The organism is Streptococcus oralis subsp. tigurinus (genome assembly GCF_002093545.1).
In the GTDB taxonomy this organism is placed as follows: domain Bacteria; phylum Bacillota; class Bacilli; order Lactobacillales; family Streptococcaceae; genus Streptococcus; species Streptococcus oralis_C.
Genome location: NZ_LNVF01000003.1, coordinates 1 through 57,671 on the forward strand (window position 1 = coordinate 1; position 57,671 = coordinate 57,671).

Genomic DNA, 57,671 nt, shown 5'->3' on the forward strand with positions numbered 1-57,671 from the left:
CCGTCCTGTCGCGGGTAACCTGCATCTTCACAGGTACTAAAATTTCACCGAGTCTCTCGTTGAGACAGTGCCCAAATCATTACGCCTTTCGTGCGGGTCGGAACTTACCCGACAAGGAATTTCGCTACCTTAGGACCGTTATAGTTACGGCCGCCGTTTACTGGGGCTTCAATTCATACCTTCGAGTTACCTCTAAGCACTCCTCTTAACCTTCCAGCACCGGGCAGGCGTCACCCCCTATACATCATCTTACGATTTAGCAGAGAGCTGTGTTTTTGATAAACAGTTGCTTGGGCCTATTCACTGCGGCTGACCTAAAGTCAGCACCCCTTCTCCCGAAGTTACGGGGTCATTTTGCCGAGTTCCTTAACGAGAGTTCTCTCGCTCACCTGAGGCTACTCGCCTCGACTACCTGTGTCGGTTTGCGGTACGGGTAGAGTATGTTTAACGCTAGAAGCTTTTCTTGGCAGTGTGACGTCACTAACTTCGCTACTAAACTTCGCTCCCCATCACAGCTCAATGTTATAGAATTAAGCATTTGACTCAATTCACACCTCACTGCTTAGACAGACACTTCCATTCGTCTGCTTTAGTTAGCCTACTGCGTCCCTCCATCACTACATACTCTAGTACAGGAATATCAACCTGTTGTCCATCGGATACACCTTTCGGTCTCTCCTTAGGTCCCGACTAACCCAGGGCGGACGAGCCTTCCCCTGGAAACCTTAGTCTTACGGTGGACAGGATTCTCACCTGTCTTTCGCTACTCATACCGGCATTCTCACTTCTATGCGTTCCAGCGCTCCTCACGGTACACCTTCTCCACACATAGAACGCTCTCCTACCATACCTATAAAGGTATCCACAGCTTCGGTAAATTGTTTTAGCCCCGGTACATTTTCGGCGCAGGGTCACTCGACTAGTGAGCTATTACGCACTCTTTGAATGAATAGCTGCTTCTAAGCTAACATCCTAGTTGTCTGTGCAACCCCACATCCTTTTCCACTTAACAATTATTTTGGGACCTTAGCTGGTGGTCTGGGCTGTTTCCCTTTCGACTACGGATCTTAGCACTCGCAGTCTGACTGCCGACCATAATTCTTTGGCATTCGGAGTTTATCTGAGATTGGTAATCCGGGATGGACCCCTCACCCAAACAGTGCTCTACCTCCAAGAATCTCTAATGTCGACGCTAGCCCTAAAGCTATTTCGGAGAGAACCAGCTATCTCCAAGTTCGTTTGGAATTTCTCCGCTACCCACAAGTCATCCAAGCACTTTTCAACGTGCCCTGGTTCGGTCCTCCAGTGCGTCTTACCGCACCTTCAACCTGCTCATGGGTAGGTCACATGGTTTCGGGTCTACGACATGATACTAATGCGCCCTATTCAGACTCGGTTTCCCTGCGGCTCCGTCTCTTCAACTTAACCTCGCATCATATCGTAACTCGCCGGTTCATTCTACAAAAGGCACGCTCTCACCCATTAACGGGCTCGAACTTGTTGTAGGCACACGGTTTCAGGTTCTATTTCACTCCCCTCCCGGGGTGCTTTTCACCTTTCCCTCACGGTACTGGTTCACTATCGGTCACTAGGGAGTATTTAGGGTTGGGAGATGGTCCTCCCAGATTCCGACGGGATTTCTCGTGTCCCGCCGTACTCAGGATACTGCTAGGTACAAAGACTATTTTAAATACGAGGCTATTACTCTCTTTGGCTGATCTTCCCAAATCATTCTTCTATAATCTTTGAGTCCACTTTGCAGTCCTACAACCCCGAAGAGTAAACTCTTCGGTTTGCCCTCCTGCCGTTTCGCTCGCCGCTACTAAGGCAATCGCTTTTGCTTTCTCTTCCTGCAGCTACTTAGATGTTTCAGTTCACTGCGTCTTCCTCCTCACATCCTTAACAGATATGGGTAACAGGTAGTACCTGTTGGGTTCCCCCATTCGGAAATCCCTGGATCATCGCTTACTTACAGCTACCCAAGGCATATCGTCGTTTGTCACGTCCTTCTTCGGCTCCTAGTGCCAAGGCATCCACCGTGCGCCCTTATTAACTTAACCTTATTTTCTGACCTTTCAGTCATAAACTCTTTTAATACTACAGCGTTTCGGTTTATTTTCTTGTTACTATTTGATATAGATATTCAATTTTCAATGTGCATTACTTGGTGATCTCTCACCAATGGAGCCTAGCGGGATCGAACCGCTGACCTCCTGCGTGCAAAGCAGGCGCTCTCCCAGCTGAGCTAAGGCCCCACAAGACCTCTCAAGACTAAACAAGACCAATGTGCAGTTCCTTATCCTTAGAAAGGAGGTGATCCAGCCGCACCTTCCGATACGGCTACCTTGTTACGACTTCACCCCAATCATCTATCCCACCTTAGGCGGCTGGCTCCTAAAAGGTTACCTCACCGACTTCGGGTGTTACAAACTCTCGTGGTGTGACGGGCGGTGTGTACAAGGCCCGGGAACGTATTCACCGCGGCGTGCTGATCCGCGATTACTAGCGATTCCGACTTCATGTAGGCGAGTTGCAGCCTACAATCCGAACTGAGACTGGCTTTAAGAGATTAGCTTGCCGTCACCGGCTTGCGACTCGTTGTACCAGCCATTGTAGCACGTGTGTAGCCCAGGTCATAAGGGGCATGATGATTTGACGTCATCCCCACCTTCCTCCGGTTTATTACCGGCAGTCTCGCTAGAGTGCCCAACTGAATGATGGCAACTAACAATAGGGGTTGCGCTCGTTGCGGGACTTAACCCAACATCTCACGACACGAGCTGACGACAACCATGCACCACCTGTCACCTCTGTCCCGAAGGAAAACTCTATCTCTAGAGCGGTCAGAGGGATGTCAAGACCTGGTAAGGTTCTTCGCGTTGCTTCGAATTAAACCACATGCTCCACCGCTTGTGCGGGCCCCCGTCAATTCCTTTGAGTTTCAACCTTGCGGTCGTACTCCCCAGGCGGAGTGCTTAATGCGTTAGCTGCGGCACTAAACCCCGGAAAGGGTCTAACACCTAGCACTCATCGTTTACGGCGTGGACTACCAGGGTATCTAATCCTGTTTGCTCCCCACGCTTTCGAGCCTCAGCGTCAGTTACAAGCCAGAGAGCCGCTTTCGCCACCGGTGTTCCTCCATATATCTACGCATTTCACCGCTACACATGGAATTCCACTCTCCCCTCTTGCACTCAAGTTAAACAGTTTCCAAAGCGTACTATGGTTAAGCCACAGCCTTTAACTTCAGACTTATCTAACCGCCTGCGCTCGCTTTACGCCCAATAAATCCGGACAACGCTCGGGACCTACGTATTACCGCGGCTGCTGGCACGTAGTTAGCCGTCCCTTTCTGGTAAGATACCGTCACAGTGTGAACTTTCCACTCTCACACTCGTTCTTCTCTTACAACAGAGCTTTACGATCCGAAAACCTTCTTCACTCACGCGGCGTTGCTCGGTCAGACTTCCGTCCATTGCCGAAGATTCCCTACTGCTGCCTCCCGTAGGAGTCTGGGCCGTGTCTCAGTCCCAGTGTGGCCGATCACCCTCTCAGGTCGGCTATGTATCGTCGCCTTGGTGAGCCGTTACCCCACCAACTAGCTAATACAACGCAGGTCCATCTGGTAGTGATGCATTTGCACCTTTCAATGAATTATCATGCGATAATCCATTTTATGCGGTATTAGCTATCGTTTCCAATAGTTATCCCCCGCTACCAGGCAGGTTACCTACGCGTTACTCACCCGTTCGCAACTCATCCAAGAAGAGCAAGCTCCTCTCTTCAGCGTTCTACTTGCATGTATTAGGCACGCCGCCAGCGTTCGTCCTGAGCCAGGATCAAACTCTCATTAAAAGTTTGAGTTCTCACTCATTTCTGTCACTGACAGATTTATTGTTTTTCATTGTTCAGTACTATAACCTTAGTTATAGTGCCCTGCACATTGGTTCGTCTTGTTCAGTTTTCAAAGGTCTTTGTCACTCAATCTCTCTCAAGCGGCAACTATATTAGTATATCACAGCTCTCTGTCTCTGTCAACACTTTTTTGAAACTTTTTTTCAAGTTTTTTTACCGTGATATACACATAGTCCGTACGGGATTCGAACCCGTGTTACCGCCGTGAAAAGGCGGTGTCTTAACCCCTTGACCAACGGACCTGAGCTTTTCAACTCTTTCTATTATACCTACTTTTCCTCCTTTGTCAAGAACTTTTTTCCTCTTTATCAAAATTCTGAAAAAATAAGGGAAGAGAGCCAGTAAAACTGGCTCCTTCTATTTATCTTGCCAATTAGTCGCACGTTCCTCTCCCCACCAGTATGGGATCAACTCGGCAACTTTGATTGTTTTTCTTGTTTCGTAGTTCATCATGAACTCTGCTTCTTTATTTTCAGCATTCAATTCTAAGAGAAATTCTCTGCATGCGCCACAGGGCATACCGGATCCTTCGCCGTAGGGAGGTTTATCTCGAAAGGCGAGGATTTTCTTAAGTTTAGTTTGTCCTGAAAATTGATACATATTGAAGAGAGCTGCTCGTTCTGCGCAGAGATGAAAAACGCCACAAGTGCCCTCCATACAAAATCCTGTGAATATCTGACCATCTTCTGCTTCTACTGCGGCAACGACATGGTTAGCATAAACAAAGTCAGAAACTTCATGAGGATTGTATAAGGTTCGTGCTTCTTCGTACATCTTTTCCCATGTATCCATCTGCAGTCCTTTTTATTTAGAAATCTCTTTGAGCATGTTCTCGATATGCTGGATAGATTTTTCACGACCTAATAGGTAAATCGTATCTGGAAGTTCTGGTCCATGCATTTCACCTGATACAGCAATACGAATAGGCATGAAGAGGTTTTTTCCTTTAATGCCTGTTTCTTTTTGAACTGCTTTGATTTGTGGGAAGATGTTTTCTGTCACAAATTCCTTATCTGTCATTGATTCTAGTTTCGCTTTGAAGGCTTCTAGAACAACCGGAACGGTTTCTCCTGCCATAACCTCGCGCTCAGCATCTGTCAACTCTGGGAAATCTGCAAAGAAAAGATCTGTCAACGGAACAATTTCGTCCACTGACTTCATTTGTGGCTTGTAGAGTTCCACCATTTTTTCAGACTTGTCAGTTAAACGTCCTGCTTCTTCTAAGTATGGTTTGGCCATTTCAAAGATAGTAGCTAGATCGGCTCTCTTGATGTAGTCGTTGCTCATCCAGTCTAGTTTCTTCTGATCGAAGGCTGCTGGTGACTTGCTGAGACGATTTTCATCAAAGAGTTTAATCAATTCCTCACGTGAGAAAATTTCATCTTCACCACCTGGGTTCCAACCAAGAAGAGCGATAAAGTTAAAGACTGCTTCTGGCAAATAGCCTTTCTTACGATAATCTTCGATAAATTGGAGGGTGTTGGTATCGCGTTTAGACAACTTTTTACCCGTTTCAGAGTTGATAATCAAAGTCATGTGACCAAACTCTGGAGCTTCCCAGCCCAGTGCTTCATAAACCATAAGCTGTTTGGGTGTGTTGGCGATGTGGTCATCTCCACGGATAACATGAGAAATTTGCATATCGTGGTCATCGATAACAACGGCAAAGTTGTAAGTTGGGTAACCGTCTTTCTTTTGGACAACCCAGTCACCACCGATATTGCCACCTTCAAACTCGATATCACCTTTGACCATATCGTGCCATTTGTAGATACCAGACTCATTGACAGCCAAACGGACAGTTGGGATGATACCAGCTGCTTCACGTTCTGCAATGTAAGCCGCCTTTTCTTCTTCGCTCATGCCAAGATATTCATTGATGTAGCGTGGTGTTTCGCCAGCTGCTTCTTGGCGTTCGCGCTCAGCTGCCAACTCTTCTTCTGTAACGTAAGATTTGTAGGCTTTTCCTTCAGCTAGCAATTGGTCGATGTATTTTTGATAGAGTTCCAAACGCTCTGACTGGCGATAGTTTTCATGAGTTTCTGGACTTTCATCCCAATCCATTCCTAACCAACGAAGATTTTCAAGCTGTGAACGTTCTCCATCCTCAACATGGCGTTTACGGTCAGTATCTTCGATACGAATGATAAAAGTTCCACCATGATGGCGTGCGTAAAGGTAGTTAAACAATGCTGTACGGGCATTTCCGATGTGTAGTAGTCCTGTTGGACTTGGTGCGTAGCGTACGCGGATATCTTTTGACATAGTTTCTCCTATAAAGTCTCTAGGCGTCTGCCTTTTTGCTTTCTATATTATATCACAAGTCTCGCCTGAGTCCAATTTCTACGGATAAAGAGAGTAAAAAGAGTGGTCAGGCCACTCTTTTCTTTTATTATAGACGTGCGTTAAGCTCTTTGCTCAATTCTTCAAATCCTGGTTTTCCAAGAAGGGCAAACATGTTGCGTTTGTATGCTTCAACACCTGGTTGGTCAAATGGGTTGATGGCATTCAAGTAACCTGAAAGGGCGATAGCCAATTCGAAGAAGTAGATCGTGTAGCCAAGAGTGAAGGCATCTTGCTCTGGAAGGGTTACGTACATGTTTGGTACATCACCGTCTGTGTGGGCAAGAAGAACACCGTCAGTTGCTTTTTTGTTTACAAAGTCAACGTCTTTTCCTTGAAGGTAACCAAGTCCGTCAAGGTCTTCTTCCAAAGTAGGAATGATCACGTTCTTACGTGGTTTGTCAACACGAACAACTGTTTCAAACATGATACGAGTTCCTTCTTGGATAAATTGACCCAATGAGTGCAAGTCAGTTGAGAAGTTTGCTGAAGTTGGGTAAATACCTTTTTGGTCTTTCCCTTCTGACTCACCAGCCAATTGTTTCCACCATTCTGAGAAGTATTGAAGTGATGGCTCGTAGTTTACCAAGATTTCAGTAGCGTAGCCTTTGCGGTAAAGGATGTTACGAACTACTGCGTATTGATAAGCTTCATTTTCAGCAATCTTGTCTGAAGTGTAGTCTTTACGAGCTGCATTCGCACCTTCCATAAGGGCTTTGATGTCAGCTCCTGATGCAGCGATTGGAAGCAAACCAACTGCTGTCAAGACTGAGAAGCGTCCACCGATGTCATCTGGAACAACAAATGTTTCCCAACCGTTAGCGTCTGCTTCAACCTTAACAGCACCTTTTTGGCGGTCAGTTGTAGCGTAGATACGTTTGTTGGCTTCTTCTTGACCGTATTTCTTAACCAAGAGTTCTTTGAAGACACGGAAAGCGATGGCTGGTTCAGTTGTTGTACCTGATTTAGAAATCACGTTTACTGAGAAGTCTTTATCTGCAACGTACTCTACCAAGTCAGCAAGGTAAGTAGATGAAATTGAGTTTCCAGCGTAAAGGATTTGTGGCGCTTTACGCTCTTCTTTTGTTTGTAAGTTAGCAAAGTGGTGGTTCAAGAAGTCAATAGCTGCTTTGGCACCAAGGTATGATCCACCGATACCGATTACAACCAAGACATCGCTATCTGACTTGATTTGCTCAGCAGCTTTCAAGATGCGGTCGAATTCTTCGCGGTCGTAGTTTTCAGGAAGGTCCAACCAACCCAAAAAATCGCTACCAGCACCAGTTCCTTTGCGGATCAATTCGTCTGCTGCTGTTACTTGTGATTGCATGTATTCCACTTCATGTGGGGCAACAAATTTGTCCAAAACTTTTGAATAGTCAAATTTAATATGTGACATGATATTCCTCCAATATTTCTTCTTTTCTATCATAACGCTTACCTTCGATTTTTTCAAGTTTTTTTATTGAATTTGCCCAATTTTTATCAGAATTCAAACGTTTGCGTAAAAACGCTAAAATACAAAAAATCTGAAAGGACGAATAAAAACGGCTAGATATTCTAACCGTTACAATTCATTTAATAAATACTCAAATAGTTCTAAATTGCCGTCTTCTTCATTGACCAGAAACTCTGGATGCCACTGCAAACCGATGATACGGTGCTCGTCGATAGACTCAATCGCTTCAATGGTCTGGTCTCTTGGATCAATAGCTGTCACACGGAAATTAGGTGCTAGGTCTTTGATACTTTGTCGATGGACTGAGTTGACTTGGCTTTCTTTGCCGAACAACTTAGCAACAACGCTTCCTTCTACTGTTTCAATCGAATGAGAGGTCCCGAAAGGCAAACCTTGCCAATGCCCCTCAATTTCTTGGTGGAGGGTGCCGCCAAAAGCAACATTGACCAGCTGAACACCACGACAGATTGCCATAATTGGTTTATTCTGACGGAGCGCTTCTTTCAGGAGAGCTAGTTCAAACTCATCGCGTACAAGGTTGTAATCATCGCTCTCAATGGTTTTTTTCTCTCCATAAAACTGAGGATGGACATTTTGTCCACCTGTCAAGATGAGTTTGTCGATCATTTCTACATAATCGCGCACAATGGACTCATCCCCTACAGGAATCACTAAAGGGAGACCTCCGACTTGACGAATGCTCTCTGCAAATTTACAGGATACAGATGAGTGAATGTTTTTCCCTTCTGCATCTACAGGACATAGATTTGCAGCAACTCCTACAACCGTTCTAGCCATGATGTGTCTCCTTTCGATTTTCTTGCGACAGTCTTATCTTATCACTCCAACCCTTTCCTGTCTAATATGTTTTTTTAAAGACCGTGATAAGTATTTTTTATGGACAAGAAAAAGCTGCCCAACGAGGACAACTTCTTTTTTATTCGAAGACAAATTGATTGTGATACAGTTCCGAGTAGAAACCGCCGAGTTTGAGCAACTCGTGATGATTTCCACGTTCAATAACCTCTCCATCTTTGAGGACAATAATCTGATCGGCATTGAGGATGGTCTTGAGACGATGGGCAATGACAAAACTGGTTCGTCCTGCTACAACCGCCTCCATGGCATGTTGAATCTTGCTTTCTGTTACGGTATCCACATTGGAAGTCGCTTCATCTAAAATTAGGACTTGAGGATCTGTCATCAAGGTCCGAGCGATGGAGATCAATTGTTTCTGCCCAGTCGAGAAGATATTTTGCTCATCATCAATAAGGGTATCATACTTGTCAGGCAAGCTTTCGATATAGTCATGAATATGAGTTGCCTTGGCAGCTGCTTCGACCATTTCCTGACTGGCATCTGGCACACCAAAGCGGATATTGTCTCGGATCGTTCCACTAAACAAGACCGAATCCTGCAAGACAATCCCGACCTTGCTCCGCAGACTATCCAAGTCGTAGTCACGGATGTCTTTGCCATCAAAGGAAATACTACCTGCATCTACATCGTAGAAACGATTGATGAGGTTCATGATGGTCGTCTTCCCTGAGCCAGTCGGACCGACAACTGCTATCATCTGCCCCTTAGGAGCTGAAATGCTAACATCTTTCAAAATCGGCTTGTCGGGTAAATAAGAGAAATCAATATGACTGATTTCAACACCTTCTCGCAATTCCGTAAAGGCTGGTGCATTTTGCGGGCGAATCTCTTCTTCTGCATCGAACATTTCTTGGATACGATCCGCTCCAGTAAAGGCCAACTGGAGGCTCCCCCAACTCGCAGCCACCTGAATAATCGGCTGGTAGTACTGCTGAGAAAATTGGGTAAACATGACAATCAAACCTAGGGCTGTTGTTGTTTCGATACTTGGATCGTTCAGCAAGACAGCCGAACCTGCAAAAATGACGATGGCCGTATTGACCAGGCTCATCCCATTCATAACAGGAAAGAGGATTCCTGAGAACATTCTCCCTTTAAAGGTTGCCTTGCGCACGCGCTCATTTTGCTCCACAAAGCCTGCTACGATGTCGTCTTGAATTCCTTGTACGATAACAGCTTTCTGTCCAGAAATACTCTCGTCCATGTAGGCGTTGAGTTTCCCAACCTCTTTTTGCTGGAGATTAGTGTACTTGCGGGCCATTTTCACGATGAAGATCAACATGAGAAAGGCCACCGGGGTGCTGGCTACTGTTATCAGGGCTAGCGTCACATTTTTTGAAAACATGACAAAAATTAAACCAATGTAAAGAGCAATATTGCTCATAACCTGAACTAGGCTTTCATTGAAGGCTTGAAGGATATTATCCAAGTCACTCGTGAAGCGAGAAAGGATATCACCATCCTGATGGCGGTCAAAGAAAGAAACCGTCAAACGGGAAAGTTTACCAAAAAGGCCCTTACGCATCTCATTTGTTGACTCAGCAATCACACGAGTCATAAAGGTCATGTAAATCAAACTGGATACCACTAAGGCGAGGACAACCAGAGCTAGATTCAGCATCAGAGCTGATAAACTCTGCCAGGCTAGTTCGGAAGTTCCGTTTTGATAAGCTAGAACTAGGTTAGCGAGCTCTGTTACTGCTTGACCTGAAAAAACAGGGAAGAGGGCTTGGGCAATTGTCGCAATCGCAACCATCAGAATCACAATGACAAAGGAGAACTTGTAAACTTTAAAATAATTCCAGAAAAATCGAACGGTTTTCATTTTATTCCTCCTTTCCCTTTTGTGTTTCGTAGATTTCGCGGTAGACGGCATTGTTAGCTACCAAGTCTGCATGCCGTCCTTCTCCAATCAAACGCCCTTGATCCAAGACCAAAATCTTGTCCGCATGGACGACTGAACTAATCTTTTGAGCGATGATAATGGTTGTTGTCCCTTTCAGATCATTGTTCAAAGCTTCCTGTACGAGTCTTTCTGACTTAGCATCCAATGCCGAAGTCGAATCGTCAAAAATCAGGATACGGGGATTGCTGACAATCCCACGGGCAATGGACATCCGTTGCTTTTGTCCACCAGAAAAATTGGTGCCACGTTCCTCGACCTGACTCTCAAATTTGTTTTCCATGCGTCCGATAAATTCGCTGGCTTGAGCGATTTGTGCTGCACGTTCCAATTCGGAAGCGCTGGCATTGCCTTTTCCTTGACGGAGATTATCTGCAATGGTTCCACTAAAAAGAATAGCACGTTGCAAGACGATGGAAACTGTTTTACGCAAGGTTCCCTCGCTGACGTCTTGAATATCCTTGCCACCAATCTTAATAGAGCCCTCCTGTGGATCAAACAGTCGTGGAATTAACTGAGCCAAGGTGGACTTCCCTGCTCCAGTTGCTCCAACCACACCGACCATCTGACCAGGCGCAATATCAAAGCTTACATTCTTCAGCATAGGTTCGTCATCATTGGGATAGGTAAAGGTTACATTTTCAAAAGAGAGACTTCCTTCCAACTCCTCATCTGGGAGGTCCTTAAAAGTCATCGCTGGCTCGGTATCTAGAATCTCACGGATACGACGTAAGGAAATCATGGCACGGCTGACAGAATTTCCCAAAAAACCAACCATGATAATAGTGAAGATGATTTGGCTGAGATAGTTGATAAAGGAAGCAACAGAGCCCACTACAGACGGATCTGACTGAGCCATTCCAGCCACCAACCAGATAGAGAGAAAGACCGCCCCATAGCCGACTAGCATCATGAAGGGTTCCACTACAGAGAAGGCGTAGCCGATATAGAGATTTTGACCGAGAAGCTCATCTGAGACTTCGGTAAACTTGGCAAACTGCTCTTTTTCCTGCACAAAGGATTTGACCACACGCACACCACGTAGATTTTCTTTAGCAATAGCATTGATCCGCTCAAGAAGGGTTTGAAACTTAGCAAATCGCGGCCCCATCATCCCCATCATAATGGCTGTAAGTGCAAAGATTAGGAGCACCATAAGGACAATCACCCACCAAAGTGACGGGAGAGTGTGGACCGCCAAAATAAAGGAACCGATGAAGAGAAGAGGGAGACGGAAGAGGATTTGAAAAGCCATCATCACCACATTCTGAATTTGGTTGATATCATTGGTCATACGGACGACAAGGTTGCCGGCATTGAATTGCTCGATATTGGCATAAGAAAAAGTCTGGATTTTTCGAAAGGCGTCTTCCCGAAGATCCGAAGACACTCCTTGAGCAATGTAGGCTGCAAGTGTCACATTGACCCCACCTGCAACCAGCCCCACTAGGGCTACTCCTATCAGCCAAGCGCCAATACTATAAATAGCCTCATGTTGACCGGCCAACAAAGCCTCTAACACCTCTTGCAAATAGCGCGGTTGCAAGAGCGAGCTCGCAACCATCAAGCCTGTCATCACTAGGGATGCCAAGGCCTGCCATTTATAGGTTTTTATTTTTTTAATGAGCATATTTCCTCCTAATAAAATAGATAAAGGGAGCGACATCCTGCGTCAGCTCCTTCCCATTCGTTCATATTGATGCTATTCTAGCAAAAAAGAGGAATCTTGTCAAAGAAGTCTCCTTATTATAAATTAGTGCGCTTTCATATACAGGTGATGCATGAAAAGGCTTTTTATGGTAAAATGAAAGGAAGAACTCTTACAAGGAGGAAAAGATGAAGAAACAAACCATCGCTGTCTTGGGTCCTGGTTCTTGGGGGACCGCCCTTTCGCAGGTCCTAAACGACAATGGACACGAAGTTCGAATTTGGGGAAATATTTCTGACCAAATTGATGAAATCAATAACCAACATACAAACAAACGCTACTTCAAAGATATCCTACTCGACGAAAAGATCAAAGCCTATCATGACTTGGAAGAAACACTAAAGGATGTGGATGCTGTTTTATTTGTGGTCCCAACAAAAGTGACGAGACTGGTTGCCCAACAAGTAGCAAAGGTGCTTGATCACAAGGTTGTCATCATGCATGCCTCCAAAGGATTGGAACCAGATAGCCACAAACGTCTATCAACCATTCTTGAGGAGGAAATCCCAGCTGACCTTCGCAGTGATATCGTCGTTGTTTCAGGGCCGAGCCATGCTGAGGAAACTATTGTACGGGATATTACCTTGATTACAGCAGCCTCTAAAGACCTCGAAACTGCTCAGTACGTTCAAAATCTCTTTAGCAATCACTACTTCCGTCTCTATACTAATACGGATGTTATCGGGGTTGAAACCGCTGGTGCTCTTAAAAATATCATCGCAGTTGGCGCTGGCGCACTACATGGTCTAGGGTTTGGCGACAATGCCAAGGCGGCCATCATCGCACGTGGCTTGACAGAAATCACCCGTCTAGGAGTCGCTCTTGGGGCAAATCCTCTAACTTATAGCGGGCTTTCTGGAGTTGGGGATTTGATTGTAACGGGAACATCTGTCCACTCTCGTAACTGGAGGGCCGGTAATGCTCTTGGCCGTGGAGAATCCCTCGCAGACATCGAAGCAAACATGGGCATGGTCATTGAAGGCATTTCAACAACTCGAGCAGCTCACGAACTGGCTCAGGAATTGGGTGTCTACATGCCAATCACACAGGCTATTTACCGAGTTATCTACGAAGGTGTCAATATCAAAGAAGCAATCAACGACATCATGAGTAATGAATTTAAAGCAGAAAACGAATGGTCATAGACCTTTATAGAAAGGAACATTTATGAAACAAAAAGTCAGAAAAGCAGTCATCCCTGCCGCTGGATTGGGGACTCGTTTCCTCCCAGCAACTAAGGCCTTGGCCAAGGAAATGTTACCAATCGTAGATAAGCCAACTATCCAGTTTATCGTTGAAGAAGCCCTCAAATCTGGTATCGAAGACATTTTGGTTGTTACTGGTAAGTCAAAACGTTCCATTGAGGACCACTTCGACTCAAACTTCGAATTGGAATACAACCTCAAAGAAAAAGGGAAAACAGATCTTTTAAAGCTAGTTGATGAAACAACTGGCATGCGCCTACATTTTATCCGCCAAACGCATCCACGTGGTCTCGGCGATGCCGTTTTGCAAGCCAAGGCTTTCGTTGGAAATGAACCCTTTATCGTTATGCTTGGTGATGACTTGATGGATATCACCAACGAGAAGGCTATTCCACTTACCAAACAACTCATGGATGACTACGAGCGTACCCACGCGTCTACTATCGCTGTTATGCCAGTCCCTCATGACGAAGTATCTGCTTACGGGGTTATTGCTCCGCAAGGCGAAGGAAAAGACGGCCTTTACAGCGTTGAAACCTTCATTGAAAAACCAGCGCCAGAGGATGCTCCTAGCGACCTTGCTATTATCGGGCGTTACCTCCTCACACCTGAAATTTTCCAAATCTTGGAACACCAAAAACCAGGTGCTGGCAATGAAATCCAGCTTACCGATGCAATTGACACCCTTAACAAAACACAGCGTGTTTTCGCTCGTGAATTCAAGGGCGCTCGTTATGATGTTGGAGACAAGTTTGGCTTTATGAAAACATCTATTGATTACGCACTAAGGCACCCCCAAGTCAAAGACGACTTGAAAGACTACCTCATCCAACTCGGAAAAGAGTTAGCTGAGGGGGAATAGAAGAAAAACAAAGCTCTTAAATAAGGGCTTTGTTTTTTTGTTGAAGCTTGCAACAAAAAAGCCATCTTTGCAGATGACTTATTAGCAACCGAATCGGTGCTCGCTTTTTCAAGTTGTGCACGGACAAAGCCTTATTTTAACTTGCTGTGTTGTTTCGAATGGTTCCAATCTACATAAAAAGCTACTCATTTTTTGAGTAGCTTTTTAACTATCCCCCCTACACATAACTCATTCCTTTGTAGAAAAGGAAAACGGCTAGTGCAATAAAAAGTACAGTTGCTCCTATTCGCTGGCTGGTGCTATACATTCTTTTTTCCCATTTGACTGGAAAAATGACTGCTAGAAATGCTCCACCGACTGCACCTCCGATATGGCCTGCTAGGCTGATTCCTGGAATCAGAACACTTCCAATAATGTTAACCACAAAAAGTGTCAGATAGGATTGCCCCAACTGCTGGATATAGGGGTTGCGAGTTGCGTAACGCAAGACGATAATCGCAGCAAATAGTCCGTAAAGAGAAGTGGAGGCCCCTGCTGCTAGGACTTTCGGTGTGAAAGCAAAAACAAAGAGATTGCCCATCATTCCTGATAAGAGATAGAGAAAGAAGAACTGCTTAGAACCGAAAATCTCCTCCACTTGTCGTCCAAGAAAGTAGAGCGAAATCATATTGACAATGAAATGCTCCCATCCAATATGCACAAATATAGCCGAAAAAAGGCGCCAAATCTGCTCAGGGAACAGGCGAATTATTGGTCCATACATAGCTCCAAACTGAAGTAAGGTATCTGCTCGTTCAAAATTTAAACCTGTAAGAACCAACATCAAAAGAAATACCAATGCCGTTACTAGGAGGAAGAAACTAGTCACAGGATAGCGTTTATCAAAGATTTCCTTCATAGATTAGCACCTCCTGGACGGGAATATCATGGTCTTCCAAGTTAAACTCCTGAACCTGACAAGGATAGATTGTACTCAGGCTCTGCCCAACAAAATGTTCCAGATAGCGGTCGTAGTAGCCTCCACCATATCCAATCCGATAGCCCTCTGTTGTAAAAGCCAAGCCCGGAACATGAATTAAATCAATCTGAGAGGCATCCACCACTTCCATGTTCCCTTGCGGTTCCAGTAAGCCAAAGGAAGTTTTTACCAACTGCTGCGGATGATAGACCACAAACTCCATTCGCCCCTTGGGATAGGTTTTGGGTATCAGAACTTTTTTGCCATCCTTCAGCGCCTGCTCGATCAATTCTTGCGTTTGAAATTCATGAGGGAAGGAGAGATAGGTTGCGATGGTCTTAGCTTCTTGGTAAAAGGGGTGATTCAAAAATCGTTTTGTTAAAGCTCGATCCATAGCCTGTTTTTGTTCTTGAGATAAAGCCTTCATTTCTTGCAAGACTTGCTTGCGTAATTTCGATTTCATAGCTAAGCCCTCTACTCCGCCGCTTTCTTTTTGAGAAAACTAGAAACCGCCTCAACACCAATGGCTAGGGCTTCTTCCTTGGGACTCATCTGAGGATGATGAAGAGCATAAGGACTGTCGATACCTAGCCAAAACATAACCCCATCAACCTTTGAAAGAAGATAACCAAAGTCCTCACCTGTCATAGCAGGTTCGATATCAATCAACTCGATTCCGTCTTTCTCTTCAAAAAAGTCCATCAGTTCACGCGCCAAGGCTGGATTGTTCTCCACAGGTAGGTAGCCTCCTTGCTTGAGTTCTACTTCGACTTCCATATCAAAGGCTGCTGCAACTCCTTTTGCAACTGTTTTGACCCTCTTTTGTACCAAGAGGCTCATGTCCTGGGTCAAGGCCCGAATAGTTCCATGCAAAAAGGCTGTGTCTGTAATGACATTGTTGGTGGTTCCAGCTTGGAAAACACCAAATGTCACCACTGCTCCCTCGATTGGATTAACATTGCGGCTGACCACTGACTGCACCTGGGTCACAAAGTAACTAGCAGCCACCAAAGCATCATTGGCTTCATGCGGAAAGGCTGCGTGGCCACCTTTGCCTTTGAAACGGATCTTCACCTCGCAAGTCCCAGCAAAGAGTGTATGGGTATTGGTCGCGATCTGTCCGACCTTCAAATCTGGACGAACATGGAGTCCATAAAACTGGTCTGGTAGCCAGTCCTCAAAAGCGCCATCCTCATACATGAGCATACCACCGGCTTCATTCTCCTCAGCAGGCTGAAATAGGAAGAGCAGATTATTCTTGGGTTGCTCCTCAAGGGCGCGCTCAAGACAGCCTAAGGCAATAGTCATATGAAAATCATGGCCACAAGCATGCATGCGACCTTGGTGTTGAGAAGCAAAAGGCAGGCCTGTTTGTTCGACGATAGGCAAGCCATCAATATCTGTCCGCCAACCAATGGTCCGCTCCGGCTGACTTCCCTGCAAATAGACCAAAATTCCTGTTCGCCAAGTACGAACTTGAACAAAGTCCTTGCCCGCAATCAATTTCTCAATCACATCCAGCAAATAAGCATGAGTCTCGAACTCCTCCAAGCCAATCTCTGGAATCTGGTGTAAATCTCGTCTAGTCTGAATCAAATCTAACATCTATCTATCCTCCGATATAGCAGAAAGAGGCTGGAAAAAGGATTCCGCCTCTTTTTTTACTTTTACAATTACAAGGTACGAAGCGCATCCTCAAGCGCTGTTTTTTGTTGGGTTTGGGCATCAATCTCTTTGATGATACGAGCTGGAACACCTGCTACCACTACATTTTCTGGGACATCTTGGGTAACGATGGCTCCTGCAGCAACGACTGAACCACTACCGATTTGGACTCCTTCAATAACTACTGCATTGGCACCGATAAGAACATTGTCTCCGACACGGACTGGATCAGCACTAGCTGGCTCAATCACACCTGCCAAAACTGCACCTGCACCAACGTGGCTGTTTTTCCCAACAATGGCACGGCCACCAAGGATAGCCCCCATGTCAATCATAGTTCCTGCACCGATTTCTGCTCCGATATTGATGACAGCTCCCATCATGATAACAGCATTGTCACCAATTTCCACCTGGTCGCGGATAATAGCACCTGGTTCGATACGAGCGTTGATATCTCGTTTATCTAGCAAGGGAACGGCAGAATTACGAGCATCTTGCTCAACAACATAGTCTTGATTTTCTACCAAGCCTTCGAGAAGCGGAGCGATATCCTTCCAGTCTCCGAATAAAACATTTCCTAGTTTGACAACAGAGCTTGGTACAGCAGTTGCGAGTTCTCCCTCAAAGGTTACTTTGACACTGGTTTTCTTTTCAGCATTGGCGATAAATTGGATAATCTCTTGAGCATTCATTTTTGTAGCAGTCATAGGCGCCTCCTGGTTCGTTATAATGATACCTATTCTACCAAAAAAGGCTTCAAATTTGAAGCCTCAACTATCAAATAAGCATCTTTACTTGGCTTGTTTTGCTTCTTCTACAGATAAGAAAATCATCGGAACGATAATCAACACCATAGCTAAGGCCAAAAAAACATCCATGACCAATCCCAGAAAAAGAACACTTAATAGAGCTGAAGAGAGAGGCTCGCTAGCGCTCACTACAGAGACAACGAGAGGGGAAACGAGAGAGACAGCCTTCATAGACAGGAAAAAGGCAAAAGCGGTGCCAAACACGGCAATCATCAGACAAATCAGCACGCTTACCAGATCCATTTGAAAGCTTATCTGATAGATAGGGTAAAGGAAATTACTAAAGAGCCCTGCCAGAATCATCCCCCAACCAACAGTAGGGACAAATCCATAGTGGCGGGCAAATCGTTGGGGAAGGATGACATTAAACATGACCCCTACCGCACTGAGCAAACCAGTCACTAGAGCCAAGGGCGTCATGGATAACTGGGACAAGTCCCCTTTTGTGGCCATCAAAAAAACACCTAGCATGGCAATCAAAACATAGAGAATCGCTGTAATCGAAGCCTTTTTCTGGTAGACAATGCGATTGTAAAACAGGATAAAAACTGGGCTGATAAATTGCAAAATGGTCGCCGTCGTCGCATTGGAATACTCAACGCAGAGATAGAAGAAAAACTGCACAGAAAAAATACCTAGAATAGCATAGGCTAAAAAAGGTAGATAATTTTTCTTATCACGCCAGATGTCCAATAATCGAGTGCGCAACTGAAAGGCCGATAAGCCTAAAACCAAACTCCCCGCTACCAGTAAACGCATAGAAGTAATCCATCCAGAAGACACTGGATAATGAGTGAAAAAATACTCTCCTAAAATCCCACAGATCCCCCAGATTAGGCCTGAGAGTAGCGAATATAATGTTCCCTTAACAATCTTTTTCTGATAATGATTCATATTATTATTGTAACACGAAACCAACAAAGAAAAAAGTAGCAACAAGGTCAAAATTAAGATAACCGTGCTGCTACTCTATCTTAACGATTAAATAGACGTGAACGTCCTGAAGAGCCACTCTGAGTATTTCCACTCGAACTTGTTGTTCCCGAACCGCTACTTGAGCTTGGAGGAGTTACTGCAGGAATGCTTCCTAGAATATTCTTCCAAGCATTCTGATAATCTGCATCGCTTCCTCCAATAGCGAAGCGGTAGGCGGTTACTGGCGCCCCTTCTTTAGTAGCCCAGTAACTTGTTACGGTAGAACCGGAAACGTTAACTTCTTTGCCATTAATTGAAACCTTGCCCGGTTTCTCCCCTGTCGACTTGAGGACTTGTGACTTGGTCACACTTGAGTCGAGATTAAAGCGCTCATTCCCCCATATTCCAGGCTCGGCTTGCTGGATAGCATTGACCAAGTGGGCCATATAGTTGGCATTGCGGTAGTGGCCCGCCCCTTTGGCTAGTGGTCGGTTGTCATCGTGACCTAGCCAGCCACCCAAGGTCAAGCGAGGCGTAGAAAGCATAAGCCACATGTTTTCATCTTCATTGGTTGTACCAGTTTTTCCAATCCAGTCGGCGCTAGCGAGGCTTGGATTGATGGTAGCCAAGTCTGTCTGGAAACTTGAGGTAATCCGAGATGAAATGACATCCCGAAGGAGACTTTGCATGATGGTCGCTGTCGCTTTTGAGTAAACTTGGACAGGTTTATCTTTATGTTCATAAACCACTCGACCATCTGTTGACTCGATCTTCGCGATCATGTGTTTCTTATGGTAAACTCCGTTGTTGGCCAGAGTCTGATATCCGTTAGTATGCTGGGCAACTGTAACGTCAATTCCTCCTCCCATCGGTAAACTCTCAATACCATATTCTGGGATTTCGTAACCCATTTTTTCCATATAGCCTTTAACATCAACACCCTTCTCTCGAAGTGTACGATAAGTCCAGTAGGCTGGGATATTCCATGAGTAGTTAAGGGCCTCCCCTAACGTCATCATGCCCGTACCAGGACTATTGACATACATGATGGGATTGCCGTTTGAAAAGTTGGTTGGATAGTTTGATAAGATACTTGCACTTCCCATCAGACCTTGGTCAATGGCAATACTGTAAGCCAATATCGGCTTAGTAGTCGAAGCAGGAGAACGTTTTGTGTCGATAGCGTGGTTATTCTGATTTTTTTGATAATTGCGACCACCGACAAATCCAAGAATAGCTCCTGTTTGGTTATCCATGAGGACATTCCCCACCTCAGGCTGGCCTGTCGAATCATCTAGCAGATAGCCGTAGGTCGCAACCGCATTTTGCATCGCAGCATGAACATTTTTATTGATAGTTGTCGTAATCTTATACCCACCATTTTCAATTTCCTTAGTCGCTAAATCACGATAAGCTTTCTGGATGGATTCATTCTTTTGCTCTTGTACAGAAACATTATCTCTCTGAATCAGGTAGTCATACATTCGATCAGTAGCTTCTGCCAAGGTTGCGAAGTAGAGATAGTCACGTGAAGTACCGCTGACACTACCAGATGGTAAGAAGTCTTTCTTAAAATCATAATCCTTGTACTTGTCGTAATCTTCCTGACTTAGAGCCCCTGTCCGGTACATATTATAGAGAACATCTCTAGCCCGTTTGACCCCCAGAGCCAAATCCTCCTCACTCTTCATACTACCGTCAGATTCATAAGGGGAGTAACTGATTGGGCTCTGTGGCAATCCTGCAATAAAGGCTGCTTGAGGGACCGTTAAATCCGAAGCCTTAACTCCAAAGATCCCTTCTGCAGCCTGTTGGGCACCTGCAATATTTTGGCCTTTATGATTGCGACCAAAAGGAGCAATGTTAAGGTAGGTTGTTAAAATCTCATCCTTACCCATAGCCCGCTCTAAAGCTAGAGCATCAATGATTTCTTTGGCCTTACGAGCTAGAGTGGGAGCATCCCCCACCACTTGCTGCTTGATAACCTGCTGAGTCAAGGTCGAACCACCACTGGATGACCCCAGACCGACAAAAGTTCCCAAGGTCGCACGAATAACGGCCTTAGGCACGACTCCCTTGTGCTCGTTGAAATTCTCGTCCTCTGTCGCAACAATAGCTTTCTTAAGGTTGTCTGAGATAGCATCTGAAGCGACTGAAGTGCGCAACAAATCGCCCTCGATCGAGGCAATGGTACTGCCGTCAGAATAAGTGATTTCTGAGATAGAGGCAATATCCTTCACTTGCTTGACCAACTCTTCTGCTTGAGGGACTTGGGCCTTGTCAAATAGGGCAACTCCATAACCCATAGCCACCCCAGCACCAAACAGTCCACCGATAAAACCTAGGATAAAGAGAGTATTAAAAACTATTTTAAACCCACTCAAAACCTTAGCAAAATTAGACCCTGCCTTTCCAACTTTGTCAGAAGAGGTCCCCTTTTTACCGGTTTTCTTATCAGCCAGTTTTTCTGCTAGTCTTTTCTTCCATTTTGCAATTCGTTGCATTAGCTGCTGAAAAAAATGCAGCATTTTTGTTTTTAATTCATTAATTCTTTCTTTCATGAATGTCCTCGCTTTCTCTATTATACCATAAAAGGGAAACTTTCAATAAAATAGCCACTTTCTTCCCTATTCTACTAGGCTATTAATCAAGTTTGTGATACAATAGGTAGAAACAATATTTTATAAAGGAGAAAAGACACATGCACATTTTTGATGAGCTAAAAGAGCGTGGTTTGATTTTTCAAACGACTGATGAAGAAGCTTTGCGCAAAGCCCTAGAAGAAGGTCAAGTTTCTTATTATACTGGCTACGATCCAACTGCTGACAGCCTTCACCTAGGCCACCTTGTCGCAATCTTGACAAGTCGTCGTTTGCAACTAGCAGGTCACAAACCTTATGCGCTCGTTGGCGGTGCAACAGGTCTCATCGGAGATCCGTCCTTCAAAGATGCTGAGCGTAGTCTCCAAACAAAAGACACAGTAGAGGGCTGGGTCAAGTCTATCCAAGGACAACTTTCTCGTTTTCTTGACTTTGAAAATGGGGAAAATAAAGCTGTCATGGTCAACAACTACGACTGGTTTGGCAGCATCAGCTTCATTGACTTCCTCCGTGATGTCGGAAAATACTTCACTGTCAACTACATGATGAGCAAGGAGTCTGTGAAGAAACGGATTGAAACAGGGATTTCTTACACTGAGTTTGCCTACCAAATCATGCAAGGGTATGACTTCTACGTCCTTAACCAAGAGCACAACGTAACGCTACAAATCGGTGGTTCTGACCAGTGGGGCAATATGACAGCTGGTACCGAATTGCTTCGTCGTAAGGCTGACAAGACTGGTCACGTTATCACTGTTCCACTCATCACAGACGCAACTGGTAAGAAATTTGGTAAATCAGAAGGAAACGCAGTCTGGCTCAATCCTGAAAAGACTTCTCCATACGAAATGTACCAATTCTGGATGAACGTGATGGATGCTGACGCTGTTCGCTTCTTGAAAATCTTTACCTTCTTATCACTTGATGAGATTGAAGACATCCGCAAACAATTTGAAGCTGCTCCACACGAACGCTTGGCTCAAAAAGTCCTGGCTCGTGAAGTCGTGACTCTTGTTCACGGAGAAGAAGCTTACAAAGAAGCTCTTAACATAACTGAGCAACTCTTTGCTGGAAACATCAAAAACCTTTCTGTCAAAGAACTCAAACAAGGACTTCGTGGAGTGCCAAACTACCAAGTACAGGCAGACGAAAACCACAATATCGTGGAACTTCTCGTCTCATCTGGTGTGGTCAATTCAAAACGCCAAGCCCGTGAAGACGTTCAAAACGGAGCTATCTACGTCAACGGCGACCGTATCCAAGACCTTGACTATGTCTTGAGCGACGCAGATAAGTTAGAAAACGAACTCACTGTTATCCGCCGCGGGAAGAAGAAATACTTTGTGTTGACTTACTAAATTGTTAAACATTTACCTATAAACAAAGGAGTTACCCTCGAGAAAGGTAACTCCTTTTTGCTGTGAATAGTCCCCATCTATCCCTTAATAGACAGGCTACGCAGGACTATGCGTAAGGTTGTTAGATTATGTAGGATAGAGAGGTTTGAAGGACTGAGCCAATTAAACAAGCCAAAGCCAATCAAACTACTATTTACGACAACGGTATCTTGAATATTCTTCTTGATGAGTGTTTGCAAAGATGATGATAGCCAATCCAACTCTTGGAAGAAATCCAAACGATTATCTAACAATAAGATATCGCTCATCTGCTTAGAAATATCTGCACTCTCATTCATCACCACACCGATATCTGATAGGGTTAGAGCCGCTGAGTCATTCAATCCATCTCCAACCATCAAAATCGTGTGACCTGCTTTCTGCAGTTCCTCTACTAACTCAAATTTCCCATCAGGTTTCAAGTCTGTATAGACCTGATCAAAGGGCAAATCTTTGACTAATTCCTCTGTCCTAACCAAGGTGTCCCCTGTTGCCAGAATCAATTTTTTCCCTTGTGCCTTAAGTTTCTCCAAGGCTGCTTTTGCTTCTTTTCTCAAAGGAGTATGAATGCAGAACATTCCAATCAATTCATTCTGATAAGCCAAGAATAAGAGATTGTAGTGACTCTTGTACTCTTCAATTAAAGCATTTTGTTCTGAACTGATATGAATCTGCTCATCCTGCATCAAGACATAATTCCCAATAAGAACTGGTTGGCCATCTATATGAGATTTGATCCCCTTGCTTGCAATATATTGGAGTTTCCCATGCATTTCCTCATGTTCAATTCCCTCTATCTCAGCTTGCTTGACGATGGCATTAGCAATAGGATGATAAATGTGTTCCTCAAGACAGGCACTGATTCTGAGAATATCTTCCTCACTATAGTCCCCAAAAGGTAACACCTTTTCAACTATAGGATAACTAGTTGTGATTGTTCCCGTCTTATCAAACAAGAAAGTATCAACTTCCAGATATTTCTCCAGAACATCCCCATCCTTAATCACCATTTCACGGTTCAACCCCTCCTTGATAGCTGTCAAATAAGCTACAGGAGTAGAGATTTTCAAAGCGCAGGAGAAATCGACTAATAGGAAAGAAATAGCCTTAGAAAAAGAACCTGTTAATAGGTAAGTTAGCCCAGCCCCCAAGAAATTATATTTGACGACCTTATCCGCCATCTTGATGAAATAGCGTTGTTTCGTTTTCTTGTTTTCTTCAGATTTCTTCATTAACTCAATCAGTTGTAAAATCCGGCTGTTCATCTGATTATCGGTTACACGAATGCGTAACTCTCCAGTTTCTAATACTGTATTTGCACAAACCAAATCAGACTCTCTTTTTTCAACTGGAAAACTCTCTCCCGTCAAGGAACTTTCGTTGACCATACCTAAACCTGAAACTACTTGTCCATCAAACAGAATTTCATTTCCTTGAGATAGGACCAAGACATCTCCTATTTGAACATCGGAACTCTTGATACTAACAACCGTATCGCCCTGTACTAAGAATACGTCGCTCTCTTTTGCAAGAAGGCTTTGTTCTAAATCTGTTGCAGTTTTTTTCAAAGACCACTGATCTAAATGATTCCCCAAATCAAGCATAAACATGATATTGCTAGCTGTCTTGGATTGGTTCATAAACAAGGACAATAAAATCGCCGAACAGTCCAAGACTTCCATCGTTAGTTCCTTACGCGCTAGTGTTTGATAGGCTTCTCTAATATAACCCAAAGCCTGATAACAAGTCCATATATAGCGAATAGGATACGGCACAAAACTACGAAAAAGTACACGCTTAATCGCTGCACCTGAAACAATAGAATAAGCACTCTCTTCTCTACGAATGGGAAGAGTCATCAACTCAGAAACTTTCCCTTTATCAATTCTTTTTAAAAAGGCTTCTGCATTATCTAATACAGAAAAGCCTTCTTTTATGCGTAGAGTAAAGTGCTGTTGATCCATGTAAAACTGGATAGACTCAATCCCCTTTTCATCTCTCGCCAAGGAACGAAGATAGTCTTGAATATCCAAGGTGAGTGAAAAAGAAGATGATAGTCGGATATGTTGGTATCCTCTATGTAGCACTTTAAAAGACATATTATTCTCCTATAAGGCTATCTAATTGCTCTTCTTTTTTCTCTTGCTCGTACAAATATTTGGCATCTTGCAAGACATCGTCTCCATGTTGTTTCACAATAGAAACAGATGCATCCAATTCGTCTTTCAATTTGTAAGCCTTAGCCAAAGCTTTAGAATAGCCTTTTTTAGCTTCTTTACTTGCCAAGATTTTCAAACCAAGAGTGCCAAATGCTACACCACCCAAAAAGAGTGATGATTTTTTCGCAGCTTTTGCGATGGTTAATACTTCTTTTAACATAGTCGTTTCCTCCTTATCATTATTATATAGCAATTTAGATATAAAAGCAATTCCATTCTATGGATTAAAGAATTGGATTTATTTCTATTGAATCTCATATCTACATACTCCTATACTTGCTTTCGCTTGCCTCTTTTGCTAGACTTAAACTATGAATACAAACCTCAAACCAAAACTCCAGCGCTTCGCTACTGCTAGCGCTTTTGCCTGCCCCATCTGCCAAGAAAATCTGACCTTGGTCGAAACTAGTCTCAAGTGTAGCAATCGCCATTCTTTTGACTTGGCAAAATTCGGCTATGTCAATCTGACTCCTCAAATCAAGCAATCTGCCAACTACGACAAGGAAAACTTTCAAAACCGCCAAGAAATCCTAGAAGCTGGCTTTTATCAGACTATCTTAGAAACCATCTCAGACCTGCTTGCAAGCCTAGAAACTGCCAAAACTATCTTGGATATCGGTTGTGGCGAAGGATTCTACTCTCGTAAACTCCAACAAACACACTCTGACAAGACCTTCTACGCCTTTGATATTTCAAAAGATTCCGTTCAAATCGCTGCCAAGAGCGAACCCAACTGGGCGGTCAACTGGTTTGTCGGTGACCTGGCTCGTCTCCCTATAAAAGACGCCAGCATAGATATCCTGCTTGATATCTTTTCGCCTGCCAACTATGGGGAATTCCGTCGCGTTTTATCCAAAGATGGTATTTTGATCAAGGTCATCCCGACTGAAAATCACCTCAAGGAAATCCGTCAAATGGTGCAGGACCAGCTGACAAAGAAGGATTATTCCAACCAAGATATCAAGGAACATTTCCAGGAACATTTCAGCATCCAATCTAGTCAGATTGCTTCCTTAACAAAACCTATCTCGGCTGAGCAACGCCAAGCCCTGCTTGCCATGACGCCTCTCCTCTTTCACGTTGACCAAACCAAGATTGACTGGAGTCAGTTGACTGAGATTACCATCGAAGCAGAGATTTTAGTTGGGAAAGCAGTGTAAATAAATCTTTCAATAAGACAAAACCCACACCTCCTCTTGAGGTGTGGGTATAAATCGCGATTTTTCAACTGTCTATCCGAAAAGTGGAAAAAATTTTAACCTCTCCATTTATTTTCGATTCGAAATAACAAATTTATCAATAAATAGCAAGTGAAATGAGGCAAGTGATGCCCCATAACAACATCCATGAAAAGAGATTTCTTGATGAGTCAGTGGAAAGGAACTACTATTACCCATATAAAGGCATGACCAAATCACAAATAGTATCCAAAATAAATCAGTCCATTTATATTTTGAAAAATATTTTTTCCACATAAGAACACCTTCTTTCCTGCAATCATATTATAACACTTCGTGTAAGCGGATACAAGAAATGTGAGGTAATCAACTAAGAAGAAGCATGAGGTTGAAAGAGAGTGTTAAACCTTCAATACGTCTATGATTTCTCTCTTTTTAGACCAGATTGATTCAAATCAACATTATTCAAAAAAAGCGAATTTCAATCGAAACTCGCTTTTTTACAAAATGTATTAGTATAAATTTGTATCTTAGTTCAAGTGCCAGATATCTTCGTTGTACTGAGCGATTGTACGGTCAGATGAGAAGAATCCTGCTTTGGCAATGTTAACGATGACTTTATCCAACCATGCGTCGCGGTCTTCGTAGTCAGCAAGCATTTGCTCTTTGACTTTAATGTAGTCTTCCAAGTCAAGGAGAGTCATGAACCAGTCTTTGTTGATCAATTCGTTGTAAAGACGTTCCAAGCGTTCTTTCTTACCTACTGCAAGAACAGCATCGCTCACAATGAAGTCAACCAAAGGTTTGATAGCTTCACGAGCATAGAATTCGCTTGATTTGTAAGCTGCTTTTGCGTAAAGGTCGATAACAGTTTCTGAATCTTCACCAAAGATATAGATGTTTTCGTCGCCAACCAACTCAGCGATTTCCACGTTAGCACCGTCCATAGTACCAAGAGTCAAAGCACCGTTCAACATGAATTTCATGTTACCAGTACCTGAAGCTTCTTTAGAAGCAAGTGAGATTTGTTCTGAGATATCACATGCTGGGATAAGGAAGCTTGCTGCAGTAACGTTGTAGTTTTCAACCATAACCACTTGCAAGTGTGGAGCTACTTCTGGATCATTTGCAATCACTTCTGACAAGCAAAGGATCAAGTGAATGATGTCTTGGGCGATTGTGTAGGCAGGAGCTGCTTTACCACCAAAGAAGACTGTGATTGGACGAGCAGGGATGTTACCAGCCTTGATATCAAGGTATTTGTGGATGACATACAAAGCGTTCATTTGTTGGCGTTTGTACTCGTGAAGACGTTTGATTTGGATATCAAAGATAGAGTTTGTATTGATTTCCACACCTTGGTGATCTTTCAAGTGACGAGCCAATTTACGTTTGTTGTGAGCCTTGATGCTTTCCAATTTTTCTTTGACAGCTGCTTTGTCTTCGTAAGACAAGAGTTTTTCAAGCTCATCTGCTTCATGGTGCCATCCCTCTCCAATAATCTCATCCAAGTAGTGAGATAGTCTTGGGTTGGCATGCATGAGCCAACGACGGAATGTGATACCGTTTGTTTTGTTGTTGAATTTTTCTGGGTAGATGTCGTAGAAAGCTTTCAACTCTGAATTCTTCAAGATCTCAGTGTGGAGTGCTGCCACCCCGTTTACGCTGTATCCATAGTGGATATCCATGTGAGCCATGTGTACACGGTCGTTTTCATCAATGATTTGAACAGCTGGGTCTTTGTATTCTGCTTTCACACGACGGTCCAATTCTTTGATGATTGGTACCAAGTGAGGAACCACTTCTTCCAAGAATTCAAGAGGCCATTTTTCAAGGGCTTCAGCAAGGATTGTGTGGTTCGTGTAGGCAGTCATGCTACGAACGATAGAGATTGCTTCATCAAGTTCGATACCACGTTCAGTCAAAAGACGGATCAATTCAGGGATCACCATTGATGGGTGAGTATCGTTGATTTGTACAACTGCGTAGTCCGCAAGGTCGTGCAAGTTGCTTCCCTTTTCGATTGCTTCGTCGATGATCAATTGCGCGCCGTTTGAAACCATGAAGTATTGTTGGAAGATACGGAGCAATTCACCTTGCTTGTCGCTGTCGTCTGGGTAAAGGAAAAGAGTCAAGTTGCGAGCGATATCCGTCTTGTCAAAGTTGATACCATCTTCGATGATAGAAGAATCAACTGAATCCAAGTCAAACAAACGCAAGCGGTTTTTAGTAGCTGTCTTGTAACCAGGTACGTCGATATCGTAAAGAGTAGATGTCAATGTGAAGTGTGCGAATGGCACTTGGTAGCTACGGCTTGAGCGAACCAACCAGTTTTGCTCTGTCAACCAAGCATTAGGAATCGTTTCTTGTTGGTTGTTTTTAAGAACTTGTTGGAAAAGACCAAAGTGATAGTTCAATCCAACACCGTCACCATTCAAACCAAGTGTAGCGATTGAGTCGATAAAGCAGGCTGCCAAACGTCCCAAACCACCGTTACCAAGTGATGGTTCCAATTCTACTTCTTCGATTTCGATCAACTCTTTACCGGCATCAGCAAGTTCTTTTTTCACATCGTCGTAAAGACCAAGGTTGATCAAGTTGTTTGACAAGAGTTTACCGATCAAGAACTCAGCTGAGATGTAGTAAACTTTCTTCTTACCAGTGTTGACTGGTTTTTGACTGCTAGCAAGCTTGCTGTAGTTGAGAAGAGCAAGGTAAAGCTCTTCATTGCTACATTCTGCGATAGATTTATTGTAACGCTTTTGTACAAATTCTTTTAATGGTAACATGTTTATGTGTCTCCTGATATTGTCTTATTTCTTTAATTCTACCAAATTTTCATTGATTCGGCGATAAATTGTAGTCAAGTCAAGCAAAGTTTCTTCAACAGCTGGTGTGAGTTGGTCTGCTGTCATACGCCATGACCAGTTTCCGCCAAGAGTAGATGGGAAGTTCATACGAGCTGACTCATCTAGTTCTAGCAAATCTTGCATAGTTGCAATAGCCATGAAGCTAACAGATGAAAATACTGTGCGAAGCATTGCGTGTGGCACTGTTTCGTACTCTTTACGGTTCGTGTAGCGCGCCATGTACTCGCGAGTTGGATCGTCGATCTCATTACGATACCAACCAAGAACTGTATTGTTATCGTGTGTTCCTGTGTACATAACAGAGTTAGCAGGTGCCAAGTGTGGGCTATCGATACTTTCGTCTTCTGGATTAAAGGCAAATTGAAGAATCTTCATCCCTGGGAATCCAGTGCGTTCACGCAACTCGATGACTTCATCTGTCATGAAACCAAGGTCTTCTGCGATGATGTTTAGCTCACCAAGCTCTTCCTTAACGGCTGCGAAGAGTTTGTAGCCTGGACCTTTCACCCATTTACCAGGTGCCGCTGTATCGGAACCAGCAGGAATTTCCCAGTAAGATTCGAAACCGCGGAAGTGGTCGATACGAACGATATCGTAGATTTTGAAGCTTTCGCGCAAGCGTTCAACCCACCATTTGTAACCGTCTTTGTCCATTGCTTCCCAGTCATAGATTGGGTTTCCCCAAAGCTGACCAGTGGCAGAAAACTCATCTGGTGGGCATCCTGCGATGCAAGTTGCTTTACCAGTGGCATCTGTCTTGAAGAGATGTGGATTTGCCCACATGTCGCTTGAATCTTCCGCAACATAGATTGGCATATCTCCAACGATTTCGATGTGGTTGTCGTTAGCGTAGGCTTTCAATTTCAACCATTGTTGGAAGAAGAAGTATTGAGTCACACGGTGGTAAACCAACTTGTCTGCCAATTTCTCACGGTAGCTTTCAAGTGCTGAAGCTTTACGCGCACGAGCGTCTGCATCTGGCCATTCTGTCCAAGCAAGATTGTCAAAATGCTCTTTGATAGCCATATATTCTGCGAAGAGTTCGAGCCATGATTGGTTGTCTTGAGCAAACTTCTCAAAATCTTTGACATCACCCACTTTCAAGAAGCGTTTAACTGCTTTTTCTAAAAGCGGACGACGTGCGTAATAAATCTTCGCATAGTCAACTTCAGATGCATCACTACCAAAGTCAACACCTTCAAGGTCACTAGCTTCGAGCAAGCCTTGCTCTACCAAGATATCAAGGTCGATAAAATGCGTATTTCCAGCAAAGGCTGAGAATGATTGATATGGAGAATCTCCATAGCTTGTTGTCCCAAGAGGGAGGATTTGCCAGTAACGTTGCTTCGTACGAACCAAGAAATCAACGAAATCATAGGCAGTCTGACCAAATGATCCAATCCCGTATGCTCCTGGTAGAGAAGAGATGTGCATTAACACACCACTTTGACGTTTTTTCATAATAGCACCTCATGTGTTTGTTATAAAACGTTGCGCAATTAAGGCGCAAACGTTTGCGTTGAATTAAGTATAGCGTATTTCAAAGACAAATGCAAGCGTTTTTAAAAATTTTTTTGAATTATTTTTATCTAACTAAAACTTATTCCCACTGATATTTTACGAAATAAGCGAAAAAATTTTTAAAGATTTTCTGATTTAAGATAATTCATTCCGAACATCTGCTCTATTTTCTGAAAATCGGGCTAGATTAACGCAATCGTTTCCCTTGGTTTTCACAAAATAAAAAAATCAGCGTTTAGGATGTTTTCTTCCTATTAAAAGTAATTATATCCACTTCCAAACCTTAAAAATTTTTTAAAATTTTTTCAAAAAAACCTTGCAACCGTTTTCTATTTGTGCTATACTAAGCTCATGAAGGAAAACGTTTGCGTTTCCCGAATAAATTATAACTGTTATTCTTTAGGAGGAATACACTATGTCATCTAAATTCATGAAGAGCGCTGCTGTGCTCGGAACTGCTACTCTCGCTAGCTTGCTTTTAGTAGCTTGCGGAAGCAAATCTGCCGACAAGGCTGCTGATACTAGCTCTTCAGAAGCAAAAGAACTTACTTTCTACGTTGAAGACCAATATAAAGCCTTCGCTGAATCTGCTGCAAAAGCTTATGAAAAAGAATCTGGCGTAAAAGTTACTATCAAAACAGGGGACCAAATGGGTGGTCTTGACAACCTTTCTCTAGACAACCAATCTGGTAAAGCTGCTGACGTTATGATGGCTCCATACGACCGTGTAGGTAGCCTTGGTACTGACGGACAACTTTCAGAAGTTACTCTTAGCGACGGTGCAAAGACAGACGATAAAACAAAATCACTTGTAACTGTTGGCGGTAAAGTCTATGGTGCTCCAGCTGTCATCGAATCACTCGTTTTGTACTATAACAAAGATTTGCTTAAAGAAGCTCCTAAAACATTTGCTGATTTGGAAAACCTTGCTAAAGACAGCAAATACGCTTTCGCTGGTGAAGATGGCAAAACTACTGCCTTCCTAGCTGACTGGACAAACTTCTACTACTCATACGGACTTCTTGCTGGTAATGGCGGTTACGTATTTGGCCAAAACGGTAAAGATCCTAAAGATATCGGACTTGCAAACGAAGGTTCAATTACAGCTATCAACTATGCTAAATCTTGGTATGAAAAATGGCCTAAAGGTATGCAAGATACTGAAGGAGCTCCAAACTTAATCCAAACCCAATTCCAAGAAGGTAAAACTGCTGCTATCATCGATGGCCCTTGGAAAGCTCAAGCATTCAAAGATGCTAAAGTAAACTACGGTGTTGCGACTATCCCAACTCTTCCAAACGGTAAAAACTATGAAACATTTGGTGGTGGTAAAGCTTGGGTTATCCCAGCAAGCACTAAGAACCTTGAAGGAGCTCAAAAATTTGTAGACTTCCTTGTATCAACTGAACAACAAAAAGCGTTCTACGACGCTACGAACGAAATCCCAGCTAATACTGAAGCTCGTACTTATGCTGAAGGCAAAAAAGATGAGTTGACAACAGCCGTGATTGAACAGTTCAAGAACGCTCAACCAATGCCAAACATCTCACAAATGTCAGCTGTTTGGGACCCAGCTAAAACAATGCTCTTTGAAGCTGTAAGTGGTACGAAAGATGCGAAAACAGCTGCTAACGATGCTGTAACATTGATTAAGGACACAATCAAACAAAAATTTGGTGAATAATTGATTTGTTCAAGGGGGGTGGAAGCAAAATCCCCCTTTGAATTTATAGATACGCCTATTATCATACGCACGTATCTTACGATCGAATCCGAGTTTTATCTCGCATCCTATGAAAGGAGTAATCATGGAAAAACAACAGCCTCGCAAAGCAGCCTTGCTGTCAATCATTCCTGGTTTAGGACAAATTTATAACAAACAAAAAGCTAAAGGATTTATTTTCCTTGGTGTTACCGTTTTATTTGTTCTGTATTTTCTAACACTTGCAAGCCCTGAATTGAGCAATTTAATCACTCTTGGTGACAAACCTGGTCGTGACAATTCACTTTTCATGCTGATTCGCGGTGCTTTCCATTCTATCTTTGTTGTCGTTTACTTGCTCTTTTATATCTTTAATATCAAGGACGCACATACAACTGCTAAACGTATCAACAACGGGATTCCTGTAGCTCGTACCTTTAAGGATATGATTAAAGGTATTTATGAGAATGGATTCCCATACCTTTTGATCATCCCATCGTATGTAGCGATGACATTTGCGATTATCTTTCCAGTTATCGTAACCTTGATGATTGCCTTTACCAACTATGACTTCCAACATTTACCACCAAATAAATTGTTGGACTGGGTTGGTTTGACGAACTTCACAAACATCTGGAGCTTGAGTACCTTCCGTTCAGCCTTTGGTTCCGTTCTTTCTTGGACCATTATCTGGGCTTTAGCTGCTTCTACTTTGCAGATTGTTATTGGTATCTTTACAGCAATCATTGCCAACCAACCATTTATCAAAGGAAAACGTATCTTTGGTGTTATTTTCCTTCTTCCTTGGGCAGTTCCAGCCTTCATCACTATCTTGACGTTCTCAAATATGTTTAATGATAGTGTTGGTGCCATCAACACCCAAGTCTTGCCTCTCTTGTCTAAGATTCTTCCTTTCCTAGATGGAGCGCTTATCCCTTGGAAAACAGATCCAACTTGGACTAAGATTGCCTTGATTATGATGCAAGGTTGGCTAGGATTCCCATACATCTACGTTTTGACCTTGGGTATCTTGCAGTCTATTCCTAACGACCTCTACGAAGCGGCTTATATCGATGGTGCCAATGCTTGGCAAAAATTCCGTAACATCACTTTCCCAATGATCTTGGCTGTTGCAGCTCCAACATTGATTAGCCAATACACCTTCAACTTTAACAACTTCTCTATCATGTATCTCTTTAATGGTGGAGGTCCTGGTACTGTCGGAGGCGGAGCCGGTTCAACTGATATCTTGATTTCATGGATTTACCGTTTGACAACAGGTACATCTCCTCAATACTCTATGGCGGCAGCTGTTACCTTGATTATCTCAATCATTGTCATCTCTATCTCTATGATCGCATTCAAGAAACTACACGCATTTGATATGGAGGACGTCTAAGATGAATAACTCAATCAAACTCAAACGTAGACTGACTCAAACCCTCACTTACCTCTACTTGATTGGCCTATCAATTGTCATTATCTATCCACTTTTGATTACTATCATGTCAGCCTTTAAAGCAGGTAACGTCGCAGCCTTTAAACTCGATACTAACATCGACTTCAATTTTGATAACTTTAAAGGACTCTTTACCGAAACTTTGTACGGTACTTGGTACCTCAATACTTTGATCATTGCCTTTATCACAATGGCTGTTCAAACAAGTATCATCGTACTTGCTGGTTATGCTTATAGCCGTTACAACTTCTTGGCTCGTAAACAAAGTTTGGTCTTCTTCTTGATTATCCAAATGGTGCCAACCATGGCCGCATTGACCGCCTTCTTCGTTATGGCGCTTATGTTGAACGCCCTTAACCATAGCTGGTTCCTCATCTTCCTCTACGTCGGTGGAGGTATTCCGATGAATGCTTGGCTCATGAAAGGTTACTTTGATACTGTGCCAATGTCTCTTGACGAATCTGCAAAACTAGATGGTGCAGGACACTTCCGTCGCTTCTGGCAAATTGTCCTTCCGCTCGTTCGCCCAATGGTGGCTGTACAAGCCCTCTGGGCCTTCATGGGACCTTTCGGGGATTACATCCTCTCTAGTTTCTTGCTTCGTGAGAAAGAATACTTTACTGTTGCCGTTGGTCTCCAGACCTTCGTTAGCAATGTGAAAAACATGAAGATCGCCTACTTCTCAGCAGGTGCTATCCTCATCGCCCTTCCAATCTGTATTCTCTTCTTCTTCCTACAAAAGAACTTTGTTTCAGGACTTACAAGTGGTGGCGACAAGGGATAATTTATCCCCGCCACCCTTTTTCATTTTATACTCTTCGAAAATCTCTTCAAACCACGTCAGCTTTATCTCCAACCTCAAAGCTGTGCTTTGAGCAACCTGCGACTAGCTTCCTAGTTTGCTCTTTGATTTTCATTGAGTATTAGAAATTGTTACTGTAAATAATATTCTTGCAACAAGCAATTTATCTCCTAGACTTGAAATAAAGCACATTTCTCTATATAATAATACTCATATAGAAAACACTTTTAGAAAGATGCCTATGCTTCCATATCCATTCTCGTATTTCTCTAGTATCTGGGGATTTCGTAAGCCCCTATCAAAACGTTTCGGCCTCAACTGGTTTCAGCTTCTCTTTACGAGCATTTTCCTCATCAGTTTGTCTATGGTTCCGATTGCTATTCAAAACAGCTCACAGGAAACGTATCCACTGGATACCTTTATCGATAATGTCTATACTCCACTGACAGATGAAGCCATCATGGACTTGTCAGAGAATGCACAAATCGTTGATGGAAAACTGAACTACTCAGGCACTAAGAATCAGCAGCCTTCTCTTTTGATTGGCCCGAGCCAAAACAAAGAATTGCCAAAGGACTTGCAACTTCATTTTGATACGGAAGAACTCGTCATCAGTAAGGAAAGTAAGGAACTGACTCGCATTCGCTACCACGCGATTCAAACGGAGAGTTTCCAGAGTAAGGAAGATCTAACCCAGGCCATTTCTAAAGATTGGTACCAACAAAATCGGGTCTATATCAGTCTCTTTCTCGTTCTTGGTGCAAGCTTCCTCTTTGGATTGAATTTTTTCATTGTCTCTCTTGGAGCTAGTTTTCTCCTTTATATCACCAAAAAATCACGCCTCTTTTCATTTAGGACTTTTAAAGAGTGCTACCATTTTATCTTGAACTGTTTAGGATTACCTACTCTGATTACGCTTATTTTGGGACTTTTTGGCCAAAATATGGCAACCCTTATCACTGTACAAAACATTCTTTTTGTTCTTTATCTGGTCACCATTTTTTACAAGACACACTTCCGTGATCCAGATTATCATAAATAGGAGATTTTTATGCCCGTTACGATTAAAGACGTGGCCAAGGCAGCAGGTGTCTCACCTTCAACTGTTACCCGCGTTATTCAAAACAAATCAACGATTAGTGATGAAACCAAAAAACGAGTTCGCAAGGCGATGAAGGAGCTCAACTACCACCCCAATCTCAATGCTCGTAGCTTGGTAAGTAGCTATACTCAAGTTATCGGCCTGGTGCTTCCTGACGACTCGGATGCCTTTTACCAAAATCCTTTCTTCCCATCTGTTCTACGAGGGATCGCCCAAGTGGCATCTGAGAACCACTATGCTATCCAGATTGCAACGGGGAAAGATGCAAAAGAGCGGCTCAAAGCTATTTCCCAGATGGTCTATGGTAAGCGTGTAGATGGTTTGATTTTCCTCTATGCCCAAGAAGAGGATCCTTTGGTTAAGCTAGTAGCAGATGAGCAATTTCCTTTCCTTATCTTAGGTAAATCTCTATCTCCCTTCATTCCGCTCGTCGATAATGACAATGTCCAGGCAGGTTTTGATGCGACAGAATATTTCATCAAAAAAGGATGCAAGCGAATTGCCTTCATCGGAGGAACCAAAAAACTTTTCGTAACACAAGATCGTCTAATGGGTTATGAGTTAGCTCTTAAACGATACCAACTTCCTATTGATCCAAATCTGACCTACTTTGCGACCGAATTTCTTGAAGATAATGGTTATCGCTTTAGTAAACTTCTCTTCGAACATGATCCAAATATTGATGCTATTATTACTATTGATAGCCTTCTTGCTGCAGGGGTCTGTGATTACATCGCAAAACACCAACTGGATGTCCCTGTCCTCAGCTTTGACTCGGTCAACCCTAAACTGAACTTGGCAGCCTATGTGGATATCAATAGTTTAGAACTCGGGCGCGTTTCCTTTGAAACCATTCTCCAGATCATCAACGATGCTAAAAACAATAAACAGATTTGTTACCGCCAGTTGATTGGACACAAAATTATCGAAAAATAAAGACCAGCCCCAAGGCTGGTCTTTTGAGTATGATTAATTGTCTGTTTCTACGAATCGTCCTAGGATGTGGACATTTTCAGATACAGAGACAAAGGCTGTTGGATCGACCTGTTTCATGATGTGTTTAAAATCATTAAACTCTGCTCGTGTGATAACCGTAATCAAGACTGCTTTTCTCTCATGATTATAGGTTCCTTCTGCATCGTGGATCATAGTTGCTCCGCGGTGCAATTTTTTATGGATTTTTGCAATTACCTTGTCAGGATTATTGGTCACAATCATGGCCTGCATGCGTTTTTGCTTGGTAAAGACCGCGTCTGTCACACGACTGGAGACAAAGATAGTAATCATGGAGTAGAGGGCGTATTTCCAACCAAAGGTCAATCCTGCTATCAGCATGATGGTTCCATTTACTAGGAAAGAAATACTACCGACATTCTTACCCGTTTTCTTTCGAATGGTCAGACTGACGATATCTGTACCTCCGCTAGAAATATTGTTACGGAGCGCAAAACCAATCCCCAAGCCCATGACAACACCCCCAAAAAGAGCATTGATGATGGGATCCTCTGTCAAGGTCACAACTGGTACAAGCTGGATAAAGAGGGAACTCATGGATACTGTGATAAAGGTAAAGATTGTAAACTTATGCCCAATCTGATACCAAGCCAAAATCATCAACGGAAAATTGATAGCATAAAAGGTTAGCGATATCGGAATGTAAAAACCAAACCAGTGATTACTCAAGGCAGAGATAATCTGTGCCAGACCTGTCGCACCACTGGAGTAAACGTGTCCTGGTTGAAAAAAGAAATTGACTGCTACCGCTGACAGAAAGCCATAAACCAGAGAAGCCGATACTTTCTCATCATATTTTTCCCGAGAGATACTTTGTAAAACTCGTAAGATTTTTATCTGATAAGCAAAGCGGCGCAGATAATAGCGCCACCGCTTAATTCGTTTTGCTTGTTTCATCTTCTTCTACTTGTAAGCTGAGTTCCTCTAGTTGTTTGAGAGCGACTGTTGATGGAGCTTGAGTCATTGGGTCGGTTGCCTTATTGTTCTTAGGAAAGGCAATGACTTCACGGATATTTTCTTCTCCTGCTAAGAGCATCACAAAACGATCAAGTCCAATAGCCAAGCCACCATGTGGTGGGAAACCATAGTCCATGGCTTCAAGAAGGAAGCCAAACTGGTCATTGGCTTCTTCAGCTGAGAAACCAAGAGCCTTAAACATGCGTTCTTGAAGGTCTTTTTGGTTGATACGAAGACTACCACCACCAAGCTCATAACCATTCAAGACGATATCGTAAGCAATGGCACGAACCTTAGCCAAATCACCTTCTAATTCGTGAGCTGTTTCTTCCTGTGGAAGAGTAAACGGATGGTGGGCACTCATGTAGCGGCCTTCTTCTTCAGACCATTCAAACATTGGCCAATCAACCACCCAAAGGAAGTTGAATTTATCGTTATCAATCAAGTCAAACTCTTTGGCGATACGGCCACGAAGGGCGCCTAGTGTTGCATTGGCCACTTCAAGCGTATCCGCCACAAATAGAACCAAATCCTTATCTTCAAGACCAAGTGCTGCAGTCAAATCTGCTTGGATCCCAGTCAAGAACTTGGCAACTGGTCCATTTAATTCTCCATCAACTACCTTGACCCAAGCAAGACCTTTGGCTCCGTACTGTTTGGCTACTTCGGTCATCTTGTCGATGTCTTTACGTGAGTAGTTATCTGCAGCTCCTTTGACCACAATAGCTTTAACGGCAGGTGCTTCTGAGAAGACTTTGAAATCAACACCCTTGACTACTTCTGTCAAGTCCTGAAGCAACATGTCAAAACGGGTATCAGGTTTGTCAGAACCGTAAAGAGCCATTGCGTCATCATACTTCATACGAGGAAATGGAAGCGTCACGTCGATGCCTTTTGTTTCTTTCATCACGCGTGCAATCAAGCCTTCTGTAATATCTTGGATCTCCTGCTCCGTAAGGAAGGATGTTTCCAAGTCGACCTGAGTGAACTCAGGCTGGCGGTCACCACGCAAGTCCTCGTCACGGAAACATTTGACGATTTGGTAATAACGGTCAAAACCAGCATTCATCAACAACTGTTTTGTAATCTGTGGGCTCTGAGGAAGAGCGTAGAAATGCCCTTTATTGACACGAGATGGCACCAAATAGTCACGTGCCCCTTCTGGCGTTGATTTAGAAAGGAATGGCGTCTCCACATCGATAAACTCCAACTCATCCAAGTAGTTACGGATTGAGTGGGTCACCTTGGCACGAAGCTTAAGGTTTTCTAGCATTTCTGGACGACGAAGGTCAAGGTAACGGTAACGCAAACGTGTATCGTCATTGGCCTCAATCCCATCTTTAATCTCAAAAGGCGTTGTTTTAGCTGTATTAAGCACTGTCAAAGCTGTCACGTTTAACTCAACCGCACCAGTCGGCAATTTATCATTGGCTTGCTCACGCGCAACGACTTGACCAGTCACCTCGATAACAAATTCGCTACGAAGGCTTTCAGCTGTTGCCATAACCTCTGCAGATACTTTTTCAGGGTTGATAACCAACTGCATGATTCCTTCACGGTCACGAAGGTCGATAAAGATCAAACCACCAAGGTCACGACGACGGCTAACCCAGCCTTTCAAGGTCATTTCTTGTCCGATGTGTTCCTCACGAACACGACCAGCATACATACTACGTTTCATGTTTTCTCTCCTCTTTTATTCTGTTACTATTTTACCACAAAAGCGCAGGCACTTCATGAAAATCATCAGAAAAGTTTGATTGCCTTTAGAAATCAAAACAAACAGACAAAAAATCCGATGAAAACGTCATCGGATTCTCTGATTATGATTATTAACCTTTTTTGCGCTTTTCGGCAATCTCCGCTGCCTTTTTAGGTAGAACAATCTCCGTCGCATACGCCGAAGCAAAACGCAAGACACCTGCAATAGGCGCAAAGACAACTGCTAGATAGTTGTAAAAGAAATCGCCTTTAAAGGCATAGGCAAGTGCCCCGATGATAAAGAAGAGAACGACCGCCTGTATCAATGCTAATAAAATTACTCGTTTCATGTGACCTCCTGACTCTATTATAGCATGAGTATCATCAAAAAGCCGATTAAATTATTCAAAGCGTGGAGAGAAATGCTGTAAAGCAGACCTTTTCGGCTTACATAAGCCAGACCCAAACTCAATCCTAGACTGGCATAAACTAAAAACTGTTGCAAAGTCCCTGGAAAATGAATCAAGGCAAAAAGCACACTTGATACGAGGAGAAACAGAGCTGTCTGTTTGCTGTTGTTCTGCTTAGGAAAGAGATAGCGCGCCAACATCCCTCTAAAGATGAGTTCTTCCGTCAGAGGAGCAAAGACCACTACCATAAAGAAACCAAAGACAGGCTGAGCTAGTGTCAATTGTGATACAGTCTGTTGATTGACCGACGGATCATCTGGCAAAAAGAACTGGGCTGTAATCGCCACTAGCAAAACCAGGGTTGGCAACCAAATATAACGATTAAAAGCTGTCGTCTGGATGCTAACCTTTTCTGTCTGATACCATCTGTAAACTCCATAAACATAGGCCCCTGACAGGACGATATAGAGTGGCAAGACTCCAAAGATTGAAGCCCCTAGTCCAAGAGCTGACAGCGCCATACTCTGAACCAGACCATAGCCAAAGAAAAAGGATAGGACAGCTAGAAGAAACCAGCCAAGATTTTTAAGTAATTTCATATGGGCCTCCTATTTTCCTTTATAACTATTTTTCAATACTAAGAGACTAGCTAATCCTAGCAAAAGGACCCATGCTAGCAAAAGACCAAGACTTCTCAAAGATAACTCTCCACCACCTGCTTTTAACAGACTTACCAATGGACCAATGAAAGAATAGTCCAACAATTTTTGCGCAGTTTCATTTTGAACAGCAAGAGTGGGCAAGAAAGAGAAGGTTAGCATAGGAAAAATACTATACACTTGCGCCTTAGACTGAGTATCTGATACTGCACCGATAAGAATGTTAAGAAAGATAATGCTGATAGTTGCCAGAAGCAGATAGAGACCATAGGTAAGAAAGTAGTTTGTTAAATCAACTTTAAGATACAAAGGTAGAACAACCATCGAAAGAAGCACCACTAGAAGAGGAAGAGCCATCATGCTCAGAGTATACTCCGTTGCTGTCACACCACTTAGTATGAGGGATTTAAGATTACGTTTTTCCTTGTCCTCAGCCATCATAATCGATACCATATAACCACTTCCCATACTCAAGACCATCGTCAGACTCATAGAGAGGAGAAACATAGTCAATTCTCCACTCTTGTTTAAGAACTCATTATATAGGATAGCAATACCAAAGGGCATCAATAATGTCGCTAACAAGGTTGAATTACTAATAAGAACTTGTAACCTTAACCAAAGAAGGGCATTTAATTTTCTAAACATCTAACTTTTCTCCTGTCAATCTAATAAAGATTTCCTCTAAAGTCGGTTCACAAGAATGAACAGCAATCAGATCTGTTGTATCCAGATGAGGCAATTCTTCAAAAGGAACCACTTGTTCGCGTCCATCTTGGTAGCGTAAACGAACCTTTTTATCCTCATGGTATTTCTGGATAATCTCTTGTGGACTGCCATACTCAATCAAGTTTCCCTTATTTAAAAGAGAGAGTCGATCACAAAGCAAGGTTGCTTCATTCATATCGTGGGTTGTTAAGAAAATCGTTGTCCCAGCCTGCTTCAGTTCCTGTAAGAGAGCATGAATCGATTTTGAGGTGGTAGGATCAAGACCACTTGTTGGCTCATCCAGAAAGAGGATTTTGGGAGCATTTAGAAGAGCACGAGCCAAGAACATCCGTTGTTTCATACCTGTGGATAGTTTTTCTGCGATAAGGTTTTTGGCATCTGATAACCCAACTTGATCAAGTACTGTATCTACTCTAGAAGCTTTAAGACCATATAATTTTGCATAAATGAGCAGATTTTTATAGAGGCTCATCTTTTCATAAAAACCACTGGTATCACTAACAATCCCGATTTGTTCCAAATCATTTGAAGTCAAATTTCGAGAGGACTTCCCTAGGAGAACGGTCTCACCCTGATCTGCAGCTAACTGACCCGTCAAAACATTGATCATAGTTGTTTTACCTGAACCTGAAGGTCCTAGGAAGCCAAAAATTTCACCTTCTTGAATCTCAAAAGAAATCTGATGCAGAGCTTTCTTGCCTCCAAAACTTTTGCTTACATTTTCAACACGAATCATAGGAACTCCTTTATTTGAAATAACGTTTTACCATAGGTATTTGCATCACATTGATATAAATATGGATTGCTCCGACAAGCAAGAAGCCCAGTAGCTGAATCTCTCCTGTCAAAAAAGAAATGATAAAAAGAAAAATATATAAGCCTGGTAAGACATACTGATTTAATTGGAATAAAATTCGAAAACTCTGTTCCAAATTAGCCTGACGCTCCCCTTCATCATAAGAATTAATATAGTTCAAGACATCCTTTGGTGTAGAGAAAAGAGCCAAATCAAACTGACGAACAATCGCAATTGTTTTAGAAAGATATTTTTGACTCTGCAAGAACAGCACTAATGCCAAAAAGGAAAGGGAAAATGTTATACGGCTTACATCGAGTACAATTACTTCACTACCTGAGATGACAAGAGGCAATAAAATCGCTACACTTGTAATATTAGAAGTAATGGTTCCAAACTCAAGATTACGATACATTTGCACATAATAGGTTTCATTCAAATCATCATCCGTTTCCTCTTTGTACAAGGAGTGAAATGTTCTGCTTTTCTTTAAGAAATTGAACGTCAAAACAATGCCAACGAAACCTAATAGTAAACAAATAGCTGATAGCCATGGAATCACGGTTTTGACATCTAAAATGCTTCCATAGTTTTCGGTATAGGCCTTAAACATCCCTGCAAACATGCCCAAGAAGCCTCCCAAGATAACAGCCATTAAAAATAACAATCCACGTTTCTTTTTCATATTCATCCTCTTTCTAAACTAATCCAACCAACCACTGACCAAAGTCCTTACCTGACTCAAAGATAGCGACCAAACCTTCTGTTCCAAGTGACACCAAAATCAAACAAACAGCAAGTAAGAGAATAGCTTGGTTTCTAGCTTTTTTTGCTCCATCCCCCAAAGGTTCATTGCCAAGCCAACCTGCTAGATAAGCATAGGCTGTAACTGTTAAAATACCAATCTCTGTAGAAGAGAGAAACAACAAAACTGTCACCAAACGAACGATATTGGCTTGAATGTTAAAATAATTTCCTAAACCTGCACAAACACCCGCAAGTTCTTTGTGCTCAGTATCTACTTGAAAATCTGCTAAAAACTTTTTCATCATTCATTCTCCTTTTTCACTTGCTAGATTTTTGGATTTCTTTTCAATCCAGTCAACTACTGGGATGAGAGCAAAGTAGGCCCAAACAAATTGGTCGCTTTGATATGGATTAAACCAGCCTAGGTCCATCCCAATCAGTAGAAATACGCTGACTAATAGGGCTATGGCAACTACATAATAAATCACTTTATACTTGTTCATCATTTTTCTCCTTCTTCTTTAACCAATTGAGAATGGACAAGAGGACTAAATTAATCCAAAACAAATACTTACTTTCAACAAAATAAAACCAACCGAATAATGTTCCAATCATAGCGAAAGCATTCACAATAAAGGCAAAAACACTCATATAATAAATCACTTTATACTTGTTCATCACTCATCCTCCTCTATACGAAATACCGACTCGACTGGTTCATTGAATATCTGTGAAATCTTCAGGGCGATTACAATGGACGGAGTGTATTCATCCCTCTCTAGCAAACTGATGGTCTGTCGGGAAACCCCTGCTAGCTTGGCTAGTTCGGTTTGATTGAGACCATCGCGAGCCCGCAGCTCTTTTAGACGATTTTTAAGCATTCCTCTCTCCTTTACTCTTAACTTGCTTACATTGTAACACATCTTTTTCTTTTTGACAATAATATTTGTCAAAAAGTTTATGATTTTTGTCATTTTGCAAAAGAAAAAAGTCAGGAATAAGCTCCTGACCAGTTTTAAATACTATTAAAAGCCTAATTTTTCAAAGATTTCTGAGAAGTTTTGGCTGATAGCATCAAGCGACACTTGAACTTCTTCTCGGGTTTGGTTGTTCTTAACTGTCACTTGTCCGCTTTCGACTTCACTCTCTCCTAGGGTGATGAGGGTCTTAGCCGCAAAGACATCGGCTGACTTGAACTGAGCTTTGAGTTTACGGTTGAGATAATCACGCTCTGCTTTGAATCCTTGTTGGCGAAGGGCTTGTACCAATTCCAAGGCCTTGACATTTGTGCCTTCACCCAAGACTGCAATATAGACATCTAGGGCGTTTTCGATAGGGAGGGCCACACCTTGCTTTTCAAGGATGAGAAGCAGGCGCTCTACACCAAGTCCAAAACCAAATCCAGCAGTTTCAGGACCACCAAAATAAGCAACCAAGCCATCGTAGCGACCACCCGCACAGACTGTCAAGTCATTGCCCTCAATCTCAGTGATAAACTCGAAAATGGTGTGGTTGTAGTAGTCCAGACCACGCACCATATTGGTATCGATGATATAGTCTACTCCAAGATTTTCCAACATCTGACGAACAGCATCAAAGTGGGCTTGGCTTTCTTCATCAAGAAAATCCAAGATAGACGGCGCATTCTCCACTGCCACCTTGTCTTCTTTTTCCTTAGAGTCCAAGACACGGAGAGGATTTTCCTCCAAACGACGTTGGCTATCCTTAGACAAGGTTTCCTTAAGCGGTGTCAAATAGTCGATCAAGGCTTGACGGTAAGCCGCACGACTCTCAGGATTTCCAAGAGTGTTAAGATGCAATTTGACACCTTGGATGCCGATCGCTTTCAAGAAATGAGCTGCCATAGCGATGGTTTCCACATCGGTAGCTGGATTGCTAGAACCAAAGCACTCGACACCAATCTGGTGGAACTGGCGCAAACGCCCTGCTTGTGGACGCTCATAACGGAACATAGGGCCCATGTAGTAGAACTTACTTGGCTTTTGCACCTCTGGGGCAAAGAGTTTATTTTCCACATAAGAACGGACAACGGGCGCAGTTCCTTCTGGACGAAGGGTAATATGACGGTCTCCCTTATCGTAAAAGTCGTACATTTCTTTGGTTACGATATCCGTTGTATCTCCGACAGAACGGCTGATGACCTCGTAATGCTCAAAAATAGGCGTGCGCACTTCTGCGTAGTTATAGCGCTTGAAAATTTCACGGGCAAAGCCTTCAACGTACTGCCACTTGGCAGATTCAGCAGGTAAAATATCCTGCGTTCCTTTTGGTTTTTGTAATTTCATAGGGAATCCTCTTTAAACTTAATAGTCTTATTTTACCATAAATAAAGGGATTAAAACAGTGAGAAAAAATTAGGATTCAAATATCATTTTTGAGATTAAGACTTGTCAAAAGGATAGCCAGCAAAGAAAGACCAACAAATAAGATCCAAGTCAACTGCATATTCCATACAGCTACAAGTGAAAAACAAGCTGTTCCCATAGGTATGGATAAGGTAAACAATAAACCCAAAAAATTACTGGTACGAGCTAGAACATCTGGAGCTAGATTTTTCATGAGCATGGCACTAATCTTTGGTGAAACTTTACCAGACACATACAGAGTTAAAAAGAGGAATAGCAAACCAAGCACGACTTGATTGAATAAGTTAGCCAGACCAACTAGACTGACTCCTAATGTCGCCCACATCATCAATCTAGGCAAGGACTGCTTCCCAAAATAATCATTGCCCGTAAGGCTACTGATGATGATAGCTAATAAAACACAGACTTGCTCGATAAATAGTGCCTCTGTGTAAGAAAAATTCAAGAGAGAATGACTCAAAAAGAAGATGTTATAAATGCTTCCTAAAGCGCCACCCAAAGCATTGATAAGCAAGACAGCAAAGATCATGAATCCAAAGTTTTTCTGTCCACTTTTAAGAAAAACAAGACGTAAATTTCGGTAAATTGTTAGGAACTGCTCTTTGATAGAAAGCTTCTCATTTTTTAGGATTTCACCATCAGCAGATGAAATTGACAGGTTCAATTTGCTTCTTCCTAAAAAGAGAATAGCAGCTGATACTAGGAAAAAGCAAGCATTGATTCCCGCAACGAGAGAAAAATTATTGACCGATAGACCTAAGAGCCAGACTCCGAAAGCTTGACCACCAATAGCTGAAATATAGGTGATAAACTGGGAAAAAGAATAAGCCTCCATCAGATCATTTTCAGCCACTTTTTCCTTAATAAGAGACATGCGCAAACCACCTGCAAAATCACTGATCACATCACTGATGACATTAATCAAACACAGGCTGGAAAAGGCAAAGAGACTGGCTTGACCAAGTACCAAAGCTGCTAGGAAAAAGAGAAGAGCCTGAAACAAACCGCTATAGGTCATCCATTTGACCTTGCCCCTCGTGTAATCTGCCCGAATCCCTACAAAAACTGTAAAGAGAGTCGGAAGAATCATCACAATATTTGCTACAGCAACCGCAAAAGATGCTTGTGGCAAGGTCGATGCATAGACGATAAATACCAGGTTAAAAATCGAAGCACCAAAAGCATTGAAGAAGCGTGATAAAGTCAAAATTCTATAAGCTGGATTTCTAAACAATAATTTCATAGGTAATCCCCCCTTCTTGTTATAATCCCTATATGAAGTATGACTACAGTATAGCACTTAGAAATTTGAGCGAGAGAACTTTTGAATATATGCAACACATAAAATAAGCAAAAAACGATAGAACTTCTTTGATAGCCTGAGAGAGGGCCAGAATTCTATCGCTTAAAATTTCAAATCATTTTCTTAGTTTGCAGATATTCAACAGTCGGTCGTTTTTCTATAGTATTCGGCAGATTTGTTACAGCCAAGCATCTCAAAAATACGAACTGCATCCTCCATCTTCTTTTGTCCTTGCTTGACCCTGCCTTGCCTGCTATCAAGGAGACCTTCCGCCCACAAATAGACAATTCGGAAATAGGTCTCATTTTCCTTGTAGAAATGCTCTTCGATGACACGTTTAAAATAAGAGGCATTGGTAAATTCTTCACACTCAATACTGGCTAAAAAACCATTCAGTAGCATGGTGTGAAAAAGATTTCGGTTTCCAGACATTTCCATTAAAAAATCAGATTTTCGGACCATTTCTCGTACATATCTAGTAAAAAGAGGAACAGATAAGAGTGGGGAACTAACTGAGAACAAATTGAGTTCATAGATTCCCCAAATCTCGGTGGAAAACAGGTAATCATGAAGGACTTTTCCTTCCTCTGCTGTTAACTCTACCGTTTCATCCATGCTCTTCATATAAGACTTGATCATAATGGCATTTAGAATATGTTTCTGTTTATTTTGAGAATCGGCATGCTTTTGATACTCCTTACGATACAAGTCCTCGAGAGGTGCTATGTTCTTTGGATCCAAGATATCTGTGATTTCTTTTCTTAACTCAGAATCTGTATCATACTGAAAACCTCTCGCCAGAAAGAGGATTTCCTCTACACTCGCAGATATATTTTCTAGGGCAAACAGAAACTTTCCCACCGAAAGTTCACTCTGACCTGTTTCAAATCGTGACAACATGGACGGCGAAAATTGTCCCCCAGTTGCTTGTCTCAGCGAGATATTTCTTGACTCTCGTAATTGTCTAAAGACTTTTCCAATCTGCTCCATAGACTTCCCCTTGATTGAGTATTTTCTTCATTTTATCATATTTTTCAGAAAATTCATCAAAAACTTGCTAAATTGTCAGAATTATGAGAAAATAGAGGATATTTATCAGGTGGAGGGACTGTTATGAGAGACGATATCAAAATCAATGACCGCGCTTTGGCTTTGCAAGACCAAATTATCGAAAAACTAGAGAAGGTTTTTGATACAGATGTGGAATTGGATGTGTACAATCTAGGGCTGATTTATGAAATCAATCTGGACGAAACAGGTCTCTGCAAGATTGTCATGACTTTCACTGATACTGCCTGCGATTGTGCAGAAAGTTTGCCTATCGAAATCGTAGCAGGTCTGAAACAAATCGAAGGTATCGAAGATGTCAAGGTTGAAGTCACCTGGTCACCTGCTTGGAAGATCACACGAATCAGTCGCTACGGCCGTATTGCCCTTGGACTGCCACCTCGTTAATACTCTTCAAAAATCAAATTCAAACCACGTCAGCTTTATCTCCAACCTCAAAGCTGTGCTTTGAGCAACCTGCGCCTAGCTTTCTAGTTTGCTCTTTGATTTTTATTGAGTATAAGCAGGCAAATCACTTTTGAAGATGAAAAGAAGCAAGCCGAAGTTGGCTTGCTTTTTGAGTTTATTTTTTACCTGACTTGTCCGTATTCCAGAAGTCTGTCACGGCCCCGCGTGAAGCAGATGATACGATATGGGCATATTTACCGAGGACACCACGGCTGTAAAGTGGTGGCAAGGTTGTTTCTGCCTTGCGTTTTTCAAGTTCTTCTTCGGATACGGCCATAGAAATTTCTTTGGTATCTTGGTCAACCGTAACGATATCACCTGTACGAAGGTAAGCAATCGGTCCACCATCCTGAGCTTCAGGGGCGATATGTCCAACAACCAGACCATAAGTACCACCTGAGAAACGGCCATCCGTCAAGAGGGCAACCTTGTCTCCTTGACCTTTACCAACGATCATGGATGAAAGGGACAGCATCTCAGGCATACCAGGACCACCCTTAGGTCCAACGAAACGAACAACGACAACATCGCCATCAACGATTTCATCTGTCAGAACGGCCTGAATAGCATCTTCTTCTGAGTCAAATACCTTAGCTGGTCCAACGTGACGACGCACCTTAACACCTGATACTTTAGCAACCGCACCATCGGGGGCAAGATTCCCGTTCAAGATAATAAGCGGACCATCTGCACGTTTTGGATTTTCAAGTGGCATGATGACTTTTTGACCTGGTGTGAGATCTGCAAAGTCGGCCAAGTTTTCAGCAACTGTCTTACCAGTACATGTGATACGGTCTCCATGAAGGAAACCATTTGCCAAGAGATATTTCATAACCGCAGGAACCCCACCGACTTCGTAGAGATCTTGGAAGACATACTGACCAGAAGGTTTCAAGTCGGCCAAGTGAGGTACACGCTCTTGGATTGTATTGAAGTCCTCAAGTGACAAGTCAACATTAGCCGCATGGGCAATGGCAAGCAAGTGAAGAGTGGCATTGGTTGACCCACCGAGAGCCATGGTTACTGTAATGGCATCTTCAAAAGCTTCACGAGTCAAGATATCTGATGGTTTGAGACCGAGTTCCAGCATCTTGACAACAGCTCGTCCTGCTGCTTCGATATCTTCTTTCTTGTCAGCTGATTCAGCTGGGTGAGATGAAGATCCTGGCAAACTCATACCGAGAACTTCGATAGCAGTCGCCATGGTATTAGCTGTATACATACCACCACAGCCACCAGGGCCAGGGCAGGCATTACATTCAAGACGCTTCACGTCCTCAGCTGTCATGTCACCATGGTTCCACTTACCGATTCCTTCAAATACAGAAACCAAGTCGATGTCTTTGCCATCAAGATTTCCAGGGGCGATAGTACCACCGTAAGCGAAAATAGCTGGGATATCCATATTGGCAATGGCAATCATAGAACCAGGCATGTTCTTGTCACAGCCACCGATAGCGACAAAGGCATCGACGTTGTGACCACCCATAGCCGCCTCGATGGAGTCCGCGATGATGTCACGAGATGTTAGAGAGAAACGCATACCAGGCGTTCCCATGGCGATCCCGTCTGCTACGGTAATGGTTCCAAATTGTACAGGCCAGGCGCCAGCAGATTTGACACCTTCTTTAGCCAGTTTCCCGAAATCATGCAAGTGAATGTTACATGGTGTATTTTCCGCCCAAGTTGAAATCACTCCCACAATCGGTGTTTCAAAGTCCTTATCTGTCATACCAGTCGCACGAAGCATAGCACGGTTAGGTGATTTCACCATGCTGTCATAAATGCTACTGCGGTGACGTTTATCTAATTCAGTCATCTTATCCCTCCCGTTTCAGTTTTTACTATTATAGCACAATTTCCGCATGAAGAACAGAATAAAATTCTTGAATTTTCAGAAAATTCCGATTAACAACTTCTAATTTTTTCATCTTTTTTTGTCAAGTAACTTTACTTTACAAAAAAAATGTGTTATCCTAGTATGGTTGATGAAAATCAGTAGATTGAATCGAATTTAAATACCTAAAGGAGAAATCAAAATGGCAGTACCTGCACGTCGCACTTCAAAAGCGAAGAAAAACAAACGTCGTACACACTACAAAGTAACAGCTCCATCTGTAAACTTTGACGAAACTACTGGAGATTACTCACGTTCTCACCGTGTATCACTTAAAGGATACTACAAAGGACGTAAAATCGCTAAAGCTGCATCAGCTGAATAATAGAAGGGAGATACCATGCGCGTAAATATTACACTTGAACACAAAGAATCTGGTGAACGCTTGTACCTTACTTCTAAAAACAAACGTAACACTCCAGACCGTCTTCAATTGAAGAAATACTCACCAAAACTTCGCAAACACGTCGTGTTTACAGAAGTGAAATAAGCACACCTAACTCAAAACGCCTTACTGGGCGTTTTTTGCTTTATTGGTTAGCAATCTATAGCTTTTCAGGAGAGATTTATGGCATTTTATCTTTGGATGTTTCCTCTACTCTTTATCTTTCACGATATGGAAGAAATTATCGGTCTTGTCCCTTGGATTCATCTCAACGAAACCTTGCTGGCTCAAAAGGCTCCAGCTATTCTCAAGCTCCACAAAAGAATTACAACAGAAGGATTTGCCCTTGCTGTTTTTGAGGAATTTGTTCTTGTCTTATCCATCACTTTATTAGCGTATTTTACTCAATCTAGAGCGCTCGAATTAGTTTGGTTAGGGGGATTTGTAGCCTTTGCACTTCATCTCTTGCTCCATATTGGACAATCAATCCTTCTTCGCAAGTATATCCCTGCTCTCATCACTTCTATCCTTTGTTTTCCTGTCAGTGCTTATTTGATTACAGACATTGTACATTTGTGGCGAGTTTCGACCAGCGAATTTTTCCTATTTTCACTGGTCGGTTCAGGCATCGTCGTCATCAATCTCCTCTTTGCTCTCTGGCTTGGGGTAAAGTATTCCGCCTGGCTTGCCCATAACCATTAACAAAAGTTCCTTGCAATTTCAATTTGCAGGGAATTTTTATTTTACTTCTTGAATCAAACTGATTTCACTTTCATATAGAGAAATTTCAGTCGGCTCTTCAGGACTAGGATTGGCAATGAAAATAGTGATTTCGTCTTGTTCGTCATTGTCCATTTCGTCAACAAAATCTGTGACAAGTCCCTTGATTATCTTGCCGTCATTAGTGACTACCTGAACTCTTGAGCGTAGGTAGTTCCATAGTTGCTTACTCATCTATTCTCCTTTCTTTGCCACTAGTTTTCGATAGTTCTTATAGTTAGGTTGATAAAAGTGCTTAAACTGTTCCATGTCTAAGTTGCTGAAATACTAAGAATTTCATCCTCAAAATATTCTCTAAGAGTTCCATCAACATCCACAAGCAAGGAGTCCATCTCCTCTGCATTGTCAGAGGCGTCACAAAAGTCCTCTACAAACCCTCTAACTATCACGCCATTTTTAAGCGTGATAACTACATCTGTACGGTTAAATTTCCAGAGTTTCATTTAAATATCCCTTTCAATATTGGCTAATTGCTTGGCTTTTTCGTAGTAAGGTGTTAAGAATTCGATAAATCCTTGTTAGTCGCTTGAATCATGCTCTTCTAAATGCATCATTAGATCAAAGTCATTAATAGTTTTAAAAATTTCAGGATTTTCATTATCCCAAGTCTCGGCAAACTCTTCATCTTCTCCCAAGAGAGCGTTAAACGTAAAAGAAAAATCCCCAAAATTATCAATCTACCCACTGACTGCATGCTTAAACATGTCTAATACTTTTGACTATATTTCATTACCCAAACCCTCCTAATAAGAGCATTGTAGCATATTAAACTGCGTTTTAAAAGTTTAACAGATAAAATCTAATCTTTGGGATGCGGTTCATTCATCAAAGGTGCTTTTTATTTTAATAATACTGCACTTCAATTCCATCCATAATATTTATTAAAGTATTATCGCCAATTTTTAAAGAAATCAGTTCATTTAATGATGATACCTGGTATTCTTTATCTCCAATAACCACAACAATATCTTGAGCAGAATTAATAAAAATCCCACAAGCTTTACCATTATAATCAAAAGAGGCATCCCAGCCGTTGTCGTATAACGCTTGTAAATCATCTAATATCGCCATATAAAAATCCTTTCCCATAGTGTTTTGACAGGTGAAAGCGCCTAGATTGTTCTAAGCGCTATGTTTTACTAACTGTTTTACCTGTTCATAGTATGGCTTTAGGAAATTTATAAATCCTTGCTTATCACTTGGATCATGTTCCTCTAAGAACATCATCAGCTCAAAGTCATTGAGAGCGTCAAACATTTCAGGGTTTTCATTGTCCCAAGCTTCGGCAAAATCTTCATCTTCTCCGAAAAGGGCGTTAAACTTGAAGGAGAAATCCCAAAAATTATCAATCTGACCATTGACAGCTTGCTTTAGCATGTCTAATACTTGTTGGCTGTATTTCATAATGGTTTAAATCCTCTCAGTTTTTTTTACGTTTCATCCTAGTTACTACAATATTTGTATAAGCCTCAGTGATGTAGAGGATACCGTTATAGTATCTTGCAAGTCTGCCGTTCTGCTCTGATACATAATTAGGTGGTAAAGAAAAGGCTGCCCTTACCGTTTCATTGCACTCCTCCTAATAAAAGCATTATAGCACACCTTGCTTGCTAAAGTACTACAGATACTCCATTAGACTAGCTTACTACTTTATTTTCCTTGTAAAATGTCGTATGCTATAGCGTGCAAAGGAACCGACTATCATCAAATAGTGGGCTTTAAGTATACTTGCGTCAATTAGTTTTTTCGATTATAATCTATTTAATGAATAGAGGTTTTCCATCTCCCCTTGAAACAGATTATTATGCGGTAGGAGGTGGGACACCTCTATTTTTATAATTGCTAACCTTGGATTATACTTGTACTAGAAATTTTTTTGAGTTATAATTAAGTTAAGGTAAAGGTGGTCTAACGTCCATGAAGCAGCTTGCTGTGGAGGCGGTGGGTCACCTTTATTTGATTTTAAAATCAATAAAATGTATAATTTAGTTAAGAAAGAAGTGTGGTTTTCCCGCCTAAAAGCTCTATTGCTGTGGGAGAGTCATGCTTCTTTTTACCTCTCAAAAATGAACGCCAAAAAAGCCGTCTCAATTTTTGAGGCAGCCATCAGCAATCTATAAATAATAAGGGTGTCCCATTTTGGGGCTACCCTCTTACTATACCTAAAATTAGTTATGGGTAACTAAAAGGGTAGTAAAATCAAAAAAAGCACTCTAGGAAAGCGCCCCAAAGTGCTTAATATCAAGGCTCTAAAGCCTATCTGATTCAATAAAATATTACAACATTTTGTTGTATAGCAAAAAGTAGACAGGGATAGATTTCTTTAGGCACTCCTAACCCTTGATACATAAGGGTTTACAGGGAATTTAGTTTTATTCTGTATTCTTAGGTTTTCTTTCTATCTAAGCAAAAGACTAAGCAAAAAGAGCTTTTTCAGCTCTACCAATCGATGAGTTCAGCAGGCAAGAAACTAGCACGGTCAAACGTGCTTTTTTTGTTTTCTGACGAAATATGTACATACTTTTCCATACTTTAGTTTCTAATTGCTGATAGGTATATTATACCATGAAGCGCGTGCTTTATGATGTTATACCTGTCACTCTTTGCCTTCATCTTCAAACATAATTGTAGGAACTTCTAGCACCTCGCAAAAGCCCTCAGATTTGCTTCTAAGGGCTTGGCTATAAGGAAGGATAGGCGGGACCGCCGAATGTCGCCCGCATTTCTCGACCCACTAGCTAAGTGGCGCGTTGGAGGCGGATACTTTTCAACCTCTATCCTCCATGCTTTTATTATATCATGTTTTCTATTTATTGATATTCAGATTATCTCCAAGAGTAGAGTCTCAACGTTCTTGTATTTAAAAGTTTTTTAGGTTATAATCTAAGCAATGAGAGTTACTACCTCCTACATTAAAGGCTTCGGCTGTGGGGGGTGTGTGCTCTCTTTTTTTCTTTCGAAAATATCTATGATTTCATCACCTACTACCAAGAAAATATGATCATCTCACTTCTGCCAAGTGTTCTATAGCTTCCTGCCTTACACGATATATCGAAGATTTAGATTTCCCTATTTCCTCAGCAACCTCCCAAGCGTCGAGATCATTCAAGTAAAAAAGCCTTAGAACAGAACGCTCAAACGGATTGGCCAGCTTATCGATCAGCCTAGATATTTCCATTCTTTCTTCAGTAAGTCGCTCAATTCTCTGTAAAGTGTCCTCTTTTAGCTTCAGAACACTTATAAGGTTATTCTCGGCCGTATTTACCCTGCTTATTTGTACTCTGGTAGTGCTCAGTTCTTGCTTTTTGATAATACCACTTTCTAAAGCTGCAAGCTCTAAATATAAGCCCTCTATTTCTTTATTGATCCACTTAACGCCCTCTAGTTTTTCTTTTACCTGCTCTGGTGTCATGCCTTGGCCTCCTGTATGGTATAATTTTATTGTGTTAATTATAGCTGAGGCGGAGCGCCTTGGCTTTTTTGCGTTTTCTCTATGTTCGCTCTAGCTTCAAATGATTTCCCGTGAGAAAAAATGTACAATGACGGGTGAAGGTCATAGAAGCGCGTGGATAGGGAGATATCCCCCGTATCTCCTTATGGTTTGATAAGCAATTAAGGGATGTTTTTATCTCTCTTATTTCCTTGTCATTCTGCAAGCAATTAAGGCAAGTTATTTCTTTGCTTATCTGCTTATCATTTGGTAAGCAACAAATCCAAAATAACAGACTTTTAAATTGCTCTTATCTCCTTATCATTTGGTAGGAAAATAAGGGGAGTTATTTTAGTTCTTATTTCCCTGTCATTCTGCAAGGAGAAAATCCAAATTAAGGAAGCTAATAAGTCTCCTTATCTCCTTACAGTTTTTCAGGGAGCAAAATCAAAATAAGCGATGTTATTTCCTGTCTTATTTCCTTACCGTTTGACAAGGAGAAAAACGAAAATAAAGAGCTTTTAAATTCGTCTTAACTCCCTATCGTTTTGTAAGCAATTAAGAAGGCTTATTGTCGTTCTTATCTGCTTGTCATTCTGCAAGGAGTAGATCCGAAATAAGAGGGCTAAAAACTTCGCTTATCTGCTTGTCGTTTCTCAGGGAGTTAAGGAGGATCTTTATTGCTCTTATCTCCTTGATAAATGATAGGGGGATATACCCCACTTTCTCGGGCTTCGCTCGAGCTTCAAGCTATGTAATCTTCTCTGTTCAAAAGCTATTTTCTCGGAGTTCGCTCGGAGTTCAACACACATAACCCTGCCATTTGTCAGGCATATTTACTGCCACTACCTAAGCAAAATCTCACCTTTTCTAACCCTCGGTAAACCTCGTTATCTTACCAAAACCTAAGTATTTCCTGTTTCCTTTTCCTAAACGAATAATTTTTTTATCAAAACACGCGCTCCCTTTATCGCACTCTTTTTTTGGAACGCTCTACTTACTTAAATCCTTGATATATCTAGCTTTTTTAACATTTAAACCGTCTAATATGTAGTATTTATTTGTTTTGTAAATTGCACCCTACTACAAATTATCGGAGTGATCCTAAACCATTCAGCCAAAAGCTATCCCCTTTTCTGGTGTAGTTAACAAACTTTTGATAGTGCTTATAATATCGTTTCTGTTTCATGTATTTTGGTCTTTCAGGAAAACTATCAAACATATATCCGCCACGTCTAGGACTCCAACCTGGTTCTACCTTTCTAGCTTCCCTAAGCGCAAGCTCCCAATAGTATTGACAATCTGTCTTACTTCGGTTCAGTGTTGTCTTGTGTATTTTCTGGCATGATCCACAACCATATATCAAAAGTCTCTTATAGAGTTTTCTGCATCGATTACCACAAATAGGACAAAGAAAGAAGTAGCGATTACCTCCCTTAGTTCCTGGTATACTTGCTAAATCAAAATGATTACTTTCAAAGGTGATATGCAGGTTATCTAAGTCTATTTCTAGCTTTCTACCGTCCAACTCAGCTATACCATGACTGATATTCTTGTTTTTCATTGGCTTTATAAATGTCTCTATGGTTATTGATTTTATAACTTCCATTCGTTCAAAAATACCCCCTATATAGAATAACCCAAATCTATTGCCTAAATGCTAAAAGGGGATCGCTCCCCTTCCTGTGTTTATTGACCGGAATAACCAGCAAGGCCTTCATATTCGCCGTCTACGTCCAATTTTTGGAGTAGGCTAATACTTTCATCGCCCAGCATTTCCAACGTACCAAAAGCTGTCATAGAGTCCATAGGGATAGGCTTATCAGAAAGCAAGCGATCAGCATAGTCCAATAGTTCCAGCTCGTAGTCTGTGACCTTATTCAACAAGCTCTCAAAATCCTCTGACTCTTTGAGTTGAAGCACGCGCTCCCGTTTGTAACATTCTTTGAATGCTTCAGCCTCTCCTGGTTGTTTGTGGTAGTCTTTAAAGCTGTCACAAATACGCTTGAAAGTCTTGTTTAGTTTGTTATCCTCCACATACTCAGCGACAAGCGTCCCTTTATCCTTGTAGGTCAATGAGATTACAGGCTGGCAATATGTTCCAGTCATATATCCCAGTAGCGCGTGACCTGCTACCATAGCAGTATCTAGGTCTTTAAATTGGTAAGTGAAAGTAAATGTTTTTGCTTTATCTGAAAATGTTTTTAATGTCATGTTGTTTTTCCTCTTTCTTATTTTAAGGTAAATTATGTAATATTTGTTAATTTGTTGACCTTCTTTGGTGTTTTGTTGACCTTCTAGGTAACGTAGTTCAGTCTTACAGTCCCAAGGGTTTAGACAACTTTGTTACCATGTTGACCTTCTTTTGAAGTCATAACCCTTATATATATAAATACTATTTTTTCCCTATATAGAGAGTTAAAAAGAAGGTAACAAGGTCAACATAAAGGCTATAAAACTAGTGCTATCAAGGGTTTAGGATGTTGGACCTTCTTTAAAACAAGGTCAACAAGAAGGTCAACAAATTTTTTGAAAACCCAGTCATATCAACGGTTTAGAGCATCATGAGAAGGTCAACATTATTCTTTTTTAGTTATAGCATGATTTACTCGACCCAGTTTAGGTCTCTCAAACTCCAACGGATCTAGTTTGTCAAAATCTTCAATCCTAACACGGGCCTTTTTAAGCTGATACTTATTAGGTGTTAACTGTTGTAGGTGTCTGATAGTATCTTTTCCTGCCCCGTAAACATTGGGCTTGGGTATTCCCATATCTTCAGCATAATGCTTCAGTGATCTGGTCAGTATAAAAACGGGTACCACGTCCAGCTCATGCCAACCTCTTTCCATGTATTCATGTTTAACCCATGAAAGCAAGTAGTCATTATCCTCTTGGTATTCTTCTAGCAGGTCTTTGACTGATTGAGGTTCGATAAAGTGTGTAAAAGGCTCTTGATTGATAGCTTTGTACAGGGCATACTCTAGGACTTCCTTGTTTGCTAAAAACTCATTTTTTATCCAAGGCTTTTCCTTTTCCCCGTTAAAGTCAGCATTGAAAGGTACGATCATAATTCTACGATACCAGCCCTTTGTCTTGTTGCCACCATTGGGGATATAGTTGCCTGAAAAGATATTGAATAGCTTAAAGGTAGCTTCAAAAGCTGGCCGACCTTTTGGATTGACTAGCACGGTGTCACCACTAGTGATACTCATTAAATCAGACGGATTTTTTAAGTATTCGTTTGGGGCTTCATCTCCGATATTGCAAACTTTGCCTACCAAGGTTTCAAGGTTATGCTTTTCAGCAAACTGTGCAGGTTTTAAGGCTGATATATTGCTTTCCCCTATCAGATTGATAAGGAAGCGCTGAAATGTCCCTTTACCATTGTTACCGTCCCCGTAGAAGATCGCAAACTTATTGCGGGTGTGGTTAGGATTGATAGCTTCTAGGATAATCTGCCAAAACAGTGTCACCAGTTCACTATCATTAC

At 42.1% G+C, this 57,671-nt stretch carries 53 protein-coding genes, 2 tRNA genes and 2 rRNA genes (1 of these 57 running past the window's edge); 13 read left to right on the forward strand and 44 right to left on the reverse strand.

Annotated features, from left to right (window positions below):
- The 10 genes from ATE34_RS05390 to ATE34_RS05440 all read right to left on the reverse strand — a co-directional run.
- Window positions 1–2,060, reverse strand: a 23S ribosomal RNA gene (locus ATE34_RS05390); the annotation flags it as partial.
- Window positions 2,061–2,182: 122 nt separating this feature from the next.
- Window positions 2,183–2,255, reverse strand: a tRNA-Ala gene (locus ATE34_RS05395).
- Between the two features lie 51 nt (window positions 2,256–2,306).
- Window positions 2,307–3,855: ribosomal RNA gene (locus ATE34_RS05400) — 16S ribosomal RNA — on the reverse strand.
- Between the two features lie 230 nt (window positions 3,856–4,085).
- A tRNA-Glu gene (locus tag ATE34_RS05410) sits at window positions 4,086–4,157 on the reverse strand.
- Window positions 4,158–4,272: 115 nt separating this feature from the next.
- Window positions 4,273–4,707: a cytidine deaminase family protein gene (locus ATE34_RS05415; protein WP_009729470.1), complete on the reverse strand. Its 435-nt coding sequence runs from the start codon at window positions 4,705–4,707 to the stop codon at window positions 4,273–4,275.
- A gap of 12 nt (window positions 4,708–4,719) precedes the next feature.
- Window positions 4,720–6,180 carry a glutamate--tRNA ligase gene (gene gltX, locus ATE34_RS05420; protein ID WP_084911273.1) on the reverse strand — a complete coding sequence of 487 codons (1,461 nt, stop codon included), beginning with the start codon at window positions 6,178–6,180 and terminating at the stop codon, window positions 4,720–4,722.
- Between the two features lie 127 nt (window positions 6,181–6,307).
- Entirely contained in the window at window positions 6,308–7,657 is a 1,350-nt protein-coding gene (locus tag ATE34_RS05425; protein WP_084911274.1) for a glucose-6-phosphate isomerase, read from the reverse strand.
- A 168-nt stretch (window positions 7,658–7,825) separates the two neighbouring features.
- The gene (locus ATE34_RS05430; protein ID WP_049505384.1) at window positions 7,826–8,515 is read right to left on the reverse strand and encodes a gamma-glutamyl-gamma-aminobutyrate hydrolase family protein; all 690 of its coding nucleotides are present in this window, start codon (window positions 8,513–8,515) and stop codon (window positions 7,826–7,828) included.
- Between the two features lie 139 nt (window positions 8,516–8,654).
- A complete protein-coding gene (locus ATE34_RS05435; protein ID WP_084911275.1) occupies window positions 8,655–10,421 on the reverse strand; it encodes an ABC transporter ATP-binding protein in 1,767 nt (588 codons plus the stop codon).
- Window position 10,422: 1 nt separating this feature from the next.
- Entirely contained in the window at window positions 10,423–12,129 is a 1,707-nt protein-coding gene (locus ATE34_RS05440; RefSeq protein WP_084911276.1) for an ABC transporter ATP-binding protein, read from the reverse strand.
- A 206-nt stretch (window positions 12,130–12,335) separates the two neighbouring features.
- On the opposite strand from ATE34_RS05440, the gene ATE34_RS05445 reads away from it, so the two are divergent.
- Both ATE34_RS05445 and galU read left to right on the forward strand, forming a co-directional pair.
- Entirely contained in the window at window positions 12,336–13,352 is a 1,017-nt protein-coding gene (locus ATE34_RS05445; protein ID WP_009729474.1) for an NAD(P)H-dependent glycerol-3-phosphate dehydrogenase, read from the forward strand.
- A 22-nt stretch (window positions 13,353–13,374) separates the two neighbouring features.
- Window positions 13,375–14,274: a UTP--glucose-1-phosphate uridylyltransferase GalU gene (galU, locus tag ATE34_RS05450; protein ID WP_084911277.1), complete on the forward strand. Its 900-nt coding sequence runs from the start codon at window positions 13,375–13,377 to the stop codon at window positions 14,272–14,274.
- 217 nt (window positions 14,275–14,491) lie between these two features.
- Here the strand turns inward: galU and ATE34_RS05455 are convergent, their stop codons facing one another.
- The 6 genes from ATE34_RS05455 to pbp1b all read right to left on the reverse strand — a co-directional run bounded on the left by ATE34_RS05455 (window position 14,492) and on the right by pbp1b (window position 21,182).
- Window positions 14,492–15,172, reverse strand: coding sequence for a rhomboid family intramembrane serine protease (locus ATE34_RS05455; protein ID WP_084911278.1), 681 nt, complete (start codon window positions 15,170–15,172; stop codon window positions 14,492–14,494).
- Window positions 15,156–15,695, reverse strand: coding sequence for a 5-formyltetrahydrofolate cyclo-ligase (locus ATE34_RS05460; protein WP_009729480.1), 540 nt, complete (start codon window positions 15,693–15,695; stop codon window positions 15,156–15,158). The genes ATE34_RS05455 and ATE34_RS05460 overlap by 17 nt, the downstream gene beginning before the upstream one ends.
- An 11-nt stretch (window positions 15,696–15,706) precedes the next feature.
- The gene (locus tag ATE34_RS05465) at window positions 15,707–16,837 is read right to left on the reverse strand and encodes an N-acetyldiaminopimelate deacetylase (RefSeq protein WP_084911279.1); all 1,131 of its coding nucleotides are present in this window, start codon (window positions 16,835–16,837) and stop codon (window positions 15,707–15,709) included.
- 68 nt (window positions 16,838–16,905) lie between these two features.
- Window positions 16,906–17,604, reverse strand: coding sequence for a 2,3,4,5-tetrahydropyridine-2,6-dicarboxylate N-acetyltransferase (gene dapD, locus ATE34_RS05470; RefSeq protein WP_000127442.1), 699 nt, complete (start codon window positions 17,602–17,604; stop codon window positions 16,906–16,908).
- Window positions 17,605–17,688: 84 nt separating this feature from the next.
- Complete coding sequence (locus ATE34_RS05475; RefSeq protein WP_061599196.1) at window positions 17,689–18,600, reverse strand: DMT family transporter; 912 nt, start codon at window positions 18,598–18,600, stop codon at window positions 17,689–17,691.
- An 80-nt stretch (window positions 18,601–18,680) separates the two neighbouring features.
- Window positions 18,681–21,182: a penicillin-binding protein PBP1B gene (gene pbp1b, locus ATE34_RS05480; RefSeq protein WP_084911280.1), complete on the reverse strand. Its 2,502-nt coding sequence runs from the start codon at window positions 21,180–21,182 to the stop codon at window positions 18,681–18,683.
- A 140-nt stretch (window positions 21,183–21,322) separates the two neighbouring features.
- Between pbp1b and tyrS the strand changes: the two genes are divergently transcribed.
- On the forward strand, window positions 21,323–22,579 hold the full coding sequence (gene tyrS / locus ATE34_RS05485) for a tyrosine--tRNA ligase (protein WP_000546907.1): 1,257 nt from the start codon (window positions 21,323–21,325) through the stop codon (window positions 22,577–22,579).
- A 77-nt stretch (window positions 22,580–22,656) separates the two neighbouring features.
- Here tyrS and ATE34_RS05490 read toward each other — a convergent pair whose 3' ends face one another.
- On the reverse strand, window positions 22,657–24,717 hold the full coding sequence (locus ATE34_RS05490; RefSeq protein WP_000008775.1) for a heavy metal translocating P-type ATPase: 2,061 nt from the start codon (window positions 24,715–24,717) through the stop codon (window positions 22,657–22,659).
- Window position 24,718: 1 nt separating this feature from the next.
- Window positions 24,719–24,997, reverse strand: a complete 279-nt coding sequence (locus ATE34_RS05495) for a DUF6110 family protein (RefSeq protein WP_000910905.1) — start codon at window positions 24,995–24,997, stop codon at window positions 24,719–24,721.
- Between the two features lie 151 nt (window positions 24,998–25,148).
- Between ATE34_RS05495 and ATE34_RS05500 the strand changes: the two genes are divergently transcribed.
- Window positions 25,149–25,997, forward strand: a complete 849-nt coding sequence (locus tag ATE34_RS05500; RefSeq protein WP_001095541.1) for a putative RNA methyltransferase — start codon at window positions 25,149–25,151, stop codon at window positions 25,995–25,997.
- 108 nt (window positions 25,998–26,105) lie between these two features.
- Here ATE34_RS05500 and ATE34_RS11335 read toward each other — a convergent pair whose 3' ends face one another.
- The 3 genes from ATE34_RS11335 to malQ all read right to left on the reverse strand — a co-directional run bounded on the left by ATE34_RS11335 (window position 26,106) and on the right by malQ (window position 30,346).
- A complete protein-coding gene (locus ATE34_RS11335; RefSeq protein WP_033587430.1) occupies window positions 26,106–26,312 on the reverse strand; it encodes a hypothetical protein in 207 nt (68 codons plus the stop codon).
- A gap of 233 nt (window positions 26,313–26,545) precedes the next feature.
- Window positions 26,546–28,804 carry a glycogen/starch/alpha-glucan family phosphorylase gene (glgP, locus tag ATE34_RS05510; protein ID WP_084911281.1) on the reverse strand — a complete coding sequence of 753 codons (2,259 nt, stop codon included), beginning with the start codon at window positions 28,802–28,804 and terminating at the stop codon, window positions 26,546–26,548.
- Between the two features lie 24 nt (window positions 28,805–28,828).
- Window positions 28,829–30,346, reverse strand: a complete 1,518-nt coding sequence (gene malQ / locus ATE34_RS05515) for a 4-alpha-glucanotransferase (RefSeq protein ID WP_084911282.1) — start codon at window positions 30,344–30,346, stop codon at window positions 28,829–28,831.
- Between the two features lie 475 nt (window positions 30,347–30,821).
- Between malQ and ATE34_RS05520 the strand changes: the two genes are divergently transcribed.
- The 5 genes from ATE34_RS05520 to ATE34_RS05540 all read left to right on the forward strand — a co-directional run bounded on the left by ATE34_RS05520 (window position 30,822) and on the right by ATE34_RS05540 (window position 36,407).
- Window positions 30,822–32,090, forward strand: a complete 1,269-nt coding sequence (locus ATE34_RS05520) for an extracellular solute-binding protein (protein ID WP_084911283.1) — start codon at window positions 30,822–30,824, stop codon at window positions 32,088–32,090.
- A gap of 124 nt (window positions 32,091–32,214) precedes the next feature.
- Entirely contained in the window at window positions 32,215–33,507 is a 1,293-nt protein-coding gene (locus ATE34_RS05525; RefSeq protein WP_180382674.1) for a sugar ABC transporter permease, read from the forward strand.
- A 1-nt stretch (window position 33,508) separates the two neighbouring features.
- Complete coding sequence (locus tag ATE34_RS05530; protein WP_001065640.1) at window positions 33,509–34,351, forward strand: sugar ABC transporter permease; 843 nt, start codon at window positions 33,509–33,511, stop codon at window positions 34,349–34,351.
- A gap of 259 nt (window positions 34,352–34,610) precedes the next feature.
- Window positions 34,611–35,411 carry a DUF1189 domain-containing protein gene (locus ATE34_RS05535; RefSeq protein WP_049490090.1) on the forward strand — a complete coding sequence of 267 codons (801 nt, stop codon included), beginning with the start codon at window positions 34,611–34,613 and terminating at the stop codon, window positions 35,409–35,411.
- Between the two features lie 9 nt (window positions 35,412–35,420).
- On the forward strand, window positions 35,421–36,407 hold the full coding sequence (locus tag ATE34_RS05540; protein ID WP_045618053.1) for a LacI family DNA-binding transcriptional regulator: 987 nt from the start codon (window positions 35,421–35,423) through the stop codon (window positions 36,405–36,407).
- Window positions 36,408–36,440: 33 nt separating this feature from the next.
- On the opposite strand, the gene ATE34_RS05545 is transcribed toward ATE34_RS05540, so the two are convergent.
- The 14 genes from ATE34_RS05545 to ATE34_RS05615 form a co-directional block, all read right to left on the reverse strand.
- Window positions 36,441–37,382 carry a YitT family protein gene (locus ATE34_RS05545; protein ID WP_000806299.1) on the reverse strand — a complete coding sequence of 314 codons (942 nt, stop codon included), beginning with the start codon at window positions 37,380–37,382 and terminating at the stop codon, window positions 36,441–36,443.
- A complete protein-coding gene (gene aspS, locus ATE34_RS05550) occupies window positions 37,360–39,123 on the reverse strand; it encodes an aspartate--tRNA ligase (protein ID WP_007522677.1) in 1,764 nt (587 codons plus the stop codon). The genes ATE34_RS05545 and aspS overlap by 23 nt, the downstream gene beginning before the upstream one ends.
- 151 nt (window positions 39,124–39,274) lie before the next feature.
- On the reverse strand, window positions 39,275–39,493 hold the full coding sequence (locus ATE34_RS05555; protein ID WP_084911285.1) for a hypothetical protein: 219 nt from the start codon (window positions 39,491–39,493) through the stop codon (window positions 39,275–39,277).
- Between the two features lie 17 nt (window positions 39,494–39,510).
- Complete coding sequence (locus ATE34_RS05560; protein ID WP_084911286.1) at window positions 39,511–40,152, reverse strand: CPBP family intramembrane glutamic endopeptidase; 642 nt, start codon at window positions 40,150–40,152, stop codon at window positions 39,511–39,513.
- A 9-nt stretch (window positions 40,153–40,161) separates the two neighbouring features.
- A complete protein-coding gene (locus ATE34_RS05565; RefSeq protein ID WP_084911287.1) occupies window positions 40,162–40,860 on the reverse strand; it encodes an ABC transporter permease in 699 nt (232 codons plus the stop codon).
- The gene (locus tag ATE34_RS05570) at window positions 40,853–41,677 is read right to left on the reverse strand and encodes an ABC transporter ATP-binding protein (protein ID WP_084911288.1); all 825 of its coding nucleotides are present in this window, start codon (window positions 41,675–41,677) and stop codon (window positions 40,853–40,855) included. The genes ATE34_RS05565 and ATE34_RS05570 overlap by 8 nt, the downstream gene beginning before the upstream one ends.
- Before the next feature lie 10 nt (window positions 41,678–41,687).
- On the reverse strand, window positions 41,688–42,428 hold the full coding sequence (locus ATE34_RS05575; RefSeq protein ID WP_081103150.1) for a DUF3169 family protein: 741 nt from the start codon (window positions 42,426–42,428) through the stop codon (window positions 41,688–41,690).
- A gap of 7 nt (window positions 42,429–42,435) precedes the next feature.
- On the reverse strand, window positions 42,436–42,786 hold the full coding sequence (locus ATE34_RS05580; protein WP_061599205.1) for a PspC domain-containing protein: 351 nt from the start codon (window positions 42,784–42,786) through the stop codon (window positions 42,436–42,438).
- 3 nt (window positions 42,787–42,789) lie between these two features.
- Window positions 42,790–42,987, reverse strand: a complete 198-nt coding sequence (locus tag ATE34_RS05585) for a hypothetical protein (protein WP_061599175.1) — start codon at window positions 42,985–42,987, stop codon at window positions 42,790–42,792.
- Complete coding sequence (locus ATE34_RS05590) at window positions 42,974–43,162, reverse strand: hypothetical protein (protein WP_001046118.1); 189 nt, start codon at window positions 43,160–43,162, stop codon at window positions 42,974–42,976. Before ATE34_RS05590 ends, ATE34_RS05585 begins: the two co-directional genes overlap by 14 nt.
- Window positions 43,162–43,365 (reverse strand): helix-turn-helix transcriptional regulator, encoded by a 204-nt coding sequence (locus tag ATE34_RS05595; RefSeq protein WP_000916947.1) that lies wholly within the window; start codon window positions 43,363–43,365, stop codon window positions 43,162–43,164. Before ATE34_RS05595 ends, ATE34_RS05590 begins: the two co-directional genes overlap by 1 nt.
- 144 nt (window positions 43,366–43,509) lie before the next feature.
- Window positions 43,510–44,790, reverse strand: coding sequence for a histidine--tRNA ligase (gene hisS / locus ATE34_RS05605; RefSeq protein ID WP_061599173.1), 1,281 nt, complete (start codon window positions 44,788–44,790; stop codon window positions 43,510–43,512).
- Between the two features lie 76 nt (window positions 44,791–44,866).
- Window positions 44,867–46,114, reverse strand: coding sequence for an MFS transporter (locus ATE34_RS05610; RefSeq protein ID WP_061599171.1), 1,248 nt, complete (start codon window positions 46,112–46,114; stop codon window positions 44,867–44,869).
- A gap of 198 nt (window positions 46,115–46,312) precedes the next feature.
- Complete coding sequence (locus ATE34_RS05615) at window positions 46,313–47,164, reverse strand: helix-turn-helix domain-containing protein (protein ID WP_061599169.1); 852 nt, start codon at window positions 47,162–47,164, stop codon at window positions 46,313–46,315.
- Window positions 47,165–47,287: 123 nt separating this feature from the next.
- Here ATE34_RS05615 and ATE34_RS05625 point away from each other — a divergent pair, with 123 nt between their 5' ends.
- Window positions 47,288–47,629, forward strand: a complete 342-nt coding sequence (locus ATE34_RS05625) for a metal-sulfur cluster assembly factor (protein WP_001204052.1) — start codon at window positions 47,288–47,290, stop codon at window positions 47,627–47,629.
- Window positions 47,630–47,804: 175 nt separating this feature from the next.
- On the opposite strand, the gene ilvD is transcribed toward ATE34_RS05625, so the two are convergent.
- On the reverse strand, window positions 47,805–49,508 hold the full coding sequence (gene ilvD, locus ATE34_RS05635; RefSeq protein ID WP_061599166.1) for a dihydroxy-acid dehydratase: 1,704 nt from the start codon (window positions 49,506–49,508) through the stop codon (window positions 47,805–47,807).
- 220 nt (window positions 49,509–49,728) lie between these two features.
- Between ilvD and rpmF the strand changes: the two genes are divergently transcribed.
- From rpmF to ATE34_RS05650, 3 genes are all read left to right on the forward strand, one after another.
- Window positions 49,729–49,911, forward strand: coding sequence for a 50S ribosomal protein L32 (rpmF, locus tag ATE34_RS05640; protein ID WP_000290417.1), 183 nt, complete (start codon window positions 49,729–49,731; stop codon window positions 49,909–49,911).
- A gap of 15 nt (window positions 49,912–49,926) precedes the next feature.
- Entirely contained in the window at window positions 49,927–50,076 is a 150-nt protein-coding gene (gene rpmG / locus ATE34_RS05645) for a 50S ribosomal protein L33 (RefSeq protein ID WP_001265622.1), read from the forward strand.
- Window positions 50,077–50,154: 78 nt separating this feature from the next.
- On the forward strand, window positions 50,155–50,673 hold the full coding sequence (locus ATE34_RS05650; protein WP_061599164.1) for an HXXEE domain-containing protein: 519 nt from the start codon (window positions 50,155–50,157) through the stop codon (window positions 50,671–50,673).
- A 36-nt stretch (window positions 50,674–50,709) separates the two neighbouring features.
- Here ATE34_RS05650 and ATE34_RS05655 read toward each other — a convergent pair whose 3' ends face one another.
- The 8 genes from ATE34_RS05655 to ATE34_RS05700 all read right to left on the reverse strand — a co-directional run.
- Window positions 50,710–50,925 (reverse strand): hypothetical protein, encoded by a 216-nt coding sequence (locus ATE34_RS05655; RefSeq protein ID WP_009729501.1) that lies wholly within the window; start codon window positions 50,923–50,925, stop codon window positions 50,710–50,712.
- 77 nt (window positions 50,926–51,002) lie between these two features.
- Window positions 51,003–51,194: a hypothetical protein gene (locus ATE34_RS05660; RefSeq protein WP_009729502.1), complete on the reverse strand. Its 192-nt coding sequence runs from the start codon at window positions 51,192–51,194 to the stop codon at window positions 51,003–51,005.
- A gap of 400 nt (window positions 51,195–51,594) precedes the next feature.
- Window positions 51,595–51,822 (reverse strand): hypothetical protein, encoded by a 228-nt coding sequence (locus tag ATE34_RS05670; RefSeq protein WP_009729503.1) that lies wholly within the window; start codon window positions 51,820–51,822, stop codon window positions 51,595–51,597.
- A 51-nt stretch (window positions 51,823–51,873) separates the two neighbouring features.
- Window positions 51,874–52,155, reverse strand: coding sequence for a hypothetical protein (locus ATE34_RS05675; RefSeq protein WP_000877754.1), 282 nt, complete (start codon window positions 52,153–52,155; stop codon window positions 51,874–51,876).
- A gap of 1,597 nt (window positions 52,156–53,752) precedes the next feature.
- Complete coding sequence (locus ATE34_RS05680) at window positions 53,753–54,163, reverse strand: DUF1492 domain-containing protein (RefSeq protein WP_061599162.1); 411 nt, start codon at window positions 54,161–54,163, stop codon at window positions 53,753–53,755.
- 1,108 nt (window positions 54,164–55,271) lie between these two features.
- Complete coding sequence (locus ATE34_RS05690) at window positions 55,272–55,790, reverse strand: hypothetical protein (protein ID WP_081103149.1); 519 nt, start codon at window positions 55,788–55,790, stop codon at window positions 55,272–55,274.
- Window positions 55,791–55,870: 80 nt separating this feature from the next.
- Window positions 55,871–56,395 carry a hypothetical protein gene (locus ATE34_RS05695; protein WP_061599160.1) on the reverse strand — a complete coding sequence of 175 codons (525 nt, stop codon included), beginning with the start codon at window positions 56,393–56,395 and terminating at the stop codon, window positions 55,871–55,873.
- 365 nt (window positions 56,396–56,760) lie between these two features.
- On the reverse strand, window positions 56,761–57,671 hold the 3' portion of the coding sequence (locus tag ATE34_RS05700) for a DNA primase family protein (RefSeq protein WP_061599158.1). The gene runs 592 nt beyond the window's last position; 911 of the gene's 1,503 nt are visible here — the last part of the coding sequence; its start codon lies off the right edge, out of view — the gene reads right to left on this strand; the stop codon is at window positions 56,761–56,763.

What these genes read in the sequence shown, in the direction of transcription:
- ATE34_RS05415 (WP_009729470.1), bottom strand. Translation starts at nt 4,707, where the DNA reads ATGGATACATGGGAAAAGATGTACGAAGAAGCACGAACCTTATACAAT.
- gltX (WP_084911273.1), bottom strand. Translation starts at nt 6,180, where the DNA reads ATGTCAAAAGATATCCGCGTACGCTACGCACCAAGTCCAACAGGACTA.
- ATE34_RS05425 (WP_084911274.1), bottom strand. Translation starts at nt 7,657, where the DNA reads ATGTCACATATTAAATTTGACTATTCAAAAGTTTTGGACAAATTTGTT.
- ATE34_RS05430 (WP_049505384.1), bottom strand. Translation starts at nt 8,515, where the DNA reads ATGGCTAGAACGGTTGTAGGAGTTGCTGCAAATCTATGTCCTGTAGAT.
- ATE34_RS05435 (WP_084911275.1), bottom strand. Translation starts at nt 10,421, where the DNA reads ATGAAAACCGTTCGATTTTTCTGGAATTATTTTAAAGTTTACAAGTTC.
- ATE34_RS05440 (WP_084911276.1), bottom strand. Translation starts at nt 12,129, where the DNA reads ATGCTCATTAAAAAAATAAAAACCTATAAATGGCAGGCCTTGGCATCC.
- ATE34_RS05445 (WP_009729474.1), top strand. Translation starts at nt 12,336, where the DNA reads ATGAAGAAACAAACCATCGCTGTCTTGGGTCCTGGTTCTTGGGGGACC.
- galU (WP_084911277.1), top strand. Translation starts at nt 13,375, where the DNA reads ATGAAACAAAAAGTCAGAAAAGCAGTCATCCCTGCCGCTGGATTGGGG.
- ATE34_RS05455 (WP_084911278.1), bottom strand. Translation starts at nt 15,172, where the DNA reads ATGAAGGAAATCTTTGATAAACGCTATCCTGTGACTAGTTTCTTCCTC.
- ATE34_RS05460 (WP_009729480.1), bottom strand. Translation starts at nt 15,695, where the DNA reads ATGAAATCGAAATTACGCAAGCAAGTCTTGCAAGAAATGAAGGCTTTA.
- ATE34_RS05465 (WP_084911279.1), bottom strand. Translation starts at nt 16,837, where the DNA reads ATGTTAGATTTGATTCAGACTAGACGAGATTTACACCAGATTCCAGAG.
- dapD (WP_000127442.1), bottom strand. Translation starts at nt 17,604, where the DNA reads ATGACTGCTACAAAAATGAATGCTCAAGAGATTATCCAATTTATCGCC.
- ATE34_RS05475 (WP_061599196.1), bottom strand. Translation starts at nt 18,600, where the DNA reads ATGAATCATTATCAGAAAAAGATTGTTAAGGGAACATTATATTCGCTA.
- pbp1b (WP_084911280.1), bottom strand. Translation starts at nt 21,182, where the DNA reads ATGAAAGAAAGAATTAATGAATTAAAAACAAAAATGCTGCATTTTTTT.
- tyrS (WP_000546907.1), top strand. Translation starts at nt 21,323, where the DNA reads ATGCACATTTTTGATGAGCTAAAAGAGCGTGGTTTGATTTTTCAAACG.
- ATE34_RS05490 (WP_000008775.1), bottom strand. Translation starts at nt 24,717, where the DNA reads ATGTCTTTTAAAGTGCTACATAGAGGATACCAACATATCCGACTATCA.
- ATE34_RS05495 (WP_000910905.1), bottom strand. Translation starts at nt 24,997, where the DNA reads ATGTTAAAAGAAGTATTAACCATCGCAAAAGCTGCGAAAAAATCATCA.
- ATE34_RS05500 (WP_001095541.1), top strand. Translation starts at nt 25,149, where the DNA reads ATGAATACAAACCTCAAACCAAAACTCCAGCGCTTCGCTACTGCTAGC.
- ATE34_RS11335 (WP_033587430.1), bottom strand. Translation starts at nt 26,312, where the DNA reads ATGTGGAAAAAATATTTTTCAAAATATAAATGGACTGATTTATTTTGG.
- glgP (WP_084911281.1), bottom strand. Translation starts at nt 28,804, where the DNA reads ATGTTACCATTAAAAGAATTTGTACAAAAGCGTTACAATAAATCTATC.
- malQ (WP_084911282.1), bottom strand. Translation starts at nt 30,346, where the DNA reads ATGAAAAAACGTCAAAGTGGTGTGTTAATGCACATCTCTTCTCTACCA.
- ATE34_RS05520 (WP_084911283.1), top strand. Translation starts at nt 30,822, where the DNA reads ATGTCATCTAAATTCATGAAGAGCGCTGCTGTGCTCGGAACTGCTACT.
- ATE34_RS05525 (WP_180382674.1), top strand. Translation starts at nt 32,215, where the DNA reads ATGGAAAAACAACAGCCTCGCAAAGCAGCCTTGCTGTCAATCATTCCT.
- ATE34_RS05530 (WP_001065640.1), top strand. Translation starts at nt 33,509, where the DNA reads ATGAATAACTCAATCAAACTCAAACGTAGACTGACTCAAACCCTCACT.
- ATE34_RS05535 (WP_049490090.1), top strand. Translation starts at nt 34,611, where the DNA reads ATGCTTCCATATCCATTCTCGTATTTCTCTAGTATCTGGGGATTTCGT.
- ATE34_RS05540 (WP_045618053.1), top strand. Translation starts at nt 35,421, where the DNA reads ATGCCCGTTACGATTAAAGACGTGGCCAAGGCAGCAGGTGTCTCACCT.
- ATE34_RS05545 (WP_000806299.1), bottom strand. Translation starts at nt 37,382, where the DNA reads ATGAAACAAGCAAAACGAATTAAGCGGTGGCGCTATTATCTGCGCCGC.
- aspS (WP_007522677.1), bottom strand. Translation starts at nt 39,123, where the DNA reads ATGAAACGTAGTATGTATGCTGGTCGTGTTCGTGAGGAACACATCGGA.
- ATE34_RS05555 (WP_084911285.1), bottom strand. Translation starts at nt 39,493, where the DNA reads ATGAAACGAGTAATTTTATTAGCATTGATACAGGCGGTCGTTCTCTTC.
- ATE34_RS05560 (WP_084911286.1), bottom strand. Translation starts at nt 40,152, where the DNA reads ATGAAATTACTTAAAAATCTTGGCTGGTTTCTTCTAGCTGTCCTATCC.
- ATE34_RS05565 (WP_084911287.1), bottom strand. Translation starts at nt 40,860, where the DNA reads ATGTTTAGAAAATTAAATGCCCTTCTTTGGTTAAGGTTACAAGTTCTT.
- ATE34_RS05570 (WP_084911288.1), bottom strand. Translation starts at nt 41,677, where the DNA reads ATGATTCGTGTTGAAAATGTAAGCAAAAGTTTTGGAGGCAAGAAAGCT.
- ATE34_RS05575 (WP_081103150.1), bottom strand. Translation starts at nt 42,428, where the DNA reads ATGAATATGAAAAAGAAACGTGGATTGTTATTTTTAATGGCTGTTATC.
- ATE34_RS05580 (WP_061599205.1), bottom strand. Translation starts at nt 42,786, where the DNA reads ATGAAAAAGTTTTTAGCAGATTTTCAAGTAGATACTGAGCACAAAGAA.
- ATE34_RS05585 (WP_061599175.1), bottom strand. Translation starts at nt 42,987, where the DNA reads ATGAACAAGTATAAAGTGATTTATTATGTAGTTGCCATAGCCCTATTA.
- ATE34_RS05590 (WP_001046118.1), bottom strand. Translation starts at nt 43,162, where the DNA reads ATGAACAAGTATAAAGTGATTTATTATATGAGTGTTTTTGCCTTTATT.
- ATE34_RS05595 (WP_000916947.1), bottom strand. Translation starts at nt 43,365, where the DNA reads ATGCTTAAAAATCGTCTAAAAGAGCTGCGGGCTCGCGATGGTCTCAAT.
- hisS (WP_061599173.1), bottom strand. Translation starts at nt 44,790, where the DNA reads ATGAAATTACAAAAACCAAAAGGAACGCAGGATATTTTACCTGCTGAA.
- ATE34_RS05610 (WP_061599171.1), bottom strand. Translation starts at nt 46,114, where the DNA reads ATGAAATTATTGTTTAGAAATCCAGCTTATAGAATTTTGACTTTATCA.
- ATE34_RS05615 (WP_061599169.1), bottom strand. Translation starts at nt 47,164, where the DNA reads ATGGAGCAGATTGGAAAAGTCTTTAGACAATTACGAGAGTCAAGAAAT.
- ATE34_RS05625 (WP_001204052.1), top strand. Translation starts at nt 47,288, where the DNA reads ATGAGAGACGATATCAAAATCAATGACCGCGCTTTGGCTTTGCAAGAC.
- ilvD (WP_061599166.1), bottom strand. Translation starts at nt 49,508, where the DNA reads ATGACTGAATTAGATAAACGTCACCGCAGTAGCATTTATGACAGCATG.
- rpmF (WP_000290417.1), top strand. Translation starts at nt 49,729, where the DNA reads ATGGCAGTACCTGCACGTCGCACTTCAAAAGCGAAGAAAAACAAACGT.
- rpmG (WP_001265622.1), top strand. Translation starts at nt 49,927, where the DNA reads ATGCGCGTAAATATTACACTTGAACACAAAGAATCTGGTGAACGCTTG.
- ATE34_RS05650 (WP_061599164.1), top strand. Translation starts at nt 50,155, where the DNA reads ATGGCATTTTATCTTTGGATGTTTCCTCTACTCTTTATCTTTCACGAT.
- ATE34_RS05655 (WP_009729501.1), bottom strand. Translation starts at nt 50,925, where the DNA reads ATGAGTAAGCAACTATGGAACTACCTACGCTCAAGAGTTCAGGTAGTC.
- ATE34_RS05660 (WP_009729502.1), bottom strand. Translation starts at nt 51,194, where the DNA reads ATGAAACTCTGGAAATTTAACCGTACAGATGTAGTTATCACGCTTAAA.
- ATE34_RS05670 (WP_009729503.1), bottom strand. Translation starts at nt 51,822, where the DNA reads ATGGCGATATTAGATGATTTACAAGCGTTATACGACAACGGCTGGGAT.
- ATE34_RS05675 (WP_000877754.1), bottom strand. Translation starts at nt 52,155, where the DNA reads ATGAAATACAGCCAACAAGTATTAGACATGCTAAAGCAAGCTGTCAAT.
- ATE34_RS05680 (WP_061599162.1), bottom strand. Translation starts at nt 54,163, where the DNA reads ATGACACCAGAGCAGGTAAAAGAAAAACTAGAGGGCGTTAAGTGGATC.
- ATE34_RS05690 (WP_081103149.1), bottom strand. Translation starts at nt 55,790, where the DNA reads ATGGAAGTTATAAAATCAATAACCATAGAGACATTTATAAAGCCAATG.
- ATE34_RS05695 (WP_061599160.1), bottom strand. Translation starts at nt 56,395, where the DNA reads ATGACATTAAAAACATTTTCAGATAAAGCAAAAACATTTACTTTCACT.